The following is a 57,671-nucleotide window of genomic DNA, read 5'->3' as shown; positions in this document are numbered from 1 at the left end:
AGTACTTGCGATAGTTGATGGTGGTACATTAACAAAAGAATCTGACAAAGTTACAGGGTATAAACCGCCAGTTGTAGGTACTGTAGTAAATAGAATAAGATTTACATTAAAAGTCTATACAGAAGAAAAGGAAGCTGATGGTGAAACACTTGGATATCAATGTTTCTTATTCCCTGGTTGTAAAGGAAAACCTGTATCCTTTAATTTCAAAGATGGTGAATTTATGGCGCCACAGTACACTATTGCTAGTAGAGTACCAAAAGGACAAGCACCTTATGATTTAAAGTTTTTAGATACATTACCAGTTTAGGAGGATATTATGGCAGTAACAAGTTTAGATGAATTAAAAAAAATATCAGAGGGACAAGAAATAGAATTAGTTGGCTGGAGTGAAGAGCCTTTTGTATGTAAATTAAAAAGACCATCATTATTAGGCCTGGTAGCTGGTGGAGATATAAATAACCCATTATTAAATGCAGCCCATATATTATTCCATGGGCCATCATCACCTAAAGATATAGTTAGTATGAAAGAAAAAAATGAAATATTCAACAGAGTAGCAAAAGCTGCTATGGTGAGACCTAGTTATGATGAGTTGAAAGAAATAGGATTGGAGCTTACGGATCTACAATTAGTTGAGATATTTAATTTTACTCAAAACGGAGTGCAATCCTTAATATCCTTTCGTACAAAGCAGCAAGATTCTAAGAATACTAAGAATTAGTGAAAAATACAAGCAAAGGCCTAGTGAGATTGTTGAAATTAATAATACTCACTTGGCTTTTTGCTTTGATGAAGCTTGTGAATATATTTTATCTATGAAAACTACTAAAGAAGTAAATGAAAATGGTAAGGTATATTTAAAGGAATCATGGATAAAAGAACCACGATGGAATGATGTAGTCAAACAAAAGTCAAATGCATATAACAATAGTGAGTTAATAGAAGAAATGCAAGCAAAATTAAGGAGATTTATATAATTTTTATTAAAATATGGTAAATATACCGGAATATAGCTATAATATTAGTAAATATTATAATTAGAGGTGTAGTGCTTATGAAAAAGTTATTAGTTACTATTATATTCATTATTTCATTATTTCAATTTTATGGTTGTCAATCTAAACCTAATGAACCAAAACCGAGTGAAGTTATTGTACAGGAAAAGTTAACTCTAGAAGAAAGTAAAGAAGAGCTAGCAAATATTAAAGATATCATAACAAATGAAGAAGGTAAGGTTCAGTATATATCTGGTAGAATAGAAAGTGGATTAATACCGATAACTATAAAGATGAAGGATGCTAACGGAGAAATTAAAGATACTACAATAGATGTTTATGAAATGAGATTTGTTACAATAAACAATACATCTCATAGGGTGTATCTTAGAATTCAGAATATAGGTGGCGAACATACTTATCAAAAAGGAGATAGTATCTATTATGAGCTTAAAGATAGTCTAAATCAGGCCTGGTATATTGGTGAGAACGAAGAAGTTTTATACTTAATTATATTCAAAGATAAATAAAATTTAAAAAAAGAATTCTTGATATTCAAGAGTTCTTTTTTATGTCCAATTTTAAAGCAAGGGGGTGAGTATATGATAAATGCAGGGCAAGTGGTTGCTTACCTAACACTTGATAAAAGCTCATATTCTGCAGGAATTAAAAGTGCATATCAAGAATTAACAACTTTTTTAGATAGTAGTGAAAGTGCTGGCAGTAGAATTCAAGCATTGGGCAATTCTATGACAAGTGTAGGTAAAATGATGACTAGGGGTTTTACTGCTCCGATTGTAGGTGCAGGAGAGACGGTAACAAAATTCGCTATGGATTATGAAACTGGTTTAGCTAAAGTAAATTCACTTGGTGTTAATTTAGCACAAGCAGCTGGTCCAGTAATAAGTGCTTCAGGTAAGTTAGTTACTGAAGTAGGTAACTTAGTTCCAGTTGTTAATGGGGTTAATTCAGCTCTCGGAGGACTTGGTTTAACATTAAGTTCAGTTGCGATACCCATTGCGGCTGTAGGAGCTGGATTCTATGTGTGGCATGAAGCAAATGATGTTTTAAATTCAAGTTTAATTAAGTCTAAAGAAGAATATTCACATATGGAAAGAGTAATGGCTTCATTGATGGGGGTTCAACTTAAATCAAGAGAAGAATTAGAAAAACAGGGTATTGTTTATAAAGAATTTAGTGAAAATATATCTGATGGATTTAAAGATTCTGTTATTGGGATGAGAAAAGAAATTTTAGATTTTAACTTTGCATTAAATGAAATAAATTTTGACGGTGTATTTGATGAAGCGGAAAAGACAGCTTTAGATGGAAGAGTATCAGGGGCTGTGGATAGTGCTATAAAAGCTATTGATACTAAAACACTAGAAATGAATAGTACTATGGCTGAATTATTTGCTACTGATGGAATTATTAGCGAAGAGGAAAGAAATATAATTAGTTGGTGGGAATCTCGAGGAAATAAAGAAAAAGAAGAAGCTAAAAGGCTTCAAGATGAGATTAATGCTATTGAGTTAAAGGCATTTGAAGAAGGTAGAACGTTATATCCAGAAGAGATAACTGCTATAGAAAACAGATTTGCTCAAATTAAACAAATAGAGTTATTAGCTAAAACTAAGAATAATGAAGAGTTATTATATGTTCAAAAAGAGTTTGAAACTCAAGTTGTTGGGATGGATGCAGAAGCAGCTAGTAAATTGTTAATGGAAAAAAGAAAACAAGCTGACGAGATATTACAACAAAAAAAAATTGAAATAGAAGTTCTTAAGGCTCAAGCAGAACAAGGTTTGGAGGATATGAGTGAGGAAGAAAAAAAAAGAGTTCAAGAAACCAAGGAATTATATGATGATTCTTATAATACTTTAGTAGAGCAACAAGAAGGTTATTATAATTCATCTTTAGATTGTCTTGAAAGACATAATAAAGAAGCTTATGATATGATAAATAAATTTAATGGCGAAATATTAGATGAAAAGGATGTTAAATATTACCAGGAATTAGTTACAGCTACAGAGCGTTACGATAGTCTTAATAAAATTACTGATAGTGGATACCAAAGAATGTATAATACTATTACAGCTACTTATGATGACATTTATGTAAAAGTAGATGAAACTACTAAACAGCTTTTAGGTGTATATGATTTAAACACCATGAATATTGGCTCAATGACAGAGAATGATGCAGCTTTATTACAAGACGAGGTTGCAGCTTGGCAACAAACGCAAGAAGGTATTTTAGTTAATTGTTTAATTATAGGAGATGCTTATATAAATGCTTCAGGTACAATAACTAATGAAAGTGGTAAAATGATTGGTAGTTTGGGTGAAGTTATAGATGAGAATGGGAAATTAGTTAATGCTATACTTACAACTAATGGTAATCCTATAAATATAGGGGATAATACAGCAAAAGTTATCGAAAGTATGAAAAAAACACAACAAGAAGTTAGAAATACTGATGGTAAAAAAGCAATTATTACAGTAACTGATAATGGAACTATTGATAGCGTTCAAAGTAGGATAAAAAATATATTTGGAGCAAATGTAGTTGTTGGTGTAGTTACGGATGAAAATGGGAGAAAATATTGGAATGGCTCTACTATGTTAGCTACAGGTACTGAAAACGCGATGCCAGGAATAGCAAGTGTAGCAGAATACGGACCAGAATTAATAGAGAGCAGAAGTGGTGTATTATCATTAGCAACAAATAGACAGTTAATTAATTTTTCAGGTGGTGAGAAAGTTTATAATGCTAGACAGACAAAGGAGATACTTAAAGGCATGAACAATCAAAGCGGTAATTTAAATGAATTTAAGTACGGACTTGAATCTGTAGTAAAGGCTATAGAAGGTTTAAAGGATAAGATAGAGTTAGCAATAAAGCAAACAGGTAATACTAATAATTCTTTTGGTGATGTTATTGTTGAAGGAGTAGCAGATGTAAGAGAGTTAATAGAAGAAATATCAGAATTTAAGAATTTAAGAACAGTATAGGAGGTAACTTATGGAAGATGATTATATTATCTTAAATAATGAAAGTTCTTTAAATAATAATATAGTAGTTGTTGAATTACCTTCTATATCTATTCCAAAAGAGAGAATTGAAGAAGTGGAAGTTATTGGATTAGATGGTAATTTAACTATTAGTGATGGAACGTATGAGCCTATTATAAAAAAATGCAAATTATATTATGAAGGAAATACGTATGATACACTAGTTGAGTTTCTTAAGAATAGTGGAACAGTTATATTTTCTAATGCTCCTGATAGATTTTATTATTATAAAATTATTAGTGAGATTCCATTAAAAGAAATAATAGAAAATGAATTGTATGAGTTTGAAATTACTTTTAAATGTCAGCCTTTTGGTTATGCGCTAAATAATAATCCAGTGATAGTTACAAAGAAAAATACTATAATTTATAACAATGGAACTTATTATACTAAACCTAAAATAACTGTTTATGGCAATGGTACTGTTAATTTGTTCGTTGGAGATGAACAAATAATATTGAAAGATGTTAAAGAATATATAACTATAGATACAGTTAAATTAAGGACATATAAAGATATTGTAAGGCAAAATGATAAAAAGGTTGGTAACTATCCGACATTAAAAAAAGGTGAAAATAACATCACTTGGGATGGAAATATAACAAAAATTGAAATTATTCCAAATTGGAGATACTTAATGTAGTATCTCTTTTTTGCTAGAAAGGAGGTATTAGATTATATGATAAAGATATTCAAAAAGGATGAAACAGATTTTTTACATGATGGAATTGAGGTATTAGATGATATTGTTATTTCTTCATACACAGATTGGAGTGAAGAAAATAAGTGGGTGATACAAGCTAAGTTTGAAAAGGACTTTGATAAGTCAGAAACAATTAAAGAAGGGTTAATAATACAAGTTCCAACAGAAAAAGGTAGCCAACTTTTCAGAATATTAAAGATAAACAAAAAGAATAGAAAATATATATCTATTGCAGGCCATGCTATAGGATATGATTTTAATGATAATTTCATTCAAGATATAAATATTGTTCAAAAGTCTGGTAGGGCGGCAATGCAACAAATATCTAATGGCACTGTATATCCTCACAAATATAATCTTAGTTCTAATATTGATAGAGTTGCTAGTGCTAGAATAGTTAGAAAGAATGGTTTTGAAGCTCTTATTAGTAGAAATAAAGATAATACCTTTGTAGAAAGATGGGGCGGTTGCTTAGTATTAGATAATTTTAACATATCAATGAATGAGGCTATAGGACAAGATAGAGGGGTAGAAATATCAATAGGTAAAAATGTTATTGGTTATGATGGTGACATTGATGAAGAAGCTGTTTGTACAGGGATTAATGCTATTACTTATGATGGATTAACATTACCAGAAGGTGTTTATTATTCCCCGTTAGTTAATAACTATCCACATCCAAAGATAAGAGAATTTAAGTTTGACAACATCAAATATAAATATAGTAAAAATAATCATAGCGAAGAAGGATATGAAACTTTAGAAGAGGTATATGAGGCTATTAGGAAAGCTTGTGATGATTTATTTAATGTACAGAATATTGACAAGCCTACATGTTCGTTAAGAATAAATATTGCAGCTCTAGAGAGCACAGACCAATATAAAGGTGATGAACTTAATGAACGTATTTTTCAAGGTGATATATTAACAGCAAATTTAGAGGATTATGGATTTAAAGTTAAGTTAAAGATGGTTGCTAATAGGTATGATAATATTAGAAATAGGTATATTGATATAGATCTTGGAGATGCAAGGAATAATTTATTTAAAGATATTAGTAAAGTTGGGAAAGTAATTGATAAGGTAGTTGAACAACTAGGCGGTAATTCATGGCAAGACATACTAGATAAATCAATGAAGGAAGCAGCTGAATTAATAACTGCAGGTATTAAAAATTCATATGTAGTTGCTAGAAAAAATGAAATCCTAATAATGGACTCTCAGCAGGTTGAAAGTGCTATTAATGTTATTAGGATGAATAAAAATGGTATTGCATTTTCACAAAGAGGTTATAATGGACCATATGAACTGGCAATAACAATTGATGGTAAGATTAATGCTAGCTGCATACTTACAGGAGAATTAAATGCAGCCTTGATTAAGACAGGTTTATTATCGAGTGCTAACGGTTCTACATGGATTAACATGGAGAATGGTACTTTTAACTTTGGAAATAAAATTATATATGATGGAAATAATTTCGACATAGACTTAAGCAGAAAGGATTTGGCAACTAATTCATCTGTAGATAATAAATTAAGTACCAAGGTAAGTAATAATGAATTCAGTACCAAAATAGAACAAAATGCCTATTCGGTTAAGATAGCTTGGAATAAAAATTCTAATTACGTTCAATTCGAAAATGGTGGACTTAGTATTTATAATGGTGACGTAGATGATTCTAAAAAGAGAGCAGTTTTTAACGCAAATGGAAATCATTTTTGGAGAGATGGATACTATTTAGGTAAGATAGGAACTAATCAATATACTGATAATACATCTATAAAAGGAATTGTTTTTGATTTAGAAGCAGATGGAGGTTATATGACTTGGGCGATCAAGAAATATTCTACAGATTCAACCTATACTATGATGTGGTCATATGCAAATAAGGCAGTTGGAGATTATAGCTCAGGAAAATTACATGCTGGATGCGATATTGATATGCATAACTATTATTTAAGAAATGTACAATTTGAAGGGGGAGGAATAAGTGGGACTTTAAGATTTACTCAAGTAACATCAATGAATGCTAATGGAATTGCAACCTATTGGTATAATGATTCTACTTTAGTGTTCAGGAACGGAATACTGATAGATGGCACATGGGGAAAATAAATATTTAATATTGAGGTGATAAATATGGAGTATGAGAATTACGTAATTACCGAGGGAGAGTATGTGTTTAAACCACCAAAGCAACCAAAACCTAGTAATTTTTATAACATACATGAAACAGAAGAAGAAAGAGCAGAAAGAATTTGTTTATACAGCGAGGTGAAAGAAGATGAATGATACTCCTTTAAATGTGAAGTTAGAAAATGTTAGAGGTAAGTTAAATACTGCATTAAGTGAGGTTACTATGGAATATGGTTTACCAGCCTTTCTTATAAGTGGAATATTAGCAGATATAATGCTAGATGTAAAAAGACAAGAAAAAATAGAGCTAACTAATTCATATAACAACATATTAAAAGTAACAGGAAATGAAGGTGAAACTAATAGTGATTAATTATAGGTTAGCGTGTGAGGAGTGATAAGGTATGGCTAGTAAAATAGTTGTTAAGTTAGATACAAGTAAAGATAATTACATTATAGCTAAATGTAAGCAAAATGATGATTTGACACTTGAAGCAAATATTTTTGAGAATGGAGTCAATAAAGATTTAGCCAATTCTAGTGCTACAATACAAGCTAGAAAAGCAGATAACACTTTTAGTGTACAAAATAATAATATAAGTAAATCTGGAAATAAAATCACCGCAAGTTTAATTAGAGATTTTACAAGAGTACCAGGTAAAACACTTATAGAGATAGTTTTAACAGACAGTAGTAAGCAAAATACTACTTTTTCTTTTGGTTTAGAAGTGGTTGCTAGTGTAATAAATAAAGCGGTTGAAAGCGCTAATGGAATAACAACTTTAGAAGAATTAAAAGAAAAACTTGAAGCAATAAAAGTTGAAAATGTTAATGCAGTTACAAATACTGATGGATTGAAAACAGAAAATACTAGGACTGAAACTAATATAAGTGGATTAAAAGCAGAAAATACAAAGGCTACAACGAATATAAATAGCTTGAAGGATGAAAATACAAAAGCAACAACTAATATTTCCAGCTTAAGTTCTGAGAATACAAAGGCTACTACAAACATAAATACTTTAAAAACAGAAAATGCAAATGCTGTAACTAATACAAACAATTTAAAATCAGAAAGTGAAAAAGCAATCACAAACACCACAAATTTAAAGGCTGAGAGTGATAAAGCTACTCCTAATATTACAAACCTTGGAAATGAAAATACCAAAGCTACTGCAAATATTGCCAATTTAAAGGCACAAAATGATAAAGCACCTACAAATACTACGAATTTAAAAGCACAAAATGACAGAGCAGATGCTTTAACCCCAGAATTAAAAACAGCAACAACACAAGCTGAAACTGTTAGAGATGATTTAAATGATTTAATTAATGGTGGCGGAGTTATGAAACAAGCTTCTCCTAGAAATCTAATGATAGGGGAAAAATGGCAATTATCTTCAACTACAAACACAACAAAAACAGTTATTTCAAAATATCATGTAAAATATGACATAGGAAATACAGTAACAGCTTGTACTTGGATTGGAGGAAGTGCTCTAAAGGTAAATATCAAAAAAGATGATTATTTAACATTTTTGGTTTGGATAAAATCAACAATACCATTTAGATTTAGAGCAGTATCAAAAAATGGAGCAACTACTATCAAAAATGTTGAAAAAAATATGTCTGCAACTTCTGATTTTCAATTATGCAAAATTACCACACAAGCATCAGCAGATAACCCAGAGGTATTATTATACGCTTTTGATACAAGAAATGATAATAGTATAAATGGAACAATAGAAATTAAAGAGTGGGCTTTATACAACTCATCTAACGAAATGGACTGGATTCCAGCACCAGAAGACATGGGTAATAGTGAAGATATTGATGGAGCAACTATAGTAAATTTAATTAATAATAGTAGTTCTAAAATTGATGATGATAACTTATCAGTAGTAGCTAATGATGCAATAAGTAAAAGACATAATCATAGCAATGTAAGTGTTTTAAATGCTACAGAAGTTGCATTTACCAATGCCTTAAAAACCAAATTAGATGGCGTAGCAGTTAATGCAAATAATTATACTCATCCAACTACACATCCACCATCAATAATTGCACAAGATGCAAACAATAGATTTGTAACAGATACAGAAAAAACTAACTGGAATGGAAAGGCTGGGACAGCAGTTGCTACAACAAGTGCTAATGGACTAATGGCGGCAGCAGATAAAACCAAACTAAATGCTCTAACTCAGAGTACAATAGATACTAGAACAAGTGACCCAGCAACTCCAGCTAATGGATATATGTGGTTGAGGACGGATTTGTAATATGGAAGATTATAAGAGAATAGTAGATAAGAATATAACGAAAAATTACTGTGATTTAGAAATAGATACTATCACCTCATATGTAAGAAGTCTATCATCATATGGAGAAATTATAGTAGATACATGGAATGAAAAATTTCCAGAATATTATATCTACTTTATTGATGGAGACCACTGGGGAGAACAACCAGAATGGAAAAGTAGCCATGTTATAGACCATGAAGCAGTATTTAAAATTAGTAATATAATCACATATAAAGATTCTATGGTTATGTATTCCGATGAGTTTATAGTTTTTTCTGAAAGAGATTTGAATGATGAGATAAATGCAATAAATGAGACATTAGAATATACAGTGTCAGCTATAAAAATAAAAGTAAATGAGTTTATAATAGAAGAAACTTTTAAATATACTGTAATGAAATATTTTCGTCAATTAAAGGAATTAAAAAATGAGAAAGGTAGAAGTAAAATATATAGTGAGGGGGTGTAGATAATGCCAACACAAAGATTTTATATTAGCGAAGCCCCTAGTGGTAATATGCCTAGATATCCAATTGGATCATCTTTCGTTGATATATTAAGAGATATGTCTAATAGTAGTTATTTATATGTTGATAGAGGGTCTAGTATGACTTATGTTTATGGAGAAGTTTTTGTTAAGTTTAGTAGTTCTGAAATTTTGGCAGCCATAGGTAGCAATGGAGCAATACAGTCATGCAAGTTTTATATGTATGCAGCTACTTATGATTCACCATATTTCTACTCTCATGAAATGGAATTAGCTAGTTCTAAAGGGAGTAGTTTGGTAAGTACTGGTACTGGGAAAGAAGCGGTATGGGCATTAGCTTCTGGAATGAATTGGAATACTAATCCAGATGACAAAACCCCTTGGAAGGTATCTGATTTCGATAAAACCTTTAAATTGTCAATTAGTACTAACGGGCAAAATGGGGCAAGAATAGCTTATATCTATGTAGATATAACTTATGACCATGAAGTAATAGCAAACACTCCTTTAGGTAGTATGAAAGTAAACTCTCCTCAAGGAATAAGAGAATTACCATTTTTTACCCTAAATACAATAGCTTACCCAGCAATAAGGATTGGAACTACAAAGGGAGTAGGGGCTTTTTCATTGGTCAATCCTAGTGATAGTTATGCTTCTCCAATTAGGATAAAAACATCAAAAGGAATTAAAGCTATAGCTTATATAAAATAATGAATAAAATAAATATTTTATAGGGTATTCCAAATTAATACTCTTAAATACAAATAAGAATAAAAATCAAAGATGTTATGTTATCTTTAGTGACTATAGTAAATAATGATATAAGTATAGATAATAGTAAATATATAAAAGAATAAGAGAGTATAGACAAGTATTTTGTCAATAAAAGAGCTTAGAATCGTAAGTTCTTTTTAATTTGAAAGAAGAAGGTAAGAGAAATGGAAGAAGAAAGTTTTATTAAATTAACAATTAGCACCGTTATAGCTTATCTGTCAGCTAGGTTAGGGATTCTACTACCAGTGGTATTAATGCTTTTAGGAGCAATGATAGGAGATTACTTAACAGGGATGTTAAAAGCAAGATATCTAGGAGAAATAAATAGTAGAGAAGGAATATGGGGAGTTATTAAGAAAGCAATGTATGCTGTAGTTGTAGCAGTAGCCATGATCTCAGATTGGATAATAATTAATGTTGCTGAAAAAATAGGAGTTAGTATTCCGTTAACCACTTTTTTTGGATTATTAGTTGCTATATGGCTTATAGTTAATGAATGTATTTCTATATTAGAAAATCTAATTAGAATGGATGTACCTATGCCTGGATTTTTAAAAAGTCTAGTAAGTAGGCTTAAGATAGTAGTTGAAGGTCAAGGAAATAAAATTGTAGATAATATTAAGGAGCAGGAGTAATCTTGCTTCTTTTAAAATTAAGGAGTAATTTAAAAATGTTAAAGCAACAATTAATATCAAGCGACAAATATGAGGTTAAGTGTTCTTACACTATGGTACCAAAAGGAGTATGTATTCATAACACAGCTAATGATGCGCCAGCACAGAATGAAATCAACTACATGAAATCTAATGACATGGAAGTATCATTCCATATTGCAATAGATGATATTGAAGCAATACAAGCTATACCACTTAATAGAAATACCTGGCATGCAGGAGATGGGGGGAGTGGTGAAGGTAACAGAAATTATATAGCAATAGAAATTTGTTACTCAAAATCAGGTGGAGACAGGTTTATAAAGGCAGAGCAAAGAGCATCTAAAGAAGTAGCAGCATTATTAAAACAATATGGATGGGGAATTTCTAAAATTAGAAAACATCAGGACTTTAGTGGCAAATATTGTCCTCATAGAACATTAGATATGGGATGGCAAAGGTTTTTAAATATGGTACAAGCTGAACTAGGTGGATTAAGTAGCAACAATATACCGCCTATTCAACCTGAATCAAAACCACAACCATCTGAAATAGAACAATATTTATTTTTAAAACCACACATGAATAAATGGAATGTATATGCTACAAATGTTGAGCCTACAATAGGAAATGAGTGTGGGACTCTAGCACCTTCAAATTACGGAGGATTAGAATATAAAATATTTGGAAATCCTCAAAAAGATGTTTATACAATTAAAACTAAATCTTTTGGTATAGTAAATATATACGTACCTAAAGATGGTGACAGTGAATTTTATAGTAAGGGAGCATCTAATCTGCAACAGGAGAAACCACAGCAAAGTAATAAGCAATATATAAATCTTAATCATAAAGTAAACAGTTGGAGAGTATATCCTACAAATGTTGCTCCTATAACAGGAAATGAAGTAGGATTTTTAGCACCCTCAAGATATGGTGGCTTATCATATGAAATATTAGGTAATCCACAAAATGATGTTTATACTATAAAAACTGAAACTTTTGGAATTATTAATATTTACGCTTCAGATGATGAGGATAACTTAATAACTTCATATTCAATGTATTAATTTTAAAGGTAGCATTTAGAAGTAATATTCTAGATGCTACCTTTTTTAATTTTTTTATTAATGACTTAAAAAATGAAATTATTTTAAATTGAAAATTTGTAATTATTTATATATCAATGAAAAATAATTACAAATTAAATCTTACATAAATAACACCAGGTAGAAAAGCAGTATGTATTAAAATTCTACCTGGCAAAATAATTAACTACTTATACAGATAATAAATCAAAGACAAGTTTTATGTCAATTAAAAAATTAAGTTAAAACAGAATATATTAATATTTTATTTTTAAAAAATTTTGTTTATTTTTTAAATATTTTTTGGATTTAAGAGAATACTATATGTAACCAATGAAATGTTACAAAGGAGGAATTCTTATGGGACAAAGTGACAATGTAAAAGAAAATAAAAATGGTAGTATTTTAGGCTGGATAGGAAGATTAATAATTGTAGCAATTGTTTTAGGATTAACCTCTTTCTTCACTCCAGGATTTAGTATTAATGGATTATGGTCATATCTATTAGCAGCAGTAGTAATAACTGTATTAGATTATTTGGTAGAATCATTTATGGGAGTTGATGCTTCTCCTTTTGGAAAAGGATTAAAAGGATTTGTTATTGCTGCTATAATATTATATGTAGCACAATTCCTTGTACCTAATATGAGGGTATCTATATTCGGAGCAATAATAGCAGCTTTAGTTATAGGAGTACTAGATGCAATATTCCCAAAGAGAGTTATGTAATACAATTTAGTAAAACATAAACGATGCTAATAGATAACTATAAAAAAGCATTAAAGGGTTAAGATAGCTTTATCTTAACCCTTTAATATTCTAATAAGGGTTTTTGGAGATTTCATAGAATAGCTTAAAATATAAAAATCAATTATATATACTAACTTAAAAGTGCCTACTTGTTTTATTAGTTTATGTTTTCTATACTAAAGATAAATTAGCTATTAATGAAAGGAGACATTTAGATGAAAGATTTATTTACACCATATAAATTAAAGGGACTTGAATTAAAAAATAGAATAGTTTTTCCACCTATGTGCCAATATTCAGTAGAAAAAAAGGATGGAGTAGCTACTGAATGGCATTATATGCATTATGTAAGTAGGGCTATAGGAGGCACAGGGTTAATAATTATTGAAATGACAGATGTTGAGCCAGATGGACGTATTAGTGATTATGACTTAGGATTGTGGTGTGATGAGCAAATAGAACCATTAAAAAGAATAGTGGATGAATGTCATAAATATGGAGCAAAAGTGGCAATTCAAATTGCTCATGCAGGTAGAAAGGCAACTGATGCCGAAGTTCCAGTTGCACCATCACCAATTCCTTTTGATGATAAATGTAAAACTCCAAGAGAATTATCTACAAATGAGGTTAAGGAAATTATTGAAAAGTTTAGATTAGCAGTTAAACGTGCTGTTAAGGCTGGATTTGATGCCATAGAAATTCACGGAGCTCATGGATACTTAATACATCAATTCCATTCACCATTGACTAATAAAAGAAATGATGAATATGGAAAAGATTTAACTAAGTTTGGAGTAGATGTAATTAAAGCAGCAAAAAGTGAAATGCCAGAGAATATGCCATTAATTATGCGTGTTTCAGGAAAAGAATACGTTGAAGGTGGATATGAAATTGAAACAGGTATAGAGATTTCTAAAGAATATCAAAAATCAGGAGCAGATATTTTTCATATTAGCGCAGGTGGTGAAGGGCCAATAGCTTCTGCTGGAAAGCCTGGTACTCATGCCGCATATCAAGTTCCTTTAGCAAGAGCTATTAAGGAAGCATTAAATACAGAAGTTATTGCAGTTGGAAAGTTAGATGAACCTGAAATTGCTAATGCTGTAATTGGAAATGAAGAAGCAGATCTTGTAGCTATAGGAAGAGCAATGTTTAGAAATCCTTATTGGACACTACAAGCTGCAGTTAAATTAAATAAGGAAAGTAACATACCTAAACAATATTTATTAGGATTTCCAAGAAGTATACAAAATAAATAAGGAGAATAAAATGAGAGAGTTGCAATGTCCAGCAATTTATAAGCATTTTAAAAGTAACTATTATGCCGTTATTGGAGTTAGTAAGCTAATAGAAAATGAAGATCATATTAAAGAAGCAATAAAGCTGCAGGCTTTTCATACAGAACTAAACTCAATAATAACTATATATAAGATGGATGACTTATATTTTCACTTAACTGATGATTCTAAAGAGTTAGTGTTATATAAAGCTCTTTATGATGACAAGGGGATATATGCAAGACCTATTGATATGTTTTTAAGTGAAGTTGATAAAGAAAAATATCCTGAGGTTAGTCAAAAATATAGATTTGAATTATTTAAATATTAATAAAAATAAACTAGAAAATATAAAATAAACAAATAGAAAACCAATAATATATAATTAGATTATTGGTTTTCTATTTGTTTATTAAACTTTTAAATATTTATGTATATTCTTATCTGTTTCTAATATATGAAATTTTATCCAATTAGAAACAATATCTAAAAGGTCATTAATAGACTTTTTTTGATCGCTATCTATAGAATATAAATCAAATCCATTAATCTGTTCTATAAATGCATCATGAGCAAATTTGTGAGATAGAAACTTAGAGTATCCATTTTTCTTCATAAATTCTTCTTCTGTCTTAAAATGATAAATTGTATAATTTTTCAACTCTTCAAGTATAGTAATGATTTTATCATACTTATCATCATCTTTATTTTTTAATAATAGTTCATAGCAATTATCAAGGATATTAAATAATTCTTTATGTTGCTCATCAATAATTTCTATGTTTACAGAGTATTTATCAGACCAAGATCCCATTTTATAGCTCCCCCTTCTACAATAATGAAATATAAAACTATTATAACTTTGGTACAGGAAATAAACAATAATAAACTAGAAAATAGTGGAATAATTAATCTTTAATTCACTATAAGAATAACAAAAATTTAATTATTTAATATACATAATATTGAAATAGTCATTAATAAGAAGATATAGATTTTGTGTATAAATTGTGTCAAAGGAAGAAATGGTAAATCTAAAGTAAAAAATAAGAAAAAATTAGTAAAAATTTAATTGATTACATTGACTATTGAGTTTTATGAGTATATATTATGAATATAAGTAATAAAATGGTTTAAATACATAAAGACTTTTATCAGGTTTAATTTATATATTAAACCTTGATAGTAACAAATTTAATACATTTTGATAATATATTTAAAATAAATATAAGTTTTAGGAGTGAAACTATGGAGATTTTAAGGGTGCTAGTTGGTAGATTTAGCGACAAAGATGTAATAAGCTACAATTTAAGAAATTCAAGTGGTTTTGGAATAAATGTTTTAAATTACGGTGGAATAGTAACAGATATATTAGTACCAGATAAAGATGAAAAAATTGAAAATGTAGTTATGAAATATAAAGATATTAGTTTATATGAAGAGAACTCATCATATTATGGAGCCTTAATAGGAAGAACTTCAGGTAGAATAGCTGAAGGTAGTATTGATTTAAATGATAAGGTTTTAATATTTAATAAAAATTATGGAGTAAATCAAGGTCATGGGGGAAAAGAAGGATTTAATAAAAAGTTTTTAGACTCTAGAATTAATAAGGATGAAAAAGAAGCTTATGTTGAATTTTCCTATTTAAGTCCTTCAGGGGAAGAAGGCTATCCAGGTAATTTAAATGTTATAGTAAGATATACAATCACAGAAAATAATGAGTTAAAAATATCTTATAAGGCAATAAGTGATGAAGATACATTAGTTAATTTAACTAATCATAGCTATTTTAATTTAAGTGGAAATTGTAAGGAAGATATTTTAAGCCATTATCTATATATAGATAGTGATTTTTTAATTGAACTTAATGAGAATCAAGTTCCAACTGGAGAACTTATTAATATAGAAGGCACTCCATTTGATTTTACAAGTCCTAAAACAATAGGTAGAGATATAGAAGAAGAAGATTATCAAGTTAAAATAGGACAAGGATATGATCACCCATGGATATTAAATGGTGGAGGTGATGTAAAGCTTAGATTATATCATAAAGGATCAGGAAGAATTATGGATGTTTATACAAATCAAAACAGTGTTGTATTATACTCACTTAATTTTCCAGATAATGAGTTTTTAGAATGTGGAAAAAGGGTAGGGAAAAGAGATGCTTTAGCTATAGAAACTCAAAGTCCACCTATTGGAAAAGATAATATTTTTGCAAAGTATTCAATATTAAAAAAAGGTGAAGAATACAACAAAGAAACAATTTATAAGTTTTCAGTAATATAAAAATATTTTAATTACTTAAAAGAAGATGTAACAAAATAATTTTTGATACATCTTCTTTTAAGTTATATTTTTAATAAATATCATTTTTTCTAAAGTTACTATATAAAATATAAGTAGATAACTATAGGAGAGGTTTTTATATGCATAAAAGATTATTTTATGATATTTTTATTGGCTTACTATCACTAATGTCTGCAATAATGATAATATTAGAGCTTATGTATAAACTACCTACTATTGTGATAGAAACCTTTTATTATATAAACTTAGTTGTTTGTTGTATATTTTTTATTGATTATATAGTAAGATTAACATTAACTAAAAGAAAAATTGTATTTGTTATTAATAACCTTGTAGATTTAATATCTATAATTCCTATTATAGGAATAGGAAAATTAATTTATATATTAAATTTAGATGAAGGAATAGACTTAAAAATATTATTTAAAATAATTAAAGTCATTATTCTTATAATATTAATAGTGAAATTTAGAAATAGAATAAGGGAATCAGTAAGATTAAATAAGTTTAACTATATGCTAATTTTGACTACTATTATAATTGTATTAGGAGCTGTATTTATTGCACTACTAGAAGATATTAGTTTTGGAGATGCTATATGGTGGAGTTTTGTTACATTTACTACAGTTGGATACGGTGATGTTTTGCTTACTACAAATTTAGGAAGAATAGTAGCTATTTTATTAATGATTTTTGGAATAGGATTTATAGGTGTAACAACTAGTACAATTGCAGCCTATATAATAAATAATGATGGAAAAAAGAAAAGAAAAAAAGATTTTAAGGATGAAACAATAGATTTCATTAAATATAAAATAGATAATTTAGATTCACTATCTGATTCAGAATTAGATAAAATTTATGAAACCTTAAAAATATTGAAATCAAACAAGAAAAATTAAATGGAAAGGAAAGAAGAAACTATATGAAAAAGAAGTATAAAATAGGAATTATAATATTAGCATTTCTAATTCTTATTTTTTATTTAAGCTACATATATTTATTTAAATATATAAAGAAGATAGAAATAGACTCTGTTATCTCTAATGAAGAGATAACTAATGAGGAGGAAATATTAAATAACTTTATAAATAAAAAGCTAATGAATGATTTAAATGGTATATATACTAATTATGTTAATATTTCAACAGAAGGAGATTTAACGAAAGGGCATGATATCTTATCAGAATCTCAAGGAATGATTTTAAATTATTATTTATATAGAAATGAAAAAGATAACTTTGATAGGTTCTTCAATTATTTAAAAGAAAATATGATTTTAGATAATGGATTAGTTAGTTGGAGAATAGAAAATGGAAAAAGTTCAGAAGTATCTGCTACTATAGATGATTTAAGAATATCTGAATCTTTAATAGTTGCAGCAGAAGAATTTGACAAATTAAAGTATAGATATTATGGATTAAAAATATCAAATGGAATATATGAAAACTTAATACAAGAAAATAGGTTAATAGATTTTCATGATGGATATGGTAAAAGTAATGTAACAACTTTATGCTATTTAGATCTGCCTGCAATTAAAACTTTATCTCTTTTAGACGATAAGTGGAATGATGTTTATAGTAAATCAATGGAAGTTATAAATAATGGATTTATAAGTAGTGAATTGCCTTTATATAGAAAGTATTATGATGGTAATATTAGTGAATATGATAATGAAGAGAATATAGATACTTTGCTGTCTGTTTTAGTTATTTTGAATAAAGCTGAAGCAAAGGAAGATGTAAATGAAAGCGTAAAATGGATAAAGGATAGGCTTAAAACCTTCGGATATATATCTACTTCTTATAACACTAATAAAATAGATGAAAGCAAAATTGAATCAACATCAATTTATGCTAACATAGCTCAAATTGCAAAAGTTATAAATGATGAGGAGCTATATACAATGGCTATAAATAAAATGAAGAATTTTCAAGTGAAAAATGAAAATAGTAATATATATGGATCATTTGGAAATGAAAAAACAGAGGAAGTTTATTCTTATGATAATTTAAATGCCTTATTAGCTTTTAGAAGAAAATTTAATAAATAAGTTTAATTAAGAAAAAAATGTACCAAAATCATTATTTGATTTTGGTACATTTTTTTATAATCTTTTAGCATATGTAGAAAATGTAAATTTATCAGGTCTATGTCTAGATTCTGTGTATTCAAATAAAGATCCATCATCTAAGTAAACATAATTTTTTATTATTGCAACTAAATTATAGTTCTTTAAATTTAAAAATGTACTATCTAATTTAGAAACAGGCTCTATAGAAACTATTTTTTGAGCACCTGCAATTTTTAATGAAAGTATATTTTCTATGTAATCATAAATTGAATTGCTTGCAATATCCTCGTTTAAATCTTTAACTATGTCTTTTAAAAAATAATTAATATCTAGTATAGTTCCTTCTCCATCTATTTTTCTAGATCTAGCTATGTAAATTACCTTTGAACCTAGTGAAAAACCAGTCTTTTTCGAAAGTTTTTCATCTACTATTAATTCTTGAAAAGTATGTACATTAGTTGAATAAAGCATTTTATTTGTTACTGAGGCTTCTTTAAAACTCTGAAGTCCTCCAACTAAAAATTTAAGTTGTTGTTTTTCTAAAACAAAAACTCCTTTTCCATGAACACTTGTAACAAGACCTTCAAAGGATAGTTGATTAATAGCACGTCTAACTGTATTTCTACTTACATTAAATAATGTCGTTAATTCACTTTCAGATGGAAGTTTTTCACCAGCCTTAAATTCATCATTTAAAATTTTATTTTTTAAATATTCATATATTTCCGTGTACTTCACTTGTTTCATATAGCTTAAAATCTCCTTTAGAGCATATTATATAATATATTATAGCATCATGAATTAAAAATAAAATACAAAAAGGAAATAATCTTGTTTAAACAAGTGTTGACATACTTGTTTAAACAAGATATAATGTAATCGTAATCAAAATAAATTGTAAGGAGAGTGTGCTATGGGAAAGTTTAAACAAGAAGCATTAGACTTGTTAGAACTTATTGGAGGGAAGAATAACATTGCAAGTGCAAGTCATTGTGTAACTAGATTAAGATTTGTATTAAAAGATGAAAAGGTTGCAAAGGAAAAGGCAAAGGAAATCGAAAAGTTACCATCAGTTAAAGGTACATTTATAAATGCAGGTCAATTCCAAGTAATAATAGGAAATAGTGTACAAGCTTTTTATGATAATTTAATTGAAGTATCAGGATTAAAAGTGCAATCAAAAGAAGAAGTTAAAAAAGCAGCTCAAAATAATATGTCATTGATTCAAAGAGTTATAGCAGGTCTAGCTGAAATATTCATTCCAATTTTACCAGCTATAATCACAGGTGGTTTAATTTTAGGATTTAGAAATGTAATTGGTGATTTAGCTATTTTTGGAGATGGAACTCAAACTCTTACACAATTACACCCGATATTAGCAGAAATCCATAGTTTTTTATGGATTTTAGGAGAAGCTATATTCCATTTCTTACCTGTAGCAGTAACTTGGTCAACAGTTAAAAAGTTTGGTGGTTCAGAGATATTGGGAATTGTATTAGGTATTACTTTAGTATCACCTCAACTTTTAAATGCTTATGGATATGCAGAAGCAGTACAAAATGGAACAGTTCCTTTTTGGAATTTTGGATGGTTCACTATAGATAAGGTTGGATATCAAGCACAGGTAATACCGGCAATTTTATCAGGTATAGTTTTATCTAAGATTGAACTTACATTACGTAAATATATACCAGATGTATTAAAGCTTATAGTAATACCATTTGTAACACTTTTAATTACAGTTTTATTATCATATATACTAATTGGACCAATTTCAAGAGAACTTGGTAATTATATAGCAATTATATTTAATTATTTATTAACAGGACCATTTAAAATAGTAGGTGCAATAATATTTGGATTAACTTATGCACCATTAGTTATAACAGGTTTACATCATACATTTATAGCAGTAGATCTACAATTGATTGCTAATGGTGGAACAATGATTTGGCCACTTATAGCCTTAAGCAATATAGCTCAAGGAGCATCAGCTGTGGCAATGTTAATTATATATAAGAAGAATGCAAGGATTAAATCAATTGCAGCATCAGCAGGAATATCTGCATGGCTTGGAGTTACAGAACCAGCTATGTTTGGAATTAACCTTAAATATAAGTATCCATTTGTAGCAGCATTAATTGGTTCAGCTTTAGCAGCTGTTGTATCTATAATGTCAGGAGTATTAGCTAACTCAATAGGAATTGGAGGATTACCAGGATTCCTAGCAATTCAACCTCAATATTGGGTACCATTTATAATAGCAATGGGTGTAGCAGTAGTAGTTCCTATAATACTAACTTTTATATTTAATAAAAAATTTGGAACAGATATTGAAAATTTAGAATAATTAATTGTGGTTGTAGTAATATTGCTACAACCATAGTTGTTAAGAGGTGGAGTAAATGAAAGAGCAAAATTGGTGGAAATCTTCAGTAGTATATCAAATTTATCCTAAAAGCTTTAAGGATAGTAATGGAGATGGAATTGGAGATATAGTTGGAATAATAGAAGAATTAGATTACTTAAAGGATTTAGGGGTGGAGGTACTATGGCTTACACCTATATATGTGTCACCTCAAAATGACAATGGCTATGATATAGCAGATTATTATAATATAGATAAGATGTTTGGAACACTTGAAGATTTTAAAAGATTATTAGAAGAAACTCATAAAAGAGGAATGAAGTTAATTTTAGATATGGTAGTAAACCATACTTCAACAGAGCATATTTGGTTTAAGGAAGCTCTTAAGGGAAAAGATAATCCATATCATGATTTTTATATATGGAGAGAAAAGCCAAATAATTGGAACTCTAAATTTGGAGGATCAGCATGGCAATATGTAGAAAGTTTAAATGAATATTACCTTCATCTCTTTGACATAACTCAAGCTGATTTAAATTGGGAAAATCCAAAGCTTAGAGAAGAGATATTCAAAATGATGAGATACTGGCTTGATATGGGAGTAGATGGATTTAGATTAGACGTTATAAATCTAATATCAAAGGATACAAGATTCTTAGATGATGATTTTACATCAGCTACTAGAGATGGTAGAAGATTTTATACAGATGGTCCTAAAATTCATGAGTATCTAAAATTAATGAACAAAGAAGTTTTTTCAAAATATGATAAGATAATGACAGTTGGAGAAATGTCTTCAACAACTATAGATAACTGTATAAAATATACTAATCCTAATAATGAAGAATTAAGTATGACATTTAATTTTCATCATTTAAAAGTAGACTATCCTAATGGAGAGAAGTGGAAATTAGCACCATTTGATTTCAATAAATTAAAGGAGATTTTCTTCAAATGGCAAGTTGAAATGGAAGAAGGAAATGGTTGGAATGCTTTGTTTTGGTGTAACCATGATCAACCTAGAATAGTATCTAGATTTGGAAATGATAGAATATATAGAGAGAAATCAGCAAAGATGCTTGCTACAGTAATACATTTAATGAGAGGAACTCCATATATATATCAAGGTGAAGAAATAGGTATAACAAATCCAAACTTCAATAATATTAAGGATTATAGAGATATAGAATCATTAAATGCATATAATACATTATTAAATGAGAGAATTGATGAAGAAGAGGTTTTAAATATATTAAAAAATAGATCAAGAGATAATTCAAGAACACCAATGCAGTGGAATGCTGAAATAAGTTCTGGATTTACTACAGGCTTACCTTGGATAAAGGTTTGTGATAATTATAAGAACGTAAATGTAGAGCTAGAAAAAGATAACTCTAATTCTATATTAAATTACTATAAGAAATTAATAGAATTAAGAAAGAATAATGAAATAATTTGTGAAGGAAGTTTTATACCTGTTTTAGAAGAGCATCCAAAAATATTAGCTTATATTAGAGAGTACAAAGGTAAAAAAATATTAGTAGCATGTAATTTTTATGGTGAAAAAACTATGGCTTCTCTGAAGGAGTTAATTAATATAGATACTAGTATTATTTTAAATAATTCAGATGAAAATAAAATTGAAGAAGAAAATATATTTTTAGGACCATATGGAAGTATAGTAATTTCGTTTTAATAATAAAAATTGCTTTTGATAAAATACATTTGTAATGATTTATTAATAAAAACCATGTATAGAAAAGAGTTTAGGATCTAGCTATGCATGGTTTTTTAGAGTTATATAGTACTTTTGTTCATCTTACAATAGGTTAATTTATATAATACTTTTAATAAATATTGAAAAGTTATAGTATATAAATTAAAATAGAATTATAAAAACATATTATGCAGATGTGGCGGAATGGCAGACGCATCATCTTGAGGGGGTGACGAGGAATCCTCGTGCGGGTTCAAGTCCCGCCATCTGCACCAAAAGAGAGTATATAAATGATATTTTTATCATTTATATACTCTCTTTTATATTAATAAATATTTATCAATAATAATTATGGCAATAATTAACATAACTTACTATTTAATCTTAATTCTGATAAACTAAAATAGGGTGATTATATGAAGATTAATAGATTATTTGAAATACTATATATTTTATTAGATAAAAAGAATATCACAGCAAAAGAGCTTTCAGAACATTTTGAGGTATCTCAAAGAACTATTTATAGAGATATAGAAAAATTATCACAATCAGGAATTCCTATTTACATGAGTAAAGGAAAAGGGGGCGGAATAAGTCTTCTATCAAATTTTGTATTAAATAAAGCTATATTATCGGAAGAAGAAAAGCGAGAGATAATAGCAGCTATGCAGGGGCTTAGTGCTATTAATGAAAATGAGTTTAATGGAGCATTATCTAAATTAAGTACTTTCTTAGGTGGAAATAATGAAAATTGGATTGAAGTTGATTTTTCAAATTGGGATAAAAATAATGATTTAGGAGAAAAGTTTGCAACTATAAAGAGTTCAATAATAAATAAGAATTTATTAAGTTTTAAGTACTTTGGTGCAAATGGAGAATCACTGAATCGTATTGTTGAGCCATTAAAATTAGTATTTAAAGGGCAAGGATGGTATTTATATGGTTATTGTAGGGAAAGAAAGGATAATAGATTTTTTAAACTTACGAGAATAAATAATTTAAATATTCTTTCAGAAAATTTTATAAGAGCTACACCAAATAAAGTTTTAATAGGGGAGGATAAAGAGTATGTTAGTGCATTAATAAATTTAAAGTTAAAGATAAATAAAAAAGTAGCATTTAGAGTTTATGATGAATTCACAAATTACTCTTTTGATGAAAATGGTGATTTTATAGTTAATTTAAAGCTTTCTAAAGGAGAATTATCATTTGGATATATTATGTCTTTTGGAGAAAATGTAGAAGTAATTGAACCAGAATATGTAAGAGCAGAATTAAAAAATCGATTAAAATGTGCATTAGGCCAATATTAATATGACAGTATGTTGTCATATTAATTATCGTAATATTTATCTATAAATATTAATAAGGAGAGATATTATGGATAAGTTAGATTATAAAAAGGAATTTAAAAAGTTATATTTACCTAAGGAAAGACCAGTGGAAATATTTGTGCCTAATATGAAATTTATAATGATTGATGGATGTGGTAATCCAAATGATGAGGATGGAGAGTATAAAAAGGCAGTTGAGATATTATATGCTTTGTCTTATACAATTAAAATGAATAAGGAAATAAAAAATAGAAATGAATACTTTGAATATGTTATGCCGCCTCTTGAAGGCTTATGGTGGCTAAAAGAAGATGGAGATATGAATTTTACTGAAAAAGAAAAATTTTTTTGGACTTCTATGATACGTCAGCCTGACTTCGTTACAAAAGAGATATTTGAATTTGCTTGCAATGAAGTTAAAAAGAAAAGACCTTATATTGATACATCTATAGCAAATTTAGAAGAATTTAAGGAAGGGTTATGCGTACAATCCATGCATATTGGACCATTTGAAAATGAATATATAACTACTAAAAAAATTGAAAAATATGTTGAGGAAAATAACTTGATTATAGATATTAATGGAGTTAATGAAGATGGGAAAATTAGAAGGCATCATGAAATATATCTATCAGATCCAAGAAAAATAAATAAAGAAAGAATGAAAACAGTACTTAGACATCCTGTAAGGAGGAATCTATAGTGGATATAATTACATTAAACCATAGTAATATTGATAACGAACATATATGTTGTTCACTATCTGATAAAAAAGGTGAGTGTGGAGTTTATTTAAAAAAGGAATGGCTAAAAGAAAGATTTAATGATGGATTAATATTTAATAAAATAAATGTAAGGGGTAAAGTGTTTATTGAATATATACCAGTAGAAAATGCATGGGTACCTATTGAAGGTAATAATTATATGTTTATAAATTGTTTTTGGGTATCTGGAAAGTTTAAGGGGAAAGGATATGCTAATAGATTATTAAATGAATGTATTGATAATTGCAAGAGAAAAGGAAAGAATGGTATTATAGCTCTTTCATCAAAAAAGAAAATGCCTTTTTTATCAGATCCAGATTATTTAAAATATAAAGGCTTTGAAGTATGTGATAGTGCAAACCCATATTATGAATTGTTATATTTTCCTTTTTCTAAGGAGTATGATATACCTAAATTCAATGAATGTTCAAAGAATGGTGCTATTAATGAAAAAGGATTAGTTTTGTATTATTCTGCTCAATGTCCTCATACAGATAAATATGTTAATTTGATAAAGAAAATTTCGGAAGAAAATGGAGTTGAGTTAAAGTTGATTAAGTTTGAGACTAAGGAGCAAGCACAAAATGCACCTTGTCCTTTCACAACGTACAGTTTATTTTATGATGGAAACTTTATAACTAATGAAATTTTATCTGAAAGTAAAATTAATAAGCTTTTTAGAGAAAAAGGTCTAGTTTAGAATTAGGAGAGTTGAGTATGGATTATATACCTGCAAAAAGTATAATTTCAGGATATAGAGAAAATAATAACTGGTTTGGATTTAATTATAATATGAATATTTATAAAGGATGTAGTCATGGTTGCATTTACTGTGACAGTAGAAGTGAATGTTATGGTATTGATAACTTCGACATTGTTAGAATAAAAGAAAATGCACTTGATACTATACGAAAAGAATTAAAATCAAAAAGAAAAAAAGGAGTAGTTGCAACTGGGGCAATGAGCGATCCATATAATCCATTTGAAAACAAATTTCTTTTAACACGCAATGCCTTAGAAATTATAAATGACAATGGGTTTGGAGTAGCTATTGCAACAAAGAGTGATTTAATTACAAGAGATATTGATATTTTACAAAGCATTAAAAAGCATTCACCTGTACTTTGTAAGATAACTATTACTACAGCTGATGATGAATTGTGTAAAAGAATTGAACCTAATGTTGTTGTTACGTCTAAGAGATTTGAAGCCATTAGAAAGTTATCTAATGCTGGGATTTATACAGGAATATTATTAATGCCTATTTTACCATTTATTAATGATACAGAAGAAAATATAATTAATATCGTAAGAATGGCAAAAGAAAATGGAGCAAAATTTATTTATTCTGCTTTTGGAGTTACACTAAGAGCAAATCAAAGAAATTATTTTTTTGATAGGCTAGATGAGTCTTTTCCAAACATTAAAGAAAAGTATATAAAAAATTTTGGAAATGAATATATGTGTGCAAGTTTAAAAGCTAAGAAGTTGTATAAAATTTTTGTAAATGAGTGTAATAAGTTAGGATTACTTTATAAAATGAGTGATATAATCTATAGTTATAAAAAGGAATATAATAATGAGCAGTTAAGTTTATTTTAAATTAGTCACAAATATATTTAATATTTTTATGGATGCCTTAATTAATTTTAGGTATCTTTTTATTTTTAAATAAACAACATAAAGCTAATTTTTTGTACAAGCATATTTTATATGTTATTATAATTATAAATAATCATAATATTAGGAGGATAAGATGATAAAAGCAGTATTATTTGATTTAGATGGAACATTAATAGATACAAATGAGCTTATTTATGATTCTTTTTATAAAACTTTTAAAAATAAGTTAGGAATAGAATTAAAGAGAGAAGAAATCGTAGACTTCTTTGGAAGACCTCTAGGAGAACCTTTTAAAAAACATGCTAAAGAAGAAGATGTAGCAGATTTAGTTGCTTATTATAGAGAATACAATGAAAGTATTCACGACAACATGTGTTTTGCTTTTGAAGGAGTTAAAGAGCTTTTAACTACTCTTAAAGAAAAGGGAATTAAAATAGGAATAGTAACATCAAAAAGAGCTGAGCTTGCAATAAGAGGTATGAAGATAGCTGGAATATATGATTTTATGGATATAATTATAACACCAGAATCAACAGATCTTCATAAACCAAATCCAGATCCAGCACTTAAAGCATGTAGTGATTTAGGAATTGAACCCAAAGAAGCGATTATGGTTGGAGATAGTCACTATGATATATTCTGTGGTAAATCAGCAGGATGTAAGACTTGTGCAGTGAATTATACATTTATAGAAATAGATAAATTAAAGAAATCAGAACCAGATTATTTTATAGATAGACCAGAAGAGATTTTAAATTTAATATAACTATAAATTAGGAGGATAAAATGAAGGATATAGTAATTTTAGATGGAAAGACTTTAGGGAATTTAGATTTTACTAAGCTAGAGGAATTTGGAGAAGTAACTTATTATGATACTACAAAGCCAGAAGAAGTAGTAGAAAGAATAAAAGATGCTAATATAATTTTAACTAATAAAGTAGTTTTAAATGAAAATAATCTAAAAGAATCTAAAAATTTAGAACTTATCTGTGAAACAGCTACAGGTTTTAATAATATAGACATTGTATATGCTAAAGAAAATAAAATAGCAGTTACTAATGTAGCAGGATATTCAACTAATACAGTTGCTCAACATACTTTTGCAACAGTTTTATCCTTATATGATAAAATTTCATACTATGATAGTTATGTTAAATCAGGGAAGTATGCAAAATCAGGTTTATTTACTGATTTAACTAAACCTTTTTATGAGTTAGAAGGAAAAACTTGGGGGATTATAGGATTTGGAGCTATAGGAAAAAGAGTAGCTAAAATAGGAGAAGCTTTTGGAGTGAATATTGTATATTACTCAACATCAGGAAAAAATTCGAATTTAGATTATAAGAGAGTTACCTTTGAAGAATTGTTAGAAACATCAGATATAATTTCTATTCATGCACCATTAAATAAAGATACTCAAGGATTAATAAATTATGATGCTCTTAGCAAAATGAAAAAATCAGCTCTTTTAGTTAATATGGGTAGAGGTCCTATAGTAGTTGAAGAAGATTTAGCAAAGGCTATAGATGAAGAATTAATTGCAGGGGCTGCCTTAGATGTATTTGAAGTAGAACCAATAAAAGGAGATAATCCGTTAGTTTCTCTAAAGAACAAAGATAATCTAATATTAACACCTCATATTGCTTGGGCTAGTGTTGAAGCAAGAAATAGATTATTTGAAGAAATTATAAAAAATATCAAAGCTTTTTATAATGGAGAAATAAGAGGAAGAGTAGAAATTTAAATAGAGAAACATTATAAGAAAGTATATATTTATTTAAGGTTAATTTAAAGATTTAATTATAATGCGTAAGTCACTCAAATATGAGATGATTTACGCATTATTTTAATTTCTATGAAAGTATAAAAGTTTAAAGTTTTAAAAATGTGATTATATATGTCCATTTTTTTATAACTGCTTCTACTATTAATTATAAATGTTATAATTAACATATAATGTAAAAAGTAATTGATATAATTTATTGTATTAACCAAAAAGGAGCGGTTAAGGTGAAGAAATTTTTAGTTTTAATTTTAAGCTTATTTCTAATATTTTTATTGGTTCGCTATGGAAAACAACCTGCAAAGGTGGTTGCTGAATATAATGATAAAATTGGAGGGGAGGTTATGCTTAGCAATCCTGAGGCATATGGAATTGGTGCAGATAAAAATGGAAGACCTATTTTTAAAGATACTGATAAAGCTTTAAAACAAGCAAAAATTGATTTTGCTGATGGATTAAAACTTATAAAAGATCAATTCAATCTTATGTCTGTAAGTAAATATTATTATGAACCTTATAAAACTTATGGATGGCAAGTAAACACTGATGATCCAAAATTAAGAAAACAATGTGGTGAAATATCATTATTTTTTGATATTTATGAAAATAGCTTTGGAAAAGAATAAGTATGGTATTACAACAATTGTAAAATTATTGAAAGCATATATTATATTAAGATTAATGTGATAATAGGTTGAGATTTTTTAAAAAATTATATATAATGTCTTTATAACTTAATAACGTTCGGTTGAAGGTAGCGGGAGAGTGATTTTTTTAATCCACCGAAGAAGTAAATCTTTCAGGTATTAGGACCGTTACTGGACGAACCTCTGGAGAGACTCAGATGAGCACCGAAGGAGCAAGGTAATTTAATTAATTTAAGTTACTGAAACTCTCAGGTAAAAGGACAGGGGATAAGATAGGGCTATAAATATATTTATTATAGCTTGTTTACCTATCTATTCTCCTCCGTAAATTTTAATTTAAGGGGGATTTTTTTATGTTAAATCAAATTCAATCAATTTTAAGTGGGCTAAATAATATTATATGGGGTCCACCACTACTTATACTTTTAGTTGGAACAGGGATATATTTAACCTTTAAACTAAAATTATTACAAATATTTAAACTTCCTTTAGCTTTAAAGTATATTTTTTCAAAGGATGAAGAAGGAGACGATGAAGCTAGAGGAGATGTTTCAAGTTTTGGAGCACTTTGTACTGCATTATCAGCAACTATAGGAACAGGAAATATAGTTGGAGTTGCAACTGCTATTAAAGCTGGAGGACCAGGAGCATTATTTTGGATGTGGATAGCAGCTTTTTTTGGAATGGCAACAAAATATGCAGAAGGCGTATTAGCTATAAAATATAGAGAAGTAGATGCAAATGGACAGATGTCTGGAGGACCTATGTATTATATTAAAAATGGTTTAGGTCTAAACTGGTTAGCTAAACTATTTGCTATATTTGGAGTAGGAGTTGCCTTACTTGGTATAGGTACATTTGGACAAGTTAAGTCTATTGCAGATGCTGCACAAATAGGATTTAATATTCCTTTAATTGTTACAGCAGTAGTAGTAACCATACTAGTTGCATTAGTCACATTAGGTGGAATAAAAAGAATTTCTAGTGTTTCAGAAAAGATAGTGCCATTTATGGCTGTATTATATATATTAGGTGTTATGTTAGTTTTAGTATTTAATTATAACAAAATACCAGAATCAATTAGTTTAATAATTAGAAGTGCATTTAATCCTGAAGCAGCCTTAGGTGGAGCTGCTGGAATAACTATTTCAATTGCAATGCAAAGGGGAATAGGTAGAGGGGTATTTTCTAATGAAGCAGGTCTTGGAAGTGCACCTATAGCAGCAGCTGCTGCTAGAACTAAATCACCTGTTAGACAAGGGTTAATCTCTATGACTGGAACATTTATTGATACAATTATTATATGCACAATGACAGGACTTGTAATAGTTATTACAGGAAGTTTCAATGGAAACTTAGAAGGTGCAGCATTAACAACTGCTGCATTTGAAAATGGTTTGCCAATAGCTACATTAGGAAAGTATATAGTAAATATAGGATTAATATTTTTTGCTTTTACAACTATATTAGGATGGAATTACTATGGTGAAAGATGTATAGAATATTTATTTGGAGTAAAAGGTATAAAGCCTTATAAAATTATTTTTATAATTTTAGTTGCAGTAGGTCCATTTTTACCTCTAGAAATGATATTTATTATAGCAGATATAGTTAATGGTCTTATGGCTATACCAAACCTAATTGGATTAATAGGATTAAGAAATGTGATAGTAGATGAAACAGAAAAGTTTTTTATAAATAATAAAGTAGTTGATTGTGTTAAATTTGAAAATTAAATAGCTTTATTAAAGTTAGGAGTTTTAAATTAAGTTTTAAGGCTCCTAATTTATTTCTTAAATATTCATTAATTATTAATTAAGTTTTTAGATAAATATTTAAGTGATGTAAATTTAAAGTATAATATATATGTTCTAATTAATATTCTACATTATCTATATTTAAATTAAAATAAATAGTTAAAAGTGGAAATGCAAGTTTAATAGCAAATTAGAATCATATATATATACTAAAATACTTCTAAATAAATAAAATAATATTATAAATTAGTTGATTTTGGAGGTGATAAATTGAATTATAGAGGAACTTATAATGGGGTTAATGGATACAGAAAAAAAAAGAGTAAAGGTAAAATAAGAAGATTTTTTTTAAAATCAATATTTTTTATAATATGTATATTTAGCATATTTTTTATAGTATTCACATTTATAAATAAAAACGGCAAAAATATTTCGTTATCTCATGAAGTAGTGTTAAGTTACATAAATGTTGCTGATGAATTAAGCAAAGAAGGATATCAATTAAATTGGCAGGAGATAGCGGCAATAAATGGAGCTGTTAATGAAGGCGAATTTAATATTAATAATAAAGATCAATTAAATAGTATAGGCAAGGCTTTTTTTAAAAAGAACTCTTCTAATGATAGTATTGGGTTAAGAAATTTTGACTCAGCAATTAAGGAGTTAAAATTAGATGAGAAAGAAGAAAAATTAGCAGAAGATTATTTAATAGAATTAAAGAAAAATTATCTTCATAGCGAATTAGATAAAGAAAAAATACAGTTTATAGAAAAAGTATCAGATGGTGCATATAAGAATTATAAAAACTATGGAATATTGCCATCAATAACTATTGGTCAAGCTATATTAGAATCAGGGTGGGGAGAGTCAGAGTTATCTTCGAGACATAATAATATTTTTGGAATAAAAGCTGATGCAAGTTGGAGTGAAGAAAAAGTTAATATGAAAACTAAAGAAAATTATAAGGATGTTATTGTAGGCGATTTTAGAGCTTATAACAACATAAGCTCATCGATAGAGGATCATGGAAAATTCTTATGGGAAAATGAAAGATATGCTAAAAATGGGCTTTTTGAAGCAAAAAATTACAGAGCACAAGCGCAGGTACTAGAAGATGCAGGATATAGTACTGCAAAGGATGAAAATGGAAATTTAATTTATGGAGATAAATTAATTAGAGTAATTCAAGAAAATAACTTAATGATATATGATACAAAGGTACAGAGAGGAGAATAGAGAATCTAGATTAAATGCTCTATTTTATTTTAAATTTATGTTCATTTAAAACTAAATCAATTTCTTTTTTAGAAATTGAATCTACTCTTATAAAAAAGTTTCCTTTACTTATTATACTAATAAATTTATTAACTATGGTTTTATCTCCTTGTACTTCCATTTCAACCATACCATTATCCATATTATGTACCCAACCAGTTAAATTAAGAGAAGTGGCATTCATTTGACAAAAGTATCTAAAGCCGACTCCTTGAACTCTACCTTCAACAATAATATAGTATCTAGTCATATTATCACTCCTTAACAACTAATTATAAAAATTATATCATAAATGTCAGATTATTTTGAATATAATTATGTAAGCTTATTAAAAAAATGGTATAATTTGAATGAGAATTATATATGGGAGGGCATTTATATGGAAAGATCACTAGTATTAATAAAACCAGATGCTATAGAGAAAAATATAATAGGGGAAATAATAAGTAAATATGAGGAAAATGGGCTTAAAGTAGTTGCATTGAAAATGGAAAGAATATCAAAGGATTTTGCCTGCATGCATTATGAAGAGCATATTGGTAAAGAGTTTTTCGAATCTTTAATAAAATTTATAACTAGAGGACCATTATGTGCATTAATTTTAGAAGGAGAGAATGCAATACAGAAGATTAGAGAAATTAATGGAAGTACTAATCCTGAAAAAGCAGCAGAAGGAACTATAAGAAGACTATATGCAGCAAGTAGTATGGAAAACTGTGTTCATGCTTCTGATAGTATTGAAAGTGCTAAGAGAGAAATAAAGTTATGGTTTAGAAATTAAAAAGGGGCTACATAAAGTACCCCTTTTAGTCTATTTTTACTTTTAACCATGCATCATCATAAAGCTTAATTTTATTTCCTAAATCTTTAAATATTTCACACTTATCAAGGACTTCTTCAGGAGGATAAACTGTTTCATCTTCTTGAGTTTCTTCGTCTAATAGTTCATAGGCAGCCTTATTAGGAGTAGCATATCCTATATACTCAACATTTTCCTTTGCATTTTCAGGATCAGATAGAAAGTTTATAAATTCCTCAGCTTCAGATTTATGTGGAGCTCCTTTTGGAATAACCATAACATCAAACCATTTATTGGAACCTTCTTTTGGCACTACATATTGTAAATTTAAGTCTGGAGCTTCTTCTTGAATAAATATAGCATCACCAGAGTAAACTGTAGCAAAAGTAGCTTCGCCATTTATCATTTTATCTTTAACTTCGTCCATAACATAAGATTGAACTAAAGGTTTTTGTTTTATTAATTCTTTTACAGCGTCATCAAGCTCATTTTTATCTACTGAATTTAATGAATAACCAAGTCTAGCTAATGAAATAGCAAGTGTATCTCTTATGGAATCAAACATAAATATTTCACCTGTATATTTAGGATTCCATAAAATATCCCAACTATCTACTGGTTCATCAACCTTATCAGCATCATATATTATTCCTATTGTACCCCACATATAAGGAACTGAATATTCGTTATTAGGATCATAAGGAAGATTTTTAAAGTCTTCACCTATATTTTTAAAGTTTGGAATATTATTAAAATCAATTTTTTCTAACATATCTTCACTTATCATTTTTTCAACTATATAATCAGAAGGAAAAATTAAGTCATAGGTGCCAGGACTATTTTTTATTTTTTGATACATAATTTCATTTGATTCATAGGTATCGTATATTACATCAATTCCAGTTTCTTCTTCAAACTTAGCTATTAAATCTTCATTTATATAGTCACCATAATTAAATACATTAAGAGTTCTTTTGTTCTTTGAACTATTTTCTTCATTACTGCAGCCTACAAAAGAAGTAGAAATTAAAAATAATGAAGATAAAATAGCAATTGACTTCTTAAGCTTTTTCAATTTTATCACCTCTAGATGTAAATTCTTTTCTATTAGCAATTAATAGAAGAGTTAATACAGTTACAAACATTAAAGTCGAAAGGGCATTAATTTCAGGTTTGATACCTCTTCTTGCCATAGAATATATCTCAATTGAAAGATTTGTAACTCCTGGACCAGCTGTGAAGAAACTAATAACAAAATCATCAATAGACATTGTAAAAGCCATTAACATACCAGCGAAAATTCCAGGTTTAATTTGAGGTAATATTATTTTTCTTAATGTATAAGATGGAGTTGCACCTAAATCTAGTGCAGCTTCTTCAATATTTTCAGGTAGCTGTCTAAGCTTAGGTAATACAGCTAATATAACATAGGGAATGTTAAATGTAATATGAGCAAGTAGCATAGTAGTAAATCCAAAATCTAATTTTGTAAGTGGTCTAATAAAAATGAATAAGCTCATTAAAGAAATACCAGTTACTATATCTGGATTTAATACAGGTAAATAATTTATATTTAATAAAAGAGCTTTCTTAGGGCCTCTCATTTTATTTATTCCAATTGCAGCCAGTGTACCAATTATTGTAGCTACTATAGATGAAATAATTGCAATAACAACTGTAAAGAATAAAGCTTGCATGATTCTTTCGTTATTAAAAAGCTCCCCATACCATTTTAATGTAAAGCCAGACCATTTTCCCATAGTCTTAGAATCATTGAAGGAGAATACTATTAAGGCAACTATTGGTGTATATAAAAATATAAATATAAGTAATAAATAAAACTTTTTTATAAAGTTTTCAAATTTTTTTACCATAATTGACCTCCTCCTTCTTTAGCATCTGAATTATCAAACTTGCTCATTATAGCCATAGAAATTAATATTATTATCATCATAAATATAGAGATAGATGAACCAAAGTTCCAATCTCCCATCATAGTAAATTGTTGCTCTATTAAGTTACCTAAAAGCATGTATTGTCCACCACCAAGTAATCTTGAAATTACAAAGGTAGAAACAGCAGGCATAAATACCATTGTTATTCCTGAGACTACTCCTGGCATACTTAGTGGAAGAACTATTTTTCTAAAAACTTCTTTTCGATTAGCACCTAAATCAGCAGCAGCATTTAATAAGTCTTTATCCATTTTTGTTAGTACAGTATATATTGGAAGAACCATAAATGGTAGAAAGTTATATATCATACCAAGAATTACAGCCCCATCATTATATAAGAAGGTAAATGGACCTACGCCCAAATAACCAAGAATATTATTTATAAATCCGTTTTTACCTAAGATAGGTAACCAAGCATAAGTTCTAAGCAAAAAGTTCATCCACATTGGAACTATAAATAGTAGCATTAAAATATTACCTTTAGAAGGTTTCATTTTAGATATAATATACGCTACAGGGTATCCCAAAATTAAGCACCATACCGTAGATAGTAAAGCAAGCCACAAACTTCTTGTAAAAACTTTTATATATTGAGGTTGAAGTAGTCTTGTAAAGTTTTCTAAGGAAAATGCATAATTCCCATCAGGTGTAGTTATAGTAAAGCCGAAGAATAAAACTATTAATAATGGGATTACAATAAATAATGCACTCCAAACTATAAAAGGAGATGCAGCAAAATTTTCATTAGTTTTCTTTGCTTTACTCATTATTTGAAACCTTTCTCATAATATGAATATCTTCTGGGTAGATATCTAATCCTATAACTGAATTTACTTCGGCAAACTTAGTGTTATGAATTATCCATTTATTATTTTCTTCTTCAACTTCTATTTCATAGTGAACACCTTTGAAAATTATAGATTTTACAGTACCCTCTAACATTCCATTATCCGAAGATACAATTTTTATATCCTCTGGTCTTATAACTACATCTATTAATTCATTTTTTTCAAAGCCTTTGTCGACGCATTCGAATGTTTTATCACAGAATTCAACTTTAAAATCCTCTAGCATAGTACCCGTTAATATATTACTTTCACCAATAAAGTCAGCAACAAAGGCATTAGCAGGTTCATTATATATATCTTCAGGAGAACCCATTTGTTGTATTTTGCCCTTATTCATAACTATTATAGTATCTGACATTGTTAATGCTTCTTCTTGGTCATGAGTTACAAATATGAATGTTATACCAAGCCTTTGTTGTATTCTTTTAAGTTCAATTTGCATTTCTTTTCTAAGTTTTAAATCTAAAGCACCAAGAGGTTCATCTAAAAGAAGAACTTTAGGTTCATTAACTAAGGCTCTTGCAATAGCCACTCTTTGTTGTTGACCACCACTTAAAGATTCTACACTTCTTTTTTCAAAGCCGTCTAGAGAAACTAGTTTAAGCATTTCTTTAACTTTTTTATCTATTTCATTTTTAGAAGTTTTTTTAATTTTTAATCCAAATGCAACATTTTCATATACATTCATATGAGGAAATAATGCATACTTTTGGAATACGGTGTTTACTTGCCTTTTATATGGAGGTAAAGTAGAGATATCAGTTCCATTAAATAAAACTTCACCTTTATCAGCATCTTCAAAGCCAGCAATAATTTTTAATGTTGTTGTTTTTCCACATCCACTTGGACCAAGTAATGTTAAAAATTCATTCTTTTTGATGTTTAATGTAAGGTTATCTAAAACGCAGTTATCCTCAAAAGATTTAGAAACACCCTTAATTTCAATTATATTTTGTTCCAAAATAAACACCTCTTTCTATAGATTTAAAATGATGGTGGAGTACTTATCCAAATTACTTTAGCTTGTGTTTTTCCTCCATTTGAAATATAGTGATTAGATCTAGGTTTAAAGTAGAAGCTTTCGCCTTTTTTTACTTTAAATTTCTTTTTACCTAAATGTAATATTATAGTTCCAGATAAAACAAAGCCAAACTCTTCACCTTCATGAGGTTCCTCTTCTACATATTGACCACCAGGTTCTAAAGTTATCATAATTGGCTCCATTTCATTTTTTTGAGCATTAGGTATAAGCCACATAAGCTTGTACTTTAAATCTTCATTTTCAGTTTCAAACATATCTTCATATGTATAAGTAACCTTTTCCTCACTAGCATCACTAAAAAATTCTGTAAGATTAGTTCCAAGAATTTCTAGAATATCTATTAAAGTTGCTATTGATGGAGAGGTTAAGTCGTTCTCAACTTGGGATATAAATCCTTTTGAGAGCTCACATCTATTAGCAAGTTCTTCTTGAGTTAATTGTTTTTCAATACGCAATCTTCGTATCTTTTCACCTATTTCCACAATTACACCTTCTACCTTTTTAAATTTTATAATACTAAACCTTAAGTTTAAAATTACTAAACAAACAATAGATATTATATATATTTATTGTGTATAAATCAATATTTTTTTATAAAAATTATATAGAAAATTTTAAAAATTTTTTTCGCTCAAAGTATTGGTTCTATTTAAGTACAGTAGATTATAATAAATTTGAGTTTAATAAAACAACACTTGAAGTTTACTAATACTAAGTAAAGAATTTGATTGAAAATTAAAAGGTTCTTTATTTTAAATTTTATTTAGTAACATTTGGATATAAATTAATATTATTAATAAAATATTAATTTTAAATTACTTCATTATTGCATTAGGGGTAGATTACTTGATAAAAGAATAAATTTATGAGATAGTAGACTATATATTATCTGGAAGAATAAAGTAAATATCAATGGGTGATAAAATGAGTAAAAACTTTAATTTGTATAGAAGAAATGGTAAAAAGATTTATATAAGACAACCTAAGTTTCATGAGCTATCTTTTGTGGAAAATCTATGGAGTGATAAAGAAAATATGGTTGAGGCTGGAGGAACTTATTCATTTCCAAGAGAAAAGTGGGAGATGTTTTATAATAAAATGGTGCAGCCTTCGGATGGGAAAAATTTTTATTGTCTTATTTATACTTCAGATGATAAGACTATAGGAGAAGTTAGTTTTCATGGATATAATTCCGCAACTAAGGTGGCTAGGGTTAATGTAAAAATCCATCATAGCTATAGAAAGAATGGTTATGGTGAAGAGGCATTAAGGTTAATCTTAGAATATTATTTTTTAGATTTTGGTGGAGAAGCTATAATAGATACAGTAATAACAAATGAATCTAAGAAATTATTAAAGAAAATAGGATTCGAGGAAATAAGTAGCTTTAAAAATAAATCAACATATAAGTTAACTAAAAAGAATTTTTTAAGCTTTAAGATAAGTAATAAGAAATCAGTAGCTGTTTTAGCATATGATAACATTGATATGTTAGAATACTCAATACCCTTTAATATTTTTAGTAAGGTAAATGAAATATTAAAGGAAGATTACTTTCAAATATACTCTATATCAGATAAGAAAAATATAAATATAAATAATATGTCTATAATTATTGATAAAAATTTTAATGAAGATATAGACAAGCCTAATATACTAGTAATACCAGGAGGAAATGAATTAGATAATTATATAAATGCTAACAATCTGAGTAGATATGTAGTATCAGCATATAATAATTGTGACTATATAACGACATTTTCTAATGGATTATATTTTTTAAGAGACTTTCAAGGGATGGATGGAGTGCTAATACCAGAATCTAATTTGGAAATAAAGGGGACAGTCCAAGTAAATAGATCTTTTGTTGATAATGGAAAGCTAATGTTTGCTTCTAATATTATGGGAAGTATAGAATTATGTGTAGATATTGTTAAAAAGCTTGCAGGAGAAGAAGTAAGTAAAGAATTGTGCAAAAAGATAGGAATCTTTTAATAATAGACAATTTATTATATACAAATTATAATGAATAAGACAAAATAAGTTTTATTGGCAATTGTCCAAAATAGAGGAGAAGATAAATATGCTAAAAGGTAGGATTCATTCAGTTGAAAGTATGGGACTTGTTGACGGACCAGGGATAAGAGTAGTCGTGTTTTTTCAAGGGTGTGCATTAAGATGTCTTTATTGTCATAATCCAGATACATGGAATGAAAAGGGTGGAATAGAGTATACTGCTGAAGAATTGGTAAAAAAAATAAAAAGATTTAAAAGCTATTTTACAACTTCTGGTGGTGGGGTCACATTTTCAGGTGGAGATCCACTTAGACAACCAGAATTTTTATTAGAAGTACTTAAGTTATGTAAAGCAGAAGGAATACATACATGTTTAGACACTTCAGGTGTTGGTTTTGGAAGTTATGAAGAAATATTAAAATATACGGATCTAGTATTATATGATGTTAAGTATTTATCTGAAGAAGGTTACAAAGATATGACTGGTTACAAAATAGATGAAACAAATAAATTTTTAGATGATTGCAAAAAAGCTAAAACTAAGCTTTGGATAAGACAGGTTGTTGTACCAGGAAAAACAGATAGTGATGAATATATGTTAGAACTTAAGGAATTTGTTAATTCACTAGAAAATGTTGAAAAAGTAGAATTGTTACCTTATCACTTATTAGGTGTAAATAAATATGAATCATTAGGAATAAAATATAGATTAGAAGAAACTCCAGCAATGGATAAAGAAAAGTGTAAAATCTTAAAAGAAAAGTTTTTTAAGGAATTCTAATATTAATTTATTTAGTTTAGCTTAGTGAAAAGCCCTCTATTTTAAATAGAGGGCTTTTCACTATATTTATATATAAATATTATTTTTTTATCAAGTTAGAAAAATATCCAGCTGGAATTAGCCCTTTCCTCATTCCTTGTATAACAGTTAAATAAGTTGCAGCTGTATCAAATCGTGCATCATGATAATTTCCACTACCTTCAAAAAGTTCATTTGATTTATTACTTATTTGTTCTTCATTGATTTGAAGAAAATCTATAACTTCTGAAAGTTTAGGATTTTTTATATTACCAGATGGACTAGGTAGATTACATAATGATTTGTAGTATGCCATAGTGCAAAATGTATTTTTAGGCTCCCATGTAGCATCTATAAGTCCAGCTTCCCAAAGTTGTTGTAATTCATGCTTTAGAAATTTTATATCAAATTGAACATTATGTCCAATTATAAAATCTGCATCAAAAAAATCAGGCATAAATTCATGAACACAATCTAAGAATTCTTTACCTTCTGAAAGATCATATAATTTTTCAAGTGAAAATCCATGAATTGCTTCAGCACCTTCGTCCATACTATCAACAGTAAAGAAAAAATTCTTTCCAGTAGTTTTTTGTGGTTTTGTTGAAGCATCTATAACTATATAACTTAGTTGGCAAATATTACCTGGCTTTATACTTGTTGTTTCAGTATCAAAAAATAATAGTTTCATTTTATCCTCCAAAGATTAGTTTTACTTATTATATAATAACACAAAATAAAAAAAAAGTCGTAAGTTATAAAGTGTATAACCTCAGTTAATTAAGAAATTGAAATAATAAAAAATAGCCAATAGAGAACTATTAGCTATTTTAAAATTTATTTACCTTCAAAAGCGTTAGATATAACTTTCAATAATTCAAGACATGTTTCTAATGTTCTTTTATTATCATCTAAGTCTGGATTAAATTCTACAAAATCCATTGCTCTTACTAATGAAGTATTAATAATAGTTTCGATTACTTGCTTTCCTTCAGAGAAGGATAATCCATCATCAACAGGAGTTCCAGTTCCAGGAACACATGAAGGATCTAAACTATCAATATCGAAGCTAAAATGAATATTTTTTATATTTTTCTTGTTTATAGTTTGTAAAAGTTCCTTTAAGACCAATTCTATGCCCTTGATTTTAATATCTTCCATGGTCCATACATTAAGATTATATTCCTTGATTAATTCAAGTTCACCTAAATCTAAGTCTCTGCAACCTAATAAAAATACATTTTCAGGTTTAACCTTTCCACTAGTAAAATAAAGGTTAGTCAAAATTTCATGACCGAATCCCATGGAACTAGCTAAAGGCATTCCGTGAATGTTTCCAGATGGGGAAGTCTCGTGTGTATTTATATCACCATGAGCATCCACCCAAATTACTGCAAGATCTTCAGCAAAAAATTTACTTGAGCCAGCAATACTTCCAAGAGCTAATGAGTGATCTCCTCCAATAACTAAAGGAAGGTACGAATTTGTTAAAGACTCATAAACTTTATCAGCTAGTCCAACATTTGATCTCACAACTTCATCTAAATACTTCATTTTGTCATTAGCTGCGTATTTATCATTTGAAGAAACATTTTTTACATGAACTTCGCCCATATCACAGACTTGGTGGCTTTTATTAAAGATATCTAGAAGGTTGTTCTCTCTTAAAACTTTTGGCCCATTTTCAACTCCAGGATTATCACATCCATAGAATATAGGCATATCAATAATACTAATATTCATAAAACAAACCTCCGATTTGGAATAAATTTTTTAGGGCAATAAATATATATTAATAGCTTAAAACCAATATGTAAATAAAAAAATATAAAAAAATTATTACAATTATATAATTTTTAAGTATATGAAGAAAATATTAAATAAATATATATTATATTTATACTTTTTTGTCTTAAAATGTGAAAAAAAATCAAAATAGAAAGAAAAAATTATAATTTCTATCTTAATTTTAAATTATTTATAACCTCTTAAATAAATCTAATATATAGTTTATTTATTCCCTTAATAAATTTTGTTATTCTTTATTAAAGATAGTAAAAAGGAGCTAATGCTCCTTTTTATTTATTGAGTATTTATTTATGATATCATTTCACTTAATTTTTGAAGTGCTTCTTCTCTTTTATCAAAAGAAAATTTATTTTCTTTTATATAGTTTTGATCTATTTCAGGTAAATTTGATATAGGTTTAGAATCTGAATAAACTTTCTTTTGAGATTCAATTATGTTACCAGTTTCATCTGTTTTAAATAAACTAATATACCCATTTTCTTCGCCTAAATAATATTTATTTGGTTCTAGAGTAACATTAGCAACGCTATCACGTTTGTAAATTAATTTATTACTATCCCATTCGGATAGTATATATCCTTGTTTTGAGAGTTCTTGTGACAAGTCATCTTTAGTAAGATTTTCATTTAAAGTTAACGTATCTTTTAAGTTAAGTAAGGTTTCTGAAATATCTATATTATCACCGGTTTTAAGGGTAATGTAGATATTATCACTTAAATATTTAGCATTTTCACTATATACATTTTCATTTAAAAAACTATTGTTTGATCCTTTATTAGGATTAGTAAAATAATCAGTAATAAAATAACTTATGCAAAAGCAGATTGCTAATAGGGAAACAACCGAAACTAATATAGCAGCTTTTTGTTTTTTATTATAATTTCTTTTTTGTTTTTGAGATTTTGATGTTGAGTTTTCTTTATTTAAATTATCCATATTTATCACCTCTTATTCCTATTATTAACAAATAAATGTTAAATTAAACCATAGAGTTTAAAAAATTATATATATTATGTAAGAAGTATATAATATGAGTTTATTTTATGTTTATAAAGCAAATAATTTATAATATATTAGGAAGATTATTGGTTGTTATTAATTTGTAACAAATATTACAAATTAATTTGGTATAATAGAATGAATATTGTTGTAAGAATATAAGCCTTGGTTATATAATAGTAAGGTAAAGGGAGGAATTAAGATGAGCGAAAATGATTCATTAGAGAAAAAAAGCCAGAATAAAAAGAAAAAGAATAAAAAAAAGAATAAAAAGAAAATTATATTAGTATCTATATTGAGTGTACTGGCAATAATTATAGCAGTAGTATGGGGGTATTATAATCATATTAGAAATAAAATTTATGTTGAATATAAACCCGAAAGTAAAAATGAAGCTAGTTATAAAGAAGTAGATGGAATTACAAATGTATTATTAATAGGAACTGATGGAAGAACATTAGATGAACCAGCTAGATCAGATTCTATTATTATAGCAACTTTGGATAATAATAATAAAAAAGTTAAGTTAACTACAATAATGAGGGATACGTTAGTTAACATACCAGAGTATGGAGAAAATAAGATAAATGCAGCCTTTGCTTTTGGTAGTTCTGAGCAAGATGAAAAGGGAAATCTTCGTGGAGCAGAAGGTGGAGCAGCTTTATTAATGGAAACTATACAAGAAAATTTTAACTTAAAGTTAGATAAATATATTATAGTAAATTTTTGGGGATTTGAATCTATAATAGATCAAATCGGTGGAATAGAAGTAGATATAAAAGATTATGAAATAGAAGAAGTAAATAAATATATAGGAGAATCCACAGGAGTACATTCACCACCAATAACAGAAACTGGGCTTCAAAAAGTAAATGGACAGCAAGCTTTATCATATGCAAGAATAAGATATGTTGGAAATGGAAACTTTGAAAGAGGAGAAAGACAAACTAAAGTCTTATATCAAGTTGCTTCTAAGTTAAAAGAGGTTAATCCATTAAAATATGTAGGTGTAGCAAATGCTTTAGCTAATGAAGTTAAAACTAATATAGATATTCCAGAAGCATTAAACTTAGCATATACAATTTATAAGTTACCAGATTTAAACTTTGAACAATTACAAATACCACAAGCTGATCTTATTGCAAGAGATAACTTGTATAAAGATAAGGGATGGTGCTTATTAATAGACTTTGAACAAAACATAAAGGTTTTACATGATTTTATATTTAATAATAAGCTACCAAATCCAGATGAATTTGACTTATTAGCAGTTCAAAATGTAGCAGCAAGATATAATGCGGAAGAGGCTAGATATAATTCTATATATAACATAAAACCAGAAGATTTTAATGATAAAAATACTGATAAAACGCCATCAGTAACAGAGCCAAATAAACCAGTAGAGCCAAATAAACCAGTAGAGCCAAATAAACCAGTAGAGCCGAATAATCCGGTAGACCAAAATAAGCCAGTAGATCCAAATAAACCAGTAGATCCAAATAAGCCGGTAGATCCGGGTCAACCTGTAGACCCGAATAAACCAGTAGATCCAAATAAGCCAGTAGATCCAAATAAACCACAATAATATTAGGTAGAAATTTATATAATATTTAGTAAAATGATTTGAAAAGAGCTTTACACTCAGTAAAGCTCTTTTTATTAAAAAAATCTAAACAACAAGTATTTAATTTAATAAATATGATATAATCATAAGATAAATAATAGGGAGGTGAAATATGTCAAATTATTTATTAACTAAAATATTAAGTATTCCTGCAATATTAATAGCTTTTACTGCACAAGGTTATGCAAAGGCAAAAATGGCGGATAAATTAGGAGATAAAACACCTAGGTTTCAAGGGAGACTAACTTTAAATCCAGCAGCTCACGTAGATTTAATGGGGTTTGTTATGATAATATTAGTTGGATTTGGTTGGACTAAGCCTGTTGATACTAATCCAAGTGCATATAAAAGAGGTCATAAGGATGCAATAAAGGTAACTTTAGCAGCACCACTCGCAAATTTATTAGTAGGATTTTTAGGGGTATTTATATTTGCTATATGGATTAATATAGGTTATAAATTTACGTCTTCATCAACATTTAATATTGTTGCTATAGCATTACAATATATATCATTAATAAATATAAATTTATTTGTATTTAATTTAATTCCAATACCTGGACTTGCAGGCTTTGAATTATTTAGAGAGATAAGTCCTAAAAATTTCTATAAAGTTGCAGATAAGCTTTATCAATATCAAATGTTTATACTTTTAGGAATAGTTCTAGCAGGACAATATATATTAAGAATACCATCGGGTTTAATATATAAATTGTTTAGTAATATAGCATATTTAATTATAGGAATAATATTTTAATATAAAAAGTGGATTCATATGAATCCACTTTTTATATTAATAAGGATATTTTGAAAGTTTAAATTGCCTCTATTATAAGTTCTTTACCATAGATTTCTTTAAATTTCTCACTAGCTCTTAAAGCTTGACGAATTTCAAAATCTACATCTATATCTGAAGAAACCTTAAGTGTTACAGTTTCTTGGTCAAAATTAATATTAAGATTTTTAACTGCACCGACAAGGCTTCTATCTAAACCTTCTGCTATTTTAATAAGAACTCCGATTAGTTTAACAGACCTTAAATCTAATTGATTCATTACTGAAGAAAATGGAGCTAAAGGAGTTTGATAACTATTAAATCTGTGAGATGCAGCAATAGCAGCACTCATAAGTACTTCTTTTTGTGTTAGTCCATTTATATAAGAATTTAATATTATATAAAATGAATGTTTATGATGACCATAATAATTTATACTTATTCCACAATCATGAAGCATAGAAGATGTCTTTATTATATGTAAAAATTCATCTCCTAGATGATGCAAAGGCTTTAATGCATTAAATAAGTTGAAAGTCAGATTAAATACATTAGAAGCATGATTTTTATCACTGTTTAGAGTGTCTAATATACCATTAATACTGTAATCTAAGATATCATTTGGTATAGAGTATTTACTATGTAGATATTCATACATCAAACCTTCTCTAAGTCCACGACCAGATATTATTATTTTACTACATTGAACTAGGTTTGCAATTTTCTTAAAAATTGCTGTACCACCAACTATAATATCAGCAAGCTCAGGTTCAATTCCTTCTAATTTTTGTCTTTGTTTAAAATCCTTACATTTTAATAAGTTGAATATTTCTTGAACATCTAAGTCAGAAAGTTCATAGTTATGAGGTATATCAAAAGGATATCTTTTTCTTACTCTGTCTATTTTACCTATATTTCGAACTGTTGATGCAATTCCAATTATAGAATCAAACTTAGTTTCTGTAAGCCAACTTATATCATTTAGTTGAGATGATATAAAGCTAAATGCATCATTTAAATCTTGTGTAGATATTCTATCTTTTAAATTAAATTTATAAGTTAAATTAACACTTCCTAAAGGTAAAGTAATTTTTTTTATTACTTTATCACCTTGAACCCATGCTAAGTGGGTATCTGTCCCTGCAACTTCGACCATTAAAGAATTTTCAATATAAATACTTCTTTTTATACCAAGGAAATTATAAGAAATTTCTTCATCACAACTTAAAACCCTTATATCTATATCTAACTCTTTTTTTATAAGAGGAAGAAGTACATCTTTATTTTTAGCTTCTCTTAGAGATTCTGTAGCTACAGCAAATATTTTATTTGCTCCAGAAACAGTACAAAGAGATTTGTATGCACGCAATGTAGAAAGTATAGTTTTAAAATTTTCATTACAAATGCCATAATCAGTAACTAAATCGTGACATAATCTAATAGAAGTTTTTAACTCGTCTATTATTTTAAAATATCCATTTTCATTAACTTCAGTTAACATAAGTCTAAGAGAACTCGGACCTATATCAATAATACCAACCCTATCCATATAAACTCCTTTAATAAATACTATGAAAATTATTTTATTTATAGATATTATATCACTTTAATTAATAAAGTATATAAGTTGCAATAAATATTTTACATTTAACTAAATTATCTTTGAAATTGATAGTATTTAAGCAAAGTCAGTATTTCAGCAACTTATATAAAAAAATTTAAAAATATATATGCTTTCAATTTTGCCATTTTACTTAAATAAGACTATTAACTTTTAATCTTATAACACCATAATGATGTAGATCATTAAGTGAAACATATATATGTTAACTAAATATATTTATATATAAACCTCTTTTAGGTTGACAATAAAAGTTTCATTTATGTATAATGTTTATATTAAATTGTAATAAGTTTATTATCTATGAAGAGAAGAGTACTATATTTGATTCTTTAAGCGAGTAAGGAATTGGTGTAAGCCTTATAAGATAAAATATTAGGAAGAGAGCCTTGGAGATAGCTACTGAAAATTATAAGTAGGATAGTTCGTATAGCTGCGTTAAAGCATTGAGTGGCATTTTATGCAATCAGAGTGGTACCGCGGAATTTAATCCGTCTCTTAATTATTAAGAGACGGTTTTTTATTTTATAAATTAGCATAAATTAAGGAGGATAAAAATGGATTATAAAAAGAAAGTTGCAGAAGCGATAAGTAAACATATTGATATGGATATTGAGAGTATAGAAAAACTTATAGAAATTCCACCTAAAAGTGAAATGGGAGATTATGCATTTCCATGTTTCCAATTAGCTAAAGCTTTTAGAAAAGCACCTAATATGATATCAGAAGAATTAGCAGAAAAAATAAATAAAAATGGGTTTGAAAAAATAATAAATGTAGGACCTTATGTTAACTTTTTCGCAGATAAAAGTGTCTTTACAAAGAACACAATTGAAAAAGTTTTAACTGAAGGTGAAAATTATGGTTCTTCTAATGTAGGAGATGGAAAAACTGTTTGCGTGGAATACTCATCACCTAACATAGCAAAGCCATTCCACGTTGGACATTTATTTACAACTGCAATAGGTAATTCTTTATATAAATTATTTAAAAAAGAAGGATATAATGTTGAAGGAATAAACCATTTAGGCGATTGGGGAACACAATTTGGAAAGCTTATATCTGCTTATAAAAGATGGGGAAATGAAGAAGCATTAGAGAAAAATGCAATAGATGAGCTTTTAAGAATATATGTTAAATTCCATGATGAAGCTGAGAAAGAACCTTCCCTTGAAGATGAAGGAAGAGCTTATTTTAAAGCATTAGAGGATGGAGATAAAGAAGTAGAGGAATTATGGAAAAGATTCAGAGATTTAAGCTTAAAAGAATTTGAAAGAATTTATGAGATATTTAACGTCAAGTTTGATTCATATGCTGGAGAAGCCTTTTACAACGATAAAATGGATGTAGTAGTTAATGAATTAAGAGAAAAGGGATTACTAGTAGAAAGTAATGGAGCTCAAGTTGTAATGCTAGATGAGTACAACATGCCCCCTTGTATAGTTCTTAAAGGTGATGGGGCGTCAATATATGCAACTAGAGATTTAGCAGCAGCAATGTATAGAAAGAAAAACTATGATTTCCATAAGTGTATATACGTTGTAGGAACTCCTCAAGCTCTACATTTTAAGCAAGTGTTTAAGGTTTTAGAGCTTGCAGGACATGAATGGGCAAAGGATTGTATTCATGTTGGCTTTGGTCTTGTAAAATTCGCAGATAGAAAGCTTTCAACTAGAAAGGGAGAAGTAATTTTATTAGACGATTTAATAAAAGAATCTATAGATAAAACTATAGAAACTATAAATGAAAAAAATCCGAATTTAGAAAATAAAGAGGAAGTTGCTAAAAAGATTGGTGTTGGAGCAGTAGTATTTACTTACTTAAAAAATTCAAGAGAAAAAGATATAGTATTTGACTGGAAGGAAATGCTTTCTTTTGAAGGAGAAACAGGTCCTTATGTACAATATTCATATGCAAGAGCAAATAGTATTTTAACAAGAGCAGGAGAATTAAAAGGAAGTCCTGATTATTCTAAACTTATATCTAAGGAAGAATTTGAGTTAGTAAAAGTAATGGAAGGATTTTCAAAGCAAATACATTTAGCTATAGAAAAATTAGAACCTTCAATCGTTACAAGATATGCAATTGAAGTAGCTAAATCCTTTAATAAATTCTATAATGCTCATTCAGTATTAAATTTAGAGGATGAAGAATTAAAAGAAGCTAGACTAAATTTAGTTAAAGCTACATGTCAAGTTATAAAAAATTCTTTAGAATTATTAGGAATAGAAGTAGTAGATAAAATGTAGATAATTTCAAGGGGATACGTAAAGTCGTATCCCTTAATGTATTTTCGATGAAAGTATAAAAGAGAATAATATTGTTGAAGACTTTAAAGTACTATTATGATATAATCAATGAAAATTGAAGAGAGGAGTAGATACTATTTTTAAAAATATAAAAAATAAAGATTTATTAATAACTATTGTCTTAGCATTACTGATAGGTTTAGTAGGATTTAAGATAATAGAAAATTATTCGTATTTCTTCAATATATTAAATAAATTATGGTCATTGCTTTTACCAGTCATATACGGATTAATATTTGCATATGTCTTAAATCCTTTAGTAAAGTTAATAAAAAGAAAGTTTAATTTAACAGAAGGATTAGCAATACTTAGTGCATATTTATTACTATTAGCTTTAGTAGCATTAACTTCTATATACTTTATTCCTAATATAGTAAATAGTGCAATAGATATAACTAAGAATATGCCAAGTTACATCCAAGAAGCTCAAGGATGGCTAAATAAAATTTTAAATAATGAATCAATAAAAGAAATTATATCTGCTACAGGAACTATGGATAATATTAATCAAATTATAACTCAAGTTGGAGCAATGGCAGTAGCTTTATTAGAAGGCTCATTAAATTATATAGTTACAATTTCGAGTCAATTAGTAAAAATATTTTTAGGGTTATTAATTTCAATTTATGTTTTAGTTGATAAAGACAGACTAATAAGAGAAACTAAAAAAGTATTGTTTTTAATATTAAAAGAGAAAAAAGCTATAAAATTAATTGAGGCTACTAGAATATATCATAATATGGTAGGTACTTATATAGGTATTAAAGCTATAGATTCATCAATTATTGCGGCTATGGCATTGGTTTTGTTAACTATAGTGAAATCAGAGTATGCATTTCTATTAGCTGTTATCGTCGGAGTAACTAATATGATTCCATATTTTGGACCTTTTATTGGGGAAATAGTAGGATTTTTATTTAATGTATTTGTATCACCAACAAAAGGATTAATTGTATTTTTAGTTTTACTAGTATTACAATTATTTGATGGATGGTATCTAGATCCTAAATTAATTGGTGATAAAGTAGGTGTTAGACCATTTTTCATAATTTTAGCTGTATTAGTAGGTGGGGGATTCTATGGAGCTTTAGGAATGCTTCTTGCATCACCAACAATTGCAACTATAAAAATATATTATGAAAGATTAATGAAGAAAAATGAAGAATTAGTAAAGCTTGCAGATAAAATTTAGTTTAATGTTAAAAAGGCTTAAGGGAACAAAAAATAAATTCCCTTAAGCCTTTTACTATTTTTTCTTTTCAAGTTTAATTCCATTTTCCTTATCTTCATACATTGGGCAATGATTAGAGCAACTACCACAATTACAGCCACCCTTAGAAGATTTCCTTACAGTTTTATATATTGTAAAACCAGCGAAAGCTACAATAATTAAAGTAATTAATATTTCCACAGAAACACCTTCTTTTATATAAATAATTTAGCTATGTTAAATGCTATAAATGAAACTACCCAAGCTAGAACTAGTTGATAAGAACTTGCAAATAAAGTGAATTTTGCTCCATATTCTTTCTTCATCGCACCTATAACTGATATACAAGGAGTATATAGTAAAACAAATACTAAGAAAGATATTGCAGATGCAGCTGTAAAATATGCTGGAAGCATTAAGGTTAAATCACCAGCAAATATAATTCCCATAGATGCAACAACAGTTTCCTTAGCTAATAATCCTGTTAGTAGTGATACTGAACTTTGCCAGTTACCGAAACCTAAAGGTTTAAATACTGGAGCTATTATGTTTCCAATTGAAGCTAAAATACTATCATTAACATCAACCATGCCAGAAAAATTAAAGTTTGATAAGAACCAAATGATTACACTCATTGCAAAGATTATAGTTCCCGCTTTAATTAAAAAGCTTTTAGCCTTTTCATAAACTTGCTTACCTACACTTTTTAATGAAGGAGCTTTATATTCAGGTAGCTCAATTATAAATGGTTCTTCATCCTTTTTAAATAAAGTATTTTTAAATAGTATTCCTAAAATAAATGCTAATATAACACCTAGTAAATATAAAAGAGCAACTACTAATCCCACATAATTAGGGAAAAACACTGATGCAAATATAGCATAAACTGGTAACCTAGCATTACAACTCATTAACGGAACTAATAATGCGGTAAGCTTTCTATCCTTTTCACTTTCTAAAGTTCTAGCAGACATTATCGCAGGAACTGTGCAACCAAAACCAACAATCATAGGTATAAAAGCTTTACCTGAAAGGCCCATTTTTCTCATTAGCTTATCCATTATAAATGCAACTCTAGCCATATAACCACTGTCTTCAAGTACAGAAATACAAGCAAATAGTGCAAGAATTATAGGAAGTAATACAACTATTCCTCCAACACCAGCCACGATACCATCAACAATAAGTGATTGGAACCATGGAGACGTATTAGATAATAAATCTGATAGATAAGGTAAAAGTGAATCATTTAATAATCCATCTAGCAGATCAGATAAAGGTTGTCCTATCCATGCAAATGTAATTTGAAACATTAATGCCATTATTATTATAAATATTGGATATGCAAGGAAGGGATTTAGTAAGAAATTATCTAACTTGTCTTTAAAAGTAGTTTTAGATTTATCTACAGTTTTGTTACATTTACTAAGTATATCTTCAATAAATGCATAAGTTTCTTTTTCATTTTTGAATTGATAATCATTATCATCTATATTTCTTAAAAAATTACCAGATTCTAATGCATTTTTTATAGCATCAATTCCTTGAGCTTTAGAAGCTACTATTGGAATTACTGTTACTTGCATAAGTTCTGATAGTTTATTGTAATCTAAATTAATACCTTTTTTTTCTGCTACGTCTATCATATTTATAGCTAATATGATAGGTTTTTTAAACTGCTTTAATTGTGTTGTTAAATAAAGATTTCTATCTATATTAGAAGCATCAATTATATTTAAAATAACATCGACTTCATCAGTTTCTAAAAATGCTTTAGAAATCTTCTCTTCATTAGAATAGGTATCCATGGCATATATACCAGGTAAATCTACCATTTTAATATTACTAAAAAAACCTTCTTTTTTATCAACTGTAACTCCAGCCCAGTTCCCAATTCTTTGGTTAGAACCAGTTAAATAATTAAAAAGTGTAGTTTTCCCTACATTTGGATTTCCAAGTAGTGCTACTGTTGTCATTCGTATTCCCCCTATACAGCTAAAAATATATTTTTAGCATCACTTTTTCTAATTGCTAAATCAAATCCTCTAAGGTTAACTATTATTGGGTCACCTAAAGGAGCAACTCTTTTAAGTTCAATTTCAGTTCCTTCGATGCAACCTAGTGCTAATAATCTTTTAGCAAGTTTATCATCACCACTTATAGATTTTATTATAGCTTTTTCTCCTAAATTTAAATCACATAGACTCATACCATCCACCTCGTATTGAAAATCATTATCATGATATTATAATATCAAAGTGTGAAAAGATAGTCAATACTTTTTGTTATTAATTGAAAAAAGTTATCAATAGAAAATTGTAAATTACTTAAATATAATTATCTTAAAAAGAACATATAATAACTTACATAATATTATATAAGTAGAAAGATTTTAAATTTTATTTGTTTTTACATTGTTATAAAAGGTGATATAATATTATAAGATAAACTAAGGAACTTAAAGGTGATAATGATAAGGAAGAAAGAGTGGTAACGTGATTATTAGAGAAAATATAATAGAGGTAGATTCTTTAGCAAGAGATTTCATGCTAAAAACTAATACAATTAACAGGCCTCCTGAAGAACTAATATTTTTTGATTTAGAACACTATGTTTATAAAAAACCAAAATGTATAGGTGTTTTTGGAGCTTGTATTTATGAAAAAAATAAATTATATGTTACTCAGTATATGATAGAAAATAAAGGGGAAGTAATACAAATATTAGATTTGGCTAAAAGATATTTTTTGAAAATGAAAAGAAAAGGAAAAAAAGCAATTGTTACTTTCTCAGGAAACAACGATTATACAGTAATAAATTATTTGTTTAAAAAATATAGAATAGAATTTAATTTTTCTAAGGAATTTGAAGATATAGATATTCAAAGAGAGTATGAAAAGGAAAAGGGACACTCTATAGGATTGAAAAATTTGGAAAAAGAATTTGGGATTCATAGAGAAGGAGATCTTATTAGTGGCTCTAATCTAGCAAAAACTTTCAATAAGGTGTTAAAAGATAGAGAATATATTTTAAGAATGCCTAAAGAAAAGATAGAAACAATCCTTTTATACAATGAGCAAGATGTTACGAATTTATATAGCATATATATGAAATGGAAAGAGTATGTAAATTCAGAAGAAGAACAAAGTGAAAAGCAGGAAGTTGAAAAAGTAGTTGATGTTAATAATACAGAGGATAATGTAAATAAACAAGAAGACTTAAATAAAGAAGAAGAAGAGAATATATTATTAAGTGAACAAAAGGATGCATTAGAAGAGTTAAAATAGATTTAAATATTAATTTAAGAATAAATTCTTAAATGATAGATGCTCCTAAAATTTTAGGAGCATCTATCATTTTATAGAGTTTCCATCAGAGGTAATTACTATAGTACCATCTTTATCAGTTCTATAAATAAAAGTTTCTTCAATAATAGATAATACTTTATTAGTAGGATGTCCGTAGCTGTTATCATTTCCAACAGAGATTACTGTAATAGAAGGATTTACTGCAGTAAAGAAATTTTTTGATGTGGAGCTAGAAGAACCATGATGCCCTATTTTTAACACATCAGATTTTAAATTAAAGCTAGCATTTAGAACCTCCTTTTCAGAAAACTCCTCTGCATCACCAGTGAATAAAAATGAAGTGCTACCATAAGATATTTTTATTATAGGAGAGTAGTTATTTAAGTCATCATAATTCTCTGAAAGTGGAGAAAAAACTTCTACTTTAGTATTTTCACCAAGGTCTATTGATTTTACATTAGCTTTTAAAACCTTAATTTTCAAATCTTTTCTAATTAGTGATTCGACCATGGTTTCAAAGGCTTTTGTTGAACTTTCTACTTTGGGAGCATAAAAGTTTAAAACCTTAAATTTATCAATTATATAGCTCATATTTCCTATATGGTCTTCATGTGGATGAGTTGCTACTATATAATCAAATTTATCTATATTCAAAGATTTTAAGTATTTTAATAACTTACCTTTTGAAGTGCTAGAACCGGAATCTATAAGCAGATTTTTAGAGTTTACTTGAACTAATATGGAATCACCTTGGCCAACATCTATATAATGAACTTTCATGTTTTTATTATCATTTATTGATACAGGTTTACTATTTTTAAAGCTGCATTGAAATAGGAATATTACTAGAAAAAGGTTAAAAATAAGATAAATTAATTTTTTCTTCAATTCTAATCTCCTTAAATTGAATTTAGTACAACTCTTATTTAAATAACTAAATTAAATGCATAATTTAGTTTGTAATTTATAACATATCTATATTATAAACATAATAAAATAAAAATATAATTGAAGAAAAAAATATATACATTTATAATAATATAAGAATTAAATTATGGTGGTGAATAAATAATGAGTTTTTTTAAAGTGTTTAATTATGGCTTATATATGATATATATGCAATTAAAAGGTATAAAGCTTTGGTATATAAAAAAAACTAAAGGGAAAAAAGCTGGAGTTGAGTACAGTGGACAAGTTGGTGAAAAGTGGGCAAAATATACAATACACAAGACACTAGGAATGAATGTGACAATAAAGGGAAAAGAGAATATTCCAAATGTTCCATGTTGCTATATAGGCAATCATACTAGTATTTTAGATATACCTCTTCTTATAGATTCAGTAGGCAAATGTATGGGATTTGTTGCAAAACAAGAAATGGCTAAAGCACCTATTTTAGGATATTGGATGAAGCAATATAATTGTGTTCCATTAGATAGAGAAAATGCAAGAGAAGCTATTAAAGTAATAAGAAAAGGAGCAGAGAATATAAAAAATGGTTATAGCATGGCTATATTTCCAGAAGGAACGAGAAGTAAGGATGGAAAACTAAGAGAATTTAAAAAGGGTAGTTTGAAATTAGCTACTATGGCTAAAGCGCCAATAGTACCAGTTTCTATAGATGGAGCTTATAGAGCATTTGAGATAGATAGAAAATTTAAACCTATAGATATAACTATTACATTTGGAGAGCCTATTTATACAGAAAATTTAACTAGAGAAGAAGAAAAAGGTCTTATGGATAAAGTTAGAGAAGTAATAGCAAAAAACTTAGGACAAGAATAATAAATAAACCATAGTATTGATTTAAAACAATACTATGGTTTATTTTTATAAAAATTAACAGGATTTACATATTATTATTATATTATAGAGAATAAAATTCGTTTATATTGTAAATGTTAATGCTTGTATACATAAAATAATTCGAGAATTTAATAAATTTTTAAAAATATACTTAATAAAGAGGAGTGATTACGTTTTCCTTAATTAAATTTATTGAAAAGTCATAATAATTTTGGAGAATGAAAAAAGATTATTACTAAACTTGCATAATTTATGTTATAATATAAAAAATTAATGGAAAAATGAAGTTTTTAACCTATGTATATTTCAAAAAAGGGGGGCTATTTATGCGTAAAGAGTTTTCAATAAGTAATGATAAAGTATTAATTAATTTTACAGCTAAATATTGTAGCACTTTCGAAGAATTAGTTGAAAGTGAAGGATTCAGAAGGGTTATAGAGAACTATTTAAAGAAGTCAAAGAAAAAAGTAACATTAAGCTGGAGATATTTAAAAGAAGGGTTAAAAACGGAAGATATATCAGAAATTTCTAAGCATTTATCAAAGATATTTAAATATTGTACTGTCATGAATGTAGAAGAAATAGTAGAAGCCAATTCTTATTATAAGGATTTATTTGAAGATAAAGATAGATTTATAGCTTTTATAGAAGACTTATATTTATTCTGGAGAAGACTAGAAAGATATACAATAATTCATAGCAACAAACTTCAAGATGGTTTATCAGCAGTTAGCTTTACTCAAGCGAACACGGCATTATCGAATTTAATATTAAAATTATATAGAAAAATAGAAAAGAATGTATTAGGATACAAACCCAATGTATTCAGACAAATTCCGGTTGGTGGAAATGCTTCTATAATAATTAATAAAATTTTATGGCCATTACCAAAGGGCTATGAAGCTTTAGAAGATATAGAATTTATTGATAGTATTTTATTAGAAACACCATTTATAACATATCCTAAAAAGAATACAAGAAGTGGTATGTTTACAGAAATAAAGACTAATCCTTTATCATATGCAACTTTAAATAAAGATCATTGGTTTTGTTATCCAGCTAAAGTAGGAGAACTTATAGCATTTATATATTTCCATAGGGACTTTATGCAACATGGAATAACTTTATGCAACTTGTTTGAAATGGCTAGATGTGAAGAATATAGAGGTAAAAAGCCAGATTTAGTTTATGTATTTGGAGCAACAGATAATAAAAATGAAGATAAAACTGTGTTCTATGATGATAAAGAAAATAATATTATGATAGGTTATGTAAACCATTCTGTTAACATTGATTACTTTGGATATATGAAGAAAATGACTCTTACATTACACAATTTAGTAATGATTAAGAGAGGATACTTACCTATACATGGTGCTATGGTTAATATTGAACTTAAAGATGGAAACACAGCTAATGTTGTAATTATGGGGGATAGCGGTGCAGGAAAGTCAGAGAGTTTAGAAGCATTTAGAACTCTAAGTGAAGATTATATAAGTAATATGACTATAATATTTGATGATATGGGTACCTTTAAAGATTTTGATGGTAAAATTATTGGATATGGTACAGAAATTGGAGCATTTGTTAGATTAGATGACTTAGATCAAGGATATGCCTTTAAGGAAATTGATAGAAGTATATTTATGAATCCAGATAAAATAAATGCAAGACTAGTTATGCCAGTAGCTCCATATAAAGAGATAGTAAAAGGATATGAAGTAGATTTATTCTTATATGCTAATAACTATACAGAAGTTAAAGCAGGAGAAAATTCAATTGAGTACTTTAAAAGTCCTGAAGAAGCAATAAAGATATTTAAATCAGGAGCTAGAATGGCTAAAGGAACAACTTCTGAAAAGGGATTAGTTGAAAGTTATTTTGCAAATCCATTTGGACCAGCACAAAAACAAGAGGAGATGGATATTCTAATAGCTAAGTACTTTGATGATATGTTTAAAGGAAATATTAAAGTTGGCCAAATAAAAACTTGTTTAGCATTAGAAGGTCAAGAAAAAGAAGGACCGAAGAAAGCTGCAATAGAATTATTTGATATTATAAAAAATTTAGGATAAATTAAGATTAATAATTAGAAAGTCTACTTTCAAAGTAGGCTTTTTAGTTGTACAATATAAGTTGATGTATTAAGGCCTAATTAGAAATATTTAATAAATTATTAATTGTTAGTAATTGATTTGTAAAATTGTTTTTATGAGGAAAGGGTATATATGAAAAAAGTATATTTAATTTTTTTTAGTGTAATTATATTTATTGTAGGTCTAAATTTATTTGAAAAGTATCAATTAAGAACTAAATATTCAGATACCATAGGAGGTAAATTTGTAGAAAACTTAAATTTACAAAGTAAAAATGAAAATGATAAAGAACGGGTTAAAGATTTGCCATATGATTTATCTTTTTACTTTGGAAATAATAAAATAAAGTTTAATAAAAAGATATTATACAAAGATAATAGATCTTATATGCCTTTATCAGAATTTTTACGTTATTTTGGACAAAGTGAAGAAGTAGATTCAGATAATATTAAAATTTCTAATTTAGTAGATATAAATGTAGAGGAAAAAACTTATACGGAAAATGAGGCAACTACAAAATTAAGAGGAGCGTTATTTAAAGAAAATAACGAATATTATGTATCTTTCTTTGACTTATGTGAGATGTTAAATCTTAATACTTATTGGGATTATGACAATAAATCAATATACATATCTAAAAAAGAAATAAAGAATTTTAAAAATAAAGATAATAAACATAAAAAGAATAGAAAAGCATTTATTAGATTTGAAGATTTCACGGCTGGAGATTTATACATAACTAAATCGGC

The 57,671-nt window shown here is 27.8% G+C and carries 58 protein-coding genes, 1 tRNA gene, 2 riboswitches and 1 other annotated feature (2 of these 62 cut by a window edge); of the genes, 43 read left to right on the top strand and 16 right to left on the bottom strand.

Annotated features, from left to right (window positions below):
* From ACZJV1_RS14640 to ACZJV1_RS14560, 17 genes are all read left to right on the top strand, one after another.
* Positions 1–310: the 3' portion of a hypothetical protein gene (locus ACZJV1_RS14640; RefSeq protein ID WP_463650608.1), read on the top strand. It extends 245 nt beyond the left edge of the window; only the last 310 of its 555 coding nucleotides appear in the window; the start codon falls outside the window, past its left edge; its stop codon occupies positions 308–310.
* 9 nt (positions 311–319) lie between these two features.
* Positions 320–724, top strand: coding sequence for an esterase (locus ACZJV1_RS14635; protein WP_463650607.1), 405 nt, complete (start codon positions 320–322; stop codon positions 722–724).
* 94 nt (positions 725–818) lie between these two features.
* Entirely contained in the window at positions 819–980 is a 162-nt protein-coding gene (locus ACZJV1_RS14630) for a hypothetical protein (RefSeq protein ID WP_460287317.1), read from the top strand.
* 77 nt (positions 981–1,057) lie between these two features.
* Positions 1,058–1,528 carry a hypothetical protein gene (locus ACZJV1_RS14625; protein ID WP_463650606.1) on the top strand — a complete coding sequence of 157 codons (471 nt, stop codon included), beginning with the start codon at positions 1,058–1,060 and terminating at the stop codon, positions 1,526–1,528.
* A 72-nt stretch (positions 1,529–1,600) separates the two neighbouring features.
* A complete protein-coding gene (locus ACZJV1_RS14620; RefSeq protein WP_463650605.1) occupies positions 1,601–4,012 on the top strand; it encodes a hypothetical protein in 2,412 nt (803 codons plus the stop codon).
* A 10-nt stretch (positions 4,013–4,022) separates the two neighbouring features.
* Positions 4,023–4,715 carry a distal tail protein Dit gene (locus ACZJV1_RS14615; protein WP_463650604.1) on the top strand — a complete coding sequence of 231 codons (693 nt, stop codon included), beginning with the start codon at positions 4,023–4,025 and terminating at the stop codon, positions 4,713–4,715.
* Between the two features lie 36 nt (positions 4,716–4,751).
* Complete coding sequence (locus ACZJV1_RS14610; protein ID WP_463650603.1) at positions 4,752–6,893, top strand: phage tail spike protein; 2,142 nt, start codon at positions 4,752–4,754, stop codon at positions 6,891–6,893.
* Between the two features lie 24 nt (positions 6,894–6,917).
* Positions 6,918–7,070, top strand: coding sequence for a hypothetical protein (locus tag ACZJV1_RS14605; protein ID WP_463650602.1), 153 nt, complete (start codon positions 6,918–6,920; stop codon positions 7,068–7,070).
* Positions 7,063–7,287, top strand: a complete 225-nt coding sequence (locus ACZJV1_RS14600) for a hypothetical protein (RefSeq protein ID WP_463650601.1) — start codon at positions 7,063–7,065, stop codon at positions 7,285–7,287. Before ACZJV1_RS14605 ends, ACZJV1_RS14600 begins: the two co-directional genes overlap by 8 nt.
* Before the next feature lie 31 nt (positions 7,288–7,318).
* Positions 7,319–9,193 (top strand): BppU family phage baseplate upper protein, encoded by a 1,875-nt coding sequence (locus ACZJV1_RS14595; RefSeq protein ID WP_463650600.1) that lies wholly within the window; start codon positions 7,319–7,321, stop codon positions 9,191–9,193.
* A 1-nt stretch (position 9,194) separates the two neighbouring features.
* Positions 9,195–9,686: a hypothetical protein gene (locus ACZJV1_RS14590; RefSeq protein WP_463650599.1), complete on the top strand. Its 492-nt coding sequence runs from the start codon at positions 9,195–9,197 to the stop codon at positions 9,684–9,686.
* Positions 9,687–9,689: 3 nt separating this feature from the next.
* Positions 9,690–10,415, top strand: coding sequence for a hypothetical protein (locus tag ACZJV1_RS14585; protein ID WP_463650598.1), 726 nt, complete (start codon positions 9,690–9,692; stop codon positions 10,413–10,415).
* Positions 10,416–10,642: 227 nt separating this feature from the next.
* On the top strand, positions 10,643–11,113 hold the full coding sequence (locus tag ACZJV1_RS14580; protein WP_463650597.1) for a phage holin family protein: 471 nt from the start codon (positions 10,643–10,645) through the stop codon (positions 11,111–11,113).
* A 35-nt stretch (positions 11,114–11,148) separates the two neighbouring features.
* Complete coding sequence (locus ACZJV1_RS14575) at positions 11,149–12,201, top strand: peptidoglycan recognition protein family protein (RefSeq protein ID WP_463650596.1); 1,053 nt, start codon at positions 11,149–11,151, stop codon at positions 12,199–12,201.
* A gap of 378 nt (positions 12,202–12,579) precedes the next feature.
* Complete coding sequence (locus ACZJV1_RS14570) at positions 12,580–12,948, top strand: phage holin family protein (RefSeq protein WP_411168609.1); 369 nt, start codon at positions 12,580–12,582, stop codon at positions 12,946–12,948.
* A 236-nt stretch (positions 12,949–13,184) separates the two neighbouring features.
* The gene (locus ACZJV1_RS14565; protein WP_460286860.1) at positions 13,185–14,228 is read left to right on the top strand and encodes an NADH:flavin oxidoreductase/NADH oxidase; all 1,044 of its coding nucleotides are present in this window, start codon (positions 13,185–13,187) and stop codon (positions 14,226–14,228) included.
* A gap of 10 nt (positions 14,229–14,238) precedes the next feature.
* Complete coding sequence (locus ACZJV1_RS14560) at positions 14,239–14,577, top strand: DUF1653 domain-containing protein (protein ID WP_460286861.1); 339 nt, start codon at positions 14,239–14,241, stop codon at positions 14,575–14,577.
* 81 nt (positions 14,578–14,658) lie between these two features.
* Here ACZJV1_RS14560 and ACZJV1_RS14555 read toward each other — a convergent pair whose 3' ends face one another.
* Positions 14,659–15,060: a bacteriohemerythrin gene (locus tag ACZJV1_RS14555; protein ID WP_460286862.1), complete on the bottom strand. Its 402-nt coding sequence runs from the start codon at positions 15,058–15,060 to the stop codon at positions 14,659–14,661.
* Positions 15,061–15,494: 434 nt separating this feature from the next.
* On the opposite strand from ACZJV1_RS14555, the gene ACZJV1_RS14550 reads away from it, so the two are divergent.
* From ACZJV1_RS14550 to ACZJV1_RS14540, 3 genes are all read left to right on the top strand, one after another.
* Entirely contained in the window at positions 15,495–16,538 is a 1,044-nt protein-coding gene (locus ACZJV1_RS14550; RefSeq protein ID WP_463650595.1) for an aldose epimerase family protein, read from the top strand.
* Between the two features lie 140 nt (positions 16,539–16,678).
* Positions 16,679–17,461, top strand: a complete 783-nt coding sequence (locus tag ACZJV1_RS14545) for a potassium channel family protein (protein ID WP_463650594.1) — start codon at positions 16,679–16,681, stop codon at positions 17,459–17,461.
* Positions 17,462–17,484: 23 nt separating this feature from the next.
* A complete protein-coding gene (locus ACZJV1_RS14540) occupies positions 17,485–18,615 on the top strand; it encodes a glycosyl hydrolase family 8 (protein ID WP_463650593.1) in 1,131 nt (376 codons plus the stop codon).
* Positions 18,616–18,669: 54 nt separating this feature from the next.
* On the opposite strand, the gene treR is transcribed toward ACZJV1_RS14540, so the two are convergent.
* Positions 18,670–19,383, bottom strand: a complete 714-nt coding sequence (treR, locus tag ACZJV1_RS14535) for a trehalose operon repressor (protein WP_463650592.1) — start codon at positions 19,381–19,383, stop codon at positions 18,670–18,672.
* 166 nt (positions 19,384–19,549) lie between these two features.
* Between treR and treP the strand changes: the two genes are divergently transcribed.
* The 12 genes from treP (at position 19,550) to ACZJV1_RS14475 (ending at position 31,867) form a co-directional block, all read left to right on the top strand.
* Positions 19,550–20,986 carry a PTS system trehalose-specific EIIBC component gene (gene treP, locus ACZJV1_RS14530; RefSeq protein ID WP_463650591.1) on the top strand — a complete coding sequence of 479 codons (1,437 nt, stop codon included), beginning with the start codon at positions 19,550–19,552 and terminating at the stop codon, positions 20,984–20,986.
* Positions 20,987–21,041: 55 nt separating this feature from the next.
* Positions 21,042–22,700, top strand: coding sequence for an alpha,alpha-phosphotrehalase (gene treC / locus ACZJV1_RS14525; protein ID WP_463650590.1), 1,659 nt, complete (start codon positions 21,042–21,044; stop codon positions 22,698–22,700).
* A gap of 211 nt (positions 22,701–22,911) precedes the next feature.
* Positions 22,912–22,996: transfer RNA gene (locus ACZJV1_RS14520), tRNA-Leu, on the top strand.
* A 141-nt stretch (positions 22,997–23,137) separates the two neighbouring features.
* Complete coding sequence (locus ACZJV1_RS14515) at positions 23,138–24,034, top strand: helix-turn-helix transcriptional regulator (protein WP_460286869.1); 897 nt, start codon at positions 23,138–23,140, stop codon at positions 24,032–24,034.
* 67 nt (positions 24,035–24,101) lie between these two features.
* Positions 24,102–24,758, top strand: coding sequence for a GyrI-like domain-containing protein (locus ACZJV1_RS14510; protein ID WP_463650589.1), 657 nt, complete (start codon positions 24,102–24,104; stop codon positions 24,756–24,758).
* Entirely contained in the window at positions 24,758–25,519 is a 762-nt protein-coding gene (locus ACZJV1_RS14505; RefSeq protein WP_460286871.1) for an N-acetyltransferase, read from the top strand. Before ACZJV1_RS14510 ends, ACZJV1_RS14505 begins: the two co-directional genes overlap by 1 nt.
* Before the next feature lie 17 nt (positions 25,520–25,536).
* Positions 25,537–26,421 carry an SPL family radical SAM protein gene (locus ACZJV1_RS14500; RefSeq protein ID WP_463650588.1) on the top strand — a complete coding sequence of 295 codons (885 nt, stop codon included), beginning with the start codon at positions 25,537–25,539 and terminating at the stop codon, positions 26,419–26,421.
* 154 nt (positions 26,422–26,575) lie between these two features.
* Complete coding sequence (ppaX, locus tag ACZJV1_RS14495; protein ID WP_460286873.1) at positions 26,576–27,208, top strand: pyrophosphatase PpaX; 633 nt, start codon at positions 26,576–26,578, stop codon at positions 27,206–27,208.
* A 20-nt stretch (positions 27,209–27,228) separates the two neighbouring features.
* Positions 27,229–28,188 (top strand): D-2-hydroxyacid dehydrogenase, encoded by a 960-nt coding sequence (locus ACZJV1_RS14490; RefSeq protein ID WP_463650587.1) that lies wholly within the window; start codon positions 27,229–27,231, stop codon positions 28,186–28,188.
* Positions 28,189–28,454: 266 nt separating this feature from the next.
* Positions 28,455–28,853, top strand: coding sequence for a hypothetical protein (locus tag ACZJV1_RS14485; RefSeq protein WP_463650586.1), 399 nt, complete (start codon positions 28,455–28,457; stop codon positions 28,851–28,853).
* A 122-nt stretch (positions 28,854–28,975) separates the two neighbouring features.
* Positions 28,976–29,052: riboswitch (glycine riboswitch) on the top strand.
* A 2-nt stretch (positions 29,053–29,054) separates the two neighbouring features.
* Positions 29,055–29,141, top strand: a riboswitch (glycine riboswitch).
* A gap of 86 nt (positions 29,142–29,227) precedes the next feature.
* Positions 29,228–30,610 carry an alanine/glycine:cation symporter family protein gene (locus ACZJV1_RS14480; RefSeq protein ID WP_460286876.1) on the top strand — a complete coding sequence of 461 codons (1,383 nt, stop codon included), beginning with the start codon at positions 29,228–29,230 and terminating at the stop codon, positions 30,608–30,610.
* A gap of 291 nt (positions 30,611–30,901) precedes the next feature.
* Positions 30,902–31,867 (top strand): glycoside hydrolase family 73 protein, encoded by a 966-nt coding sequence (locus ACZJV1_RS14475; protein WP_460286877.1) that lies wholly within the window; start codon positions 30,902–30,904, stop codon positions 31,865–31,867.
* Between the two features lie 19 nt (positions 31,868–31,886).
* Here the strand turns inward: ACZJV1_RS14475 and ACZJV1_RS14470 are convergent, their stop codons facing one another.
* Entirely contained in the window at positions 31,887–32,156 is a 270-nt protein-coding gene (locus ACZJV1_RS14470; protein WP_463650585.1) for an acylphosphatase, read from the bottom strand.
* 129 nt (positions 32,157–32,285) lie between these two features.
* On the opposite strand from ACZJV1_RS14470, the gene ndk reads away from it, so the two are divergent.
* Positions 32,286–32,687, top strand: coding sequence for a nucleoside-diphosphate kinase (ndk, locus tag ACZJV1_RS14465; protein ID WP_463650584.1), 402 nt, complete (start codon positions 32,286–32,288; stop codon positions 32,685–32,687).
* Positions 32,688–32,712: 25 nt separating this feature from the next.
* Here ndk and ACZJV1_RS14460 read toward each other — a convergent pair whose 3' ends face one another.
* The 5 genes from ACZJV1_RS14460 to ACZJV1_RS14440 are packed head-to-tail and all read right to left on the bottom strand — an operon-like array spanning position 32,713 to position 37,032.
* Complete coding sequence (locus tag ACZJV1_RS14460; RefSeq protein WP_463650583.1) at positions 32,713–33,780, bottom strand: ABC transporter substrate-binding protein; 1,068 nt, start codon at positions 33,778–33,780, stop codon at positions 32,713–32,715.
* Complete coding sequence (locus ACZJV1_RS14455) at positions 33,767–34,579, bottom strand: ABC transporter permease (protein ID WP_411168588.1); 813 nt, start codon at positions 34,577–34,579, stop codon at positions 33,767–33,769. Before ACZJV1_RS14455 ends, ACZJV1_RS14460 begins: the two co-directional genes overlap by 14 nt.
* Entirely contained in the window at positions 34,573–35,427 is an 855-nt protein-coding gene (locus tag ACZJV1_RS14450; RefSeq protein WP_463650582.1) for an ABC transporter permease, read from the bottom strand. The genes ACZJV1_RS14455 and ACZJV1_RS14450 overlap by 7 nt, the downstream gene beginning before the upstream one ends.
* The gene (gene potA, locus ACZJV1_RS14445; RefSeq protein ID WP_460286882.1) at positions 35,420–36,469 is read right to left on the bottom strand and encodes a spermidine/putrescine ABC transporter ATP-binding protein; all 1,050 of its coding nucleotides are present in this window, start codon (positions 36,467–36,469) and stop codon (positions 35,420–35,422) included. The genes ACZJV1_RS14450 and potA overlap by 8 nt, the downstream gene beginning before the upstream one ends.
* A 23-nt stretch (positions 36,470–36,492) precedes the next feature.
* Complete coding sequence (locus ACZJV1_RS14440) at positions 36,493–37,032, bottom strand: helix-turn-helix domain-containing protein (protein ID WP_411168585.1); 540 nt, start codon at positions 37,030–37,032, stop codon at positions 36,493–36,495.
* 442 nt (positions 37,033–37,474) lie between these two features.
* Here ACZJV1_RS14440 and ACZJV1_RS14435 point away from each other — a divergent pair, with 442 nt between their 5' ends.
* Together ACZJV1_RS14435 and pflA are read left to right on the top strand one after the other, a co-directional pair.
* Positions 37,475–38,545, top strand: a complete 1,071-nt coding sequence (locus tag ACZJV1_RS14435) for a GNAT family N-acetyltransferase (RefSeq protein WP_463650581.1) — start codon at positions 37,475–37,477, stop codon at positions 38,543–38,545.
* An 88-nt stretch (positions 38,546–38,633) separates the two neighbouring features.
* Positions 38,634–39,347 (top strand): pyruvate formate-lyase-activating protein, encoded by a 714-nt coding sequence (pflA, locus tag ACZJV1_RS14430; RefSeq protein WP_460286885.1) that lies wholly within the window; start codon positions 38,634–38,636, stop codon positions 39,345–39,347.
* A 79-nt stretch (positions 39,348–39,426) separates the two neighbouring features.
* Here pflA and ACZJV1_RS14425 read toward each other — a convergent pair whose 3' ends face one another.
* From ACZJV1_RS14425 to ACZJV1_RS14415, 3 genes are all read right to left on the bottom strand, one after another.
* The gene (locus ACZJV1_RS14425; protein WP_460286886.1) at positions 39,427–40,056 is read right to left on the bottom strand and encodes a 3'-5' exonuclease; all 630 of its coding nucleotides are present in this window, start codon (positions 40,054–40,056) and stop codon (positions 39,427–39,429) included.
* A gap of 146 nt (positions 40,057–40,202) precedes the next feature.
* Entirely contained in the window at positions 40,203–41,108 is a 906-nt protein-coding gene (gene rocF / locus ACZJV1_RS14420) for an arginase (RefSeq protein ID WP_460286887.1), read from the bottom strand.
* 354 nt (positions 41,109–41,462) lie between these two features.
* The gene (locus ACZJV1_RS14415; protein WP_460286888.1) at positions 41,463–42,110 is read right to left on the bottom strand and encodes a hypothetical protein; all 648 of its coding nucleotides are present in this window, start codon (positions 42,108–42,110) and stop codon (positions 41,463–41,465) included.
* A gap of 265 nt (positions 42,111–42,375) precedes the next feature.
* Between ACZJV1_RS14415 and ACZJV1_RS14410 the strand changes: the two genes are divergently transcribed.
* Entirely contained in the window at positions 42,376–43,758 is a 1,383-nt protein-coding gene (locus ACZJV1_RS14410) for an LCP family protein (protein ID WP_463650580.1), read from the top strand.
* 151 nt (positions 43,759–43,909) lie between these two features.
* Positions 43,910–44,554: a site-2 protease family protein gene (locus ACZJV1_RS14405; protein WP_460286890.1), complete on the top strand. Its 645-nt coding sequence runs from the start codon at positions 43,910–43,912 to the stop codon at positions 44,552–44,554.
* 58 nt (positions 44,555–44,612) lie between these two features.
* On the opposite strand, the gene ACZJV1_RS14400 is transcribed toward ACZJV1_RS14405, so the two are convergent.
* Positions 44,613–46,121 carry a Ppx/GppA phosphatase family protein gene (locus tag ACZJV1_RS14400; RefSeq protein WP_460286891.1) on the bottom strand — a complete coding sequence of 503 codons (1,509 nt, stop codon included), beginning with the start codon at positions 46,119–46,121 and terminating at the stop codon, positions 44,613–44,615.
* 366 nt (positions 46,122–46,487) lie between these two features.
* Positions 46,488–46,695, top strand: a binding site (T-box leader).
* A 55-nt stretch (positions 46,696–46,750) separates the two neighbouring features.
* Between ACZJV1_RS14400 and argS the strand changes: the two genes are divergently transcribed.
* Both argS and ACZJV1_RS14390 read left to right on the top strand, forming a co-directional pair.
* Positions 46,751–48,442 carry an arginine--tRNA ligase gene (gene argS / locus ACZJV1_RS14395; protein ID WP_460286892.1) on the top strand — a complete coding sequence of 564 codons (1,692 nt, stop codon included), beginning with the start codon at positions 46,751–46,753 and terminating at the stop codon, positions 48,440–48,442.
* 115 nt (positions 48,443–48,557) lie between these two features.
* The gene (locus ACZJV1_RS14390) at positions 48,558–49,694 is read left to right on the top strand and encodes an AI-2E family transporter (protein ID WP_460286894.1); all 1,137 of its coding nucleotides are present in this window, start codon (positions 48,558–48,560) and stop codon (positions 49,692–49,694) included.
* Positions 49,695–49,748: 54 nt separating this feature from the next.
* Here the strand turns inward: ACZJV1_RS14390 and ACZJV1_RS14385 are convergent, their stop codons facing one another.
* Genes ACZJV1_RS14385 through ACZJV1_RS14375 form a run of 3 tightly spaced genes read right to left on the bottom strand, consistent with a single transcriptional unit; the run spans position 49,749 to position 51,921 of the window.
* Entirely contained in the window at positions 49,749–49,913 is a 165-nt protein-coding gene (locus tag ACZJV1_RS14385) for a FeoB-associated Cys-rich membrane protein (RefSeq protein WP_322388401.1), read from the bottom strand.
* Positions 49,914–49,927: 14 nt separating this feature from the next.
* Positions 49,928–51,688: a ferrous iron transport protein B gene (gene feoB / locus ACZJV1_RS14380; protein WP_460286895.1), complete on the bottom strand. Its 1,761-nt coding sequence runs from the start codon at positions 51,686–51,688 to the stop codon at positions 49,928–49,930.
* 11 nt (positions 51,689–51,699) lie between these two features.
* Complete coding sequence (locus ACZJV1_RS14375; protein ID WP_411168573.1) at positions 51,700–51,921, bottom strand: FeoA family protein; 222 nt, start codon at positions 51,919–51,921, stop codon at positions 51,700–51,702.
* A gap of 286 nt (positions 51,922–52,207) precedes the next feature.
* On the opposite strand from ACZJV1_RS14375, the gene ACZJV1_RS14370 reads away from it, so the two are divergent.
* Entirely contained in the window at positions 52,208–52,999 is a 792-nt protein-coding gene (locus tag ACZJV1_RS14370; protein ID WP_460286897.1) for a ribonuclease H-like domain-containing protein, read from the top strand.
* A gap of 66 nt (positions 53,000–53,065) precedes the next feature.
* Here the strand turns inward: ACZJV1_RS14370 and ACZJV1_RS14365 are convergent, their stop codons facing one another.
* A complete protein-coding gene (locus tag ACZJV1_RS14365; RefSeq protein WP_463650579.1) occupies positions 53,066–53,908 on the bottom strand; it encodes a ComEC/Rec2 family competence protein in 843 nt (280 codons plus the stop codon).
* 183 nt (positions 53,909–54,091) lie between these two features.
* On the opposite strand from ACZJV1_RS14365, the gene ACZJV1_RS14360 reads away from it, so the two are divergent.
* The 3 genes from ACZJV1_RS14360 to ACZJV1_RS14350 all read left to right on the top strand — a co-directional run.
* Positions 54,092–54,805, top strand: coding sequence for a lysophospholipid acyltransferase family protein (locus ACZJV1_RS14360; RefSeq protein WP_463650578.1), 714 nt, complete (start codon positions 54,092–54,094; stop codon positions 54,803–54,805).
* A 347-nt stretch (positions 54,806–55,152) separates the two neighbouring features.
* Positions 55,153–56,901 (top strand): phosphoenolpyruvate carboxykinase (ATP), encoded by a 1,749-nt coding sequence (locus ACZJV1_RS14355; protein WP_460286900.1) that lies wholly within the window; start codon positions 55,153–55,155, stop codon positions 56,899–56,901.
* A 153-nt stretch (positions 56,902–57,054) separates the two neighbouring features.
* Positions 57,055–57,671: the 5' portion of a DUF2334 domain-containing protein gene (locus ACZJV1_RS14350; protein WP_460286901.1), read on the top strand. The gene runs 727 nt beyond the window's last position; the window shows 617 of its 1,344 coding nt (coding positions 1–617); it begins with the start codon at positions 57,055–57,057; the stop codon falls past the right edge of the window.

The organism is Clostridium sp. LS3, assembly GCF_055330225.1.
This window is presented reverse-complemented; position numbering and strand designations above follow the sequence as displayed.

Excerpts from the sequence above, each read along its gene's own strand:
- ACZJV1_RS14635 (WP_463650607.1), top strand. The coding sequence starts at position 320 with ATGGCAGTAACAAGTTTAGATGAATTAAAAAAAATATCAGAGGGACAA.
- ACZJV1_RS14630 (WP_460287317.1), top strand. The coding sequence starts at position 819 with ATGAAAACTACTAAAGAAGTAAATGAAAATGGTAAGGTATATTTAAAG.
- ACZJV1_RS14625 (WP_463650606.1), top strand. The coding sequence starts at position 1,058 with ATGAAAAAGTTATTAGTTACTATTATATTCATTATTTCATTATTTCAA.
- ACZJV1_RS14620 (WP_463650605.1), top strand. The coding sequence starts at position 1,601 with ATGATAAATGCAGGGCAAGTGGTTGCTTACCTAACACTTGATAAAAGC.
- ACZJV1_RS14615 (WP_463650604.1), top strand. The coding sequence starts at position 4,023 with ATGGAAGATGATTATATTATCTTAAATAATGAAAGTTCTTTAAATAAT.
- ACZJV1_RS14610 (WP_463650603.1), top strand. The coding sequence starts at position 4,752 with ATGATAAAGATATTCAAAAAGGATGAAACAGATTTTTTACATGATGGA.
- ACZJV1_RS14605 (WP_463650602.1), top strand. The coding sequence starts at position 6,918 with ATGGAGTATGAGAATTACGTAATTACCGAGGGAGAGTATGTGTTTAAA.
- ACZJV1_RS14600 (WP_463650601.1), top strand. The coding sequence starts at position 7,063 with ATGAATGATACTCCTTTAAATGTGAAGTTAGAAAATGTTAGAGGTAAG.
- ACZJV1_RS14595 (WP_463650600.1), top strand. The coding sequence starts at position 7,319 with ATGGCTAGTAAAATAGTTGTTAAGTTAGATACAAGTAAAGATAATTAC.
- ACZJV1_RS14590 (WP_463650599.1), top strand. The coding sequence starts at position 9,195 with ATGGAAGATTATAAGAGAATAGTAGATAAGAATATAACGAAAAATTAC.
- ACZJV1_RS14585 (WP_463650598.1), top strand. The coding sequence starts at position 9,690 with ATGCCAACACAAAGATTTTATATTAGCGAAGCCCCTAGTGGTAATATG.
- ACZJV1_RS14580 (WP_463650597.1), top strand. The coding sequence starts at position 10,643 with ATGGAAGAAGAAAGTTTTATTAAATTAACAATTAGCACCGTTATAGCT.
- ACZJV1_RS14575 (WP_463650596.1), top strand. The coding sequence starts at position 11,149 with ATGTTAAAGCAACAATTAATATCAAGCGACAAATATGAGGTTAAGTGT.
- ACZJV1_RS14570 (WP_411168609.1), top strand. The coding sequence starts at position 12,580 with ATGGGACAAAGTGACAATGTAAAAGAAAATAAAAATGGTAGTATTTTA.
- ACZJV1_RS14565 (WP_460286860.1), top strand. The coding sequence starts at position 13,185 with ATGAAAGATTTATTTACACCATATAAATTAAAGGGACTTGAATTAAAA.
- ACZJV1_RS14560 (WP_460286861.1), top strand. The coding sequence starts at position 14,239 with ATGAGAGAGTTGCAATGTCCAGCAATTTATAAGCATTTTAAAAGTAAC.
- ACZJV1_RS14555 (WP_460286862.1), bottom strand. The coding sequence starts at position 15,060 with ATGGGATCTTGGTCTGATAAATACTCTGTAAACATAGAAATTATTGAT.
- ACZJV1_RS14550 (WP_463650595.1), top strand. The coding sequence starts at position 15,495 with ATGGAGATTTTAAGGGTGCTAGTTGGTAGATTTAGCGACAAAGATGTA.
- ACZJV1_RS14545 (WP_463650594.1), top strand. The coding sequence starts at position 16,679 with ATGCATAAAAGATTATTTTATGATATTTTTATTGGCTTACTATCACTA.
- ACZJV1_RS14540 (WP_463650593.1), top strand. The coding sequence starts at position 17,485 with ATGAAAAAGAAGTATAAAATAGGAATTATAATATTAGCATTTCTAATT.
- treR (WP_463650592.1), bottom strand. The coding sequence starts at position 19,383 with ATGAAACAAGTGAAGTACACGGAAATATATGAATATTTAAAAAATAAA.
- treP (WP_463650591.1), top strand. The coding sequence starts at position 19,550 with ATGGGAAAGTTTAAACAAGAAGCATTAGACTTGTTAGAACTTATTGGA.
- treC (WP_463650590.1), top strand. The coding sequence starts at position 21,042 with ATGAAAGAGCAAAATTGGTGGAAATCTTCAGTAGTATATCAAATTTAT.
- ACZJV1_RS14515 (WP_460286869.1), top strand. The coding sequence starts at position 23,138 with ATGAAGATTAATAGATTATTTGAAATACTATATATTTTATTAGATAAA.
- ACZJV1_RS14510 (WP_463650589.1), top strand. The coding sequence starts at position 24,102 with ATGGATAAGTTAGATTATAAAAAGGAATTTAAAAAGTTATATTTACCT.
- ACZJV1_RS14500 (WP_463650588.1), top strand. The coding sequence starts at position 25,537 with ATGGATTATATACCTGCAAAAAGTATAATTTCAGGATATAGAGAAAAT.
- ppaX (WP_460286873.1), top strand. The coding sequence starts at position 26,576 with ATGATAAAAGCAGTATTATTTGATTTAGATGGAACATTAATAGATACA.
- ACZJV1_RS14490 (WP_463650587.1), top strand. The coding sequence starts at position 27,229 with ATGAAGGATATAGTAATTTTAGATGGAAAGACTTTAGGGAATTTAGAT.
- ACZJV1_RS14480 (WP_460286876.1), top strand. The coding sequence starts at position 29,228 with ATGTTAAATCAAATTCAATCAATTTTAAGTGGGCTAAATAATATTATA.
- ACZJV1_RS14470 (WP_463650585.1), bottom strand. The coding sequence starts at position 32,156 with ATGACTAGATACTATATTATTGTTGAAGGTAGAGTTCAAGGAGTCGGC.
- ndk (WP_463650584.1), top strand. The coding sequence starts at position 32,286 with ATGGAAAGATCACTAGTATTAATAAAACCAGATGCTATAGAGAAAAAT.
- ACZJV1_RS14455 (WP_411168588.1), bottom strand. The coding sequence starts at position 34,579 with ATGGTAAAAAAATTTGAAAACTTTATAAAAAAGTTTTATTTATTACTT.
- ACZJV1_RS14450 (WP_463650582.1), bottom strand. The coding sequence starts at position 35,427 with ATGAGTAAAGCAAAGAAAACTAATGAAAATTTTGCTGCATCTCCTTTT.
- ACZJV1_RS14435 (WP_463650581.1), top strand. The coding sequence starts at position 37,475 with ATGAGTAAAAACTTTAATTTGTATAGAAGAAATGGTAAAAAGATTTAT.
- pflA (WP_460286885.1), top strand. The coding sequence starts at position 38,634 with ATGCTAAAAGGTAGGATTCATTCAGTTGAAAGTATGGGACTTGTTGAC.
- ACZJV1_RS14425 (WP_460286886.1), bottom strand. The coding sequence starts at position 40,056 with ATGAAACTATTATTTTTTGATACTGAAACAACAAGTATAAAGCCAGGT.
- rocF (WP_460286887.1), bottom strand. The coding sequence starts at position 41,108 with ATGAATATTAGTATTATTGATATGCCTATATTCTATGGATGTGATAAT.
- ACZJV1_RS14415 (WP_460286888.1), bottom strand. The coding sequence starts at position 42,110 with ATGGATAATTTAAATAAAGAAAACTCAACATCAAAATCTCAAAAACAA.
- ACZJV1_RS14410 (WP_463650580.1), top strand. The coding sequence starts at position 42,376 with ATGAGCGAAAATGATTCATTAGAGAAAAAAAGCCAGAATAAAAAGAAA.
- ACZJV1_RS14405 (WP_460286890.1), top strand. The coding sequence starts at position 43,910 with ATGTCAAATTATTTATTAACTAAAATATTAAGTATTCCTGCAATATTA.
- ACZJV1_RS14400 (WP_460286891.1), bottom strand. The coding sequence starts at position 46,121 with ATGGATAGGGTTGGTATTATTGATATAGGTCCGAGTTCTCTTAGACTT.
- argS (WP_460286892.1), top strand. The coding sequence starts at position 46,751 with ATGGATTATAAAAAGAAAGTTGCAGAAGCGATAAGTAAACATATTGAT.
- feoB (WP_460286895.1), bottom strand. The coding sequence starts at position 51,688 with ATGACAACAGTAGCACTACTTGGAAATCCAAATGTAGGGAAAACTACA.
- ACZJV1_RS14375 (WP_411168573.1), bottom strand. The coding sequence starts at position 51,921 with ATGAGTCTATGTGATTTAAATTTAGGAGAAAAAGCTATAATAAAATCT.
- ACZJV1_RS14360 (WP_463650578.1), top strand. The coding sequence starts at position 54,092 with ATGAGTTTTTTTAAAGTGTTTAATTATGGCTTATATATGATATATATG.
- ACZJV1_RS14355 (WP_460286900.1), top strand. The coding sequence starts at position 55,153 with ATGCGTAAAGAGTTTTCAATAAGTAATGATAAAGTATTAATTAATTTT.